This is a genomic window from Synechococcus sp. MIT S9509 (assembly GCF_047303035.1).
Taxonomy (GTDB): Bacteria; Cyanobacteriota; Cyanobacteriia; order PCC-6307; family Cyanobiaceae; genus Synechococcus_C.
The window spans coordinates 2,095,813-2,149,713 of the sequence record NZ_CP138940.1 but is presented as its reverse complement, the minus strand read 5'-3'; the positions used below and the strand labels follow the sequence as shown (position 1 = coordinate 2,149,713).

67 protein-coding genes, 1 tRNA gene and 1 pseudogene (2 of these 69 cut by a window edge) are annotated in these 53,901 nt (G+C 55.0%); 29 read left to right on the top strand and 40 right to left on the bottom strand.

What is annotated here, in order from left to right:
• Together SIB73_RS12260 and SIB73_RS12255 are read left to right on the top strand one after the other, a co-directional pair.
• On the top strand, positions 1-532 hold the 3' portion of the coding sequence (locus tag SIB73_RS12260) for a GTP 3',8-cyclase MoaA (RefSeq protein WP_413404739.1). It extends 512 nt beyond the left edge of the window; 532 of the gene's 1,044 nt are visible here — the last part of the coding sequence; the start codon falls outside the window, past its left edge; the stop codon is at positions 530-532.
• An 82-nt stretch (positions 533-614) separates the two neighbouring features.
• Positions 615-704: pseudogene (locus SIB73_RS12255) on the top strand (redox protein); the annotation flags it as partial.
• A gap of 317 nt (positions 705-1,021) precedes the next feature.
• On the opposite strand, the gene SIB73_RS12250 reads toward SIB73_RS12255, so the two are convergent.
• Positions 1,022-1,951 (bottom strand): DUF5672 family protein, encoded by a 930-nt coding sequence (locus SIB73_RS12250; protein WP_413404741.1) that lies wholly within the window; start codon positions 1,949-1,951, stop codon positions 1,022-1,024.
• Between the two features lie 195 nt (positions 1,952-2,146).
• Between SIB73_RS12250 and SIB73_RS12245 the strand changes: the two genes are divergently transcribed.
• From SIB73_RS12245 to SIB73_RS12230, 4 genes are all read left to right on the top strand, one after another.
• Positions 2,147-3,841, top strand: a complete 1,695-nt coding sequence (locus SIB73_RS12245; protein WP_413406205.1) for a glycosyltransferase family 4 protein — start codon at positions 2,147-2,149, stop codon at positions 3,839-3,841.
• A 97-nt stretch (positions 3,842-3,938) separates the two neighbouring features.
• Positions 3,939-4,100: a hypothetical protein gene (locus tag SIB73_RS12240; protein ID WP_413404743.1), complete on the top strand. Its 162-nt coding sequence runs from the start codon at positions 3,939-3,941 to the stop codon at positions 4,098-4,100.
• 15 nt (positions 4,101-4,115) lie between these two features.
• The gene (locus SIB73_RS12235; RefSeq protein WP_413406207.1) at positions 4,116-4,325 is read left to right on the top strand and encodes a hypothetical protein; all 210 of its coding nucleotides are present in this window, start codon (positions 4,116-4,118) and stop codon (positions 4,323-4,325) included.
• 82 nt (positions 4,326-4,407) lie between these two features.
• Positions 4,408-4,899 (top strand): redox protein, encoded by a 492-nt coding sequence (locus SIB73_RS12230; RefSeq protein ID WP_413404745.1) that lies wholly within the window; start codon positions 4,408-4,410, stop codon positions 4,897-4,899.
• Here SIB73_RS12230 and SIB73_RS12225 read toward each other — a convergent pair.
• The 10 genes from SIB73_RS12225 to SIB73_RS12180 all read right to left on the bottom strand — a co-directional run bounded on the left by SIB73_RS12225 (position 4,887) and on the right by SIB73_RS12180 (position 13,015).
• Entirely contained in the window at positions 4,887-5,780 is an 894-nt protein-coding gene (locus SIB73_RS12225) for a transglutaminase family protein (protein ID WP_413404747.1), read from the bottom strand. The genes SIB73_RS12230 and SIB73_RS12225 overlap by 13 nt on opposite strands.
• Entirely contained in the window at positions 5,753-6,748 is a 996-nt protein-coding gene (locus SIB73_RS12220; protein WP_413404749.1) for an alpha-E domain-containing protein, read from the bottom strand. Before SIB73_RS12220 ends, SIB73_RS12225 begins: the two co-directional genes overlap by 28 nt.
• Positions 6,742-8,217, bottom strand: a complete 1,476-nt coding sequence (locus SIB73_RS12215; RefSeq protein WP_413404751.1) for a circularly permuted type 2 ATP-grasp protein — start codon at positions 8,215-8,217, stop codon at positions 6,742-6,744. Before SIB73_RS12215 ends, SIB73_RS12220 begins: the two co-directional genes overlap by 7 nt.
• A 98-nt stretch (positions 8,218-8,315) precedes the next feature.
• Positions 8,316-8,531 carry a hypothetical protein gene (locus tag SIB73_RS12210; protein WP_413404753.1) on the bottom strand — a complete coding sequence of 72 codons (216 nt, stop codon included), beginning with the start codon at positions 8,529-8,531 and terminating at the stop codon, positions 8,316-8,318.
• Between the two features lie 87 nt (positions 8,532-8,618).
• Complete coding sequence (locus SIB73_RS12205; RefSeq protein ID WP_413404755.1) at positions 8,619-8,786, bottom strand: DUF4278 domain-containing protein; 168 nt, start codon at positions 8,784-8,786, stop codon at positions 8,619-8,621.
• 170 nt (positions 8,787-8,956) lie between these two features.
• Positions 8,957-9,709 carry a type 1 glutamine amidotransferase gene (locus SIB73_RS12200; protein WP_413404757.1) on the bottom strand — a complete coding sequence of 251 codons (753 nt, stop codon included), beginning with the start codon at positions 9,707-9,709 and terminating at the stop codon, positions 8,957-8,959.
• Complete coding sequence (gene ureC, locus SIB73_RS12195) at positions 9,706-11,415, bottom strand: urease subunit alpha (RefSeq protein ID WP_413404759.1); 1,710 nt, start codon at positions 11,413-11,415, stop codon at positions 9,706-9,708. Before ureC ends, SIB73_RS12200 begins: the two co-directional genes overlap by 4 nt.
• Positions 11,416-11,418: 3 nt before the next feature.
• The gene (locus SIB73_RS12190) at positions 11,419-11,739 is read right to left on the bottom strand and encodes an urease subunit beta (protein ID WP_413404761.1); all 321 of its coding nucleotides are present in this window, start codon (positions 11,737-11,739) and stop codon (positions 11,419-11,421) included.
• Between the two features lie 10 nt (positions 11,740-11,749).
• Positions 11,750-12,052 (bottom strand): urease subunit gamma, encoded by a 303-nt coding sequence (locus SIB73_RS12185; RefSeq protein ID WP_413404763.1) that lies wholly within the window; start codon positions 12,050-12,052, stop codon positions 11,750-11,752.
• 36 nt (positions 12,053-12,088) lie between these two features.
• Positions 12,089-13,015, bottom strand: a complete 927-nt coding sequence (locus SIB73_RS12180; protein ID WP_413406209.1) for an urease accessory protein UreD — start codon at positions 13,013-13,015, stop codon at positions 12,089-12,091.
• 93 nt (positions 13,016-13,108) lie between these two features.
• On the opposite strand from SIB73_RS12180, the gene ureE reads away from it, so the two are divergent.
• The 8 genes from ureE to urtE all read left to right on the top strand — a co-directional run bounded on the left by ureE (position 13,109) and on the right by urtE (position 20,284).
• Positions 13,109-13,603, top strand: coding sequence for an urease accessory protein UreE (ureE, locus tag SIB73_RS12175; RefSeq protein WP_413404765.1), 495 nt, complete (start codon positions 13,109-13,111; stop codon positions 13,601-13,603).
• Positions 13,600-14,271 carry an urease accessory protein UreF gene (locus tag SIB73_RS12170; RefSeq protein ID WP_413404767.1) on the top strand — a complete coding sequence of 224 codons (672 nt, stop codon included), beginning with the start codon at positions 13,600-13,602 and terminating at the stop codon, positions 14,269-14,271. The genes ureE and SIB73_RS12170 overlap by 4 nt, the downstream gene beginning before the upstream one ends.
• On the top strand, positions 14,271-14,873 hold the full coding sequence (ureG, locus tag SIB73_RS12165; protein ID WP_413404769.1) for an urease accessory protein UreG: 603 nt from the start codon (positions 14,271-14,273) through the stop codon (positions 14,871-14,873). The genes SIB73_RS12170 and ureG overlap by 1 nt, the downstream gene beginning before the upstream one ends.
• Positions 14,874-15,010: 137 nt before the next feature.
• Positions 15,011-16,315 (top strand): urea ABC transporter substrate-binding protein, encoded by a 1,305-nt coding sequence (urtA, locus tag SIB73_RS12160; RefSeq protein ID WP_413404771.1) that lies wholly within the window; start codon positions 15,011-15,013, stop codon positions 16,313-16,315.
• 72 nt (positions 16,316-16,387) lie between these two features.
• On the top strand, positions 16,388-17,545 hold the full coding sequence (gene urtB / locus SIB73_RS12155; protein ID WP_413404773.1) for an urea ABC transporter permease subunit UrtB: 1,158 nt from the start codon (positions 16,388-16,390) through the stop codon (positions 17,543-17,545).
• A 23-nt stretch (positions 17,546-17,568) separates the two neighbouring features.
• The gene (urtC, locus tag SIB73_RS12150; RefSeq protein ID WP_413404775.1) at positions 17,569-18,705 is read left to right on the top strand and encodes an urea ABC transporter permease subunit UrtC; all 1,137 of its coding nucleotides are present in this window, start codon (positions 17,569-17,571) and stop codon (positions 18,703-18,705) included.
• A 38-nt stretch (positions 18,706-18,743) separates the two neighbouring features.
• Positions 18,744-19,493, top strand: coding sequence for an urea ABC transporter ATP-binding protein UrtD (gene urtD, locus SIB73_RS12145; protein WP_413404776.1), 750 nt, complete (start codon positions 18,744-18,746; stop codon positions 19,491-19,493).
• Between the two features lie 59 nt (positions 19,494-19,552).
• Complete coding sequence (urtE, locus tag SIB73_RS12140) at positions 19,553-20,284, top strand: urea ABC transporter ATP-binding subunit UrtE (RefSeq protein ID WP_413404778.1); 732 nt, start codon at positions 19,553-19,555, stop codon at positions 20,282-20,284.
• Between the two features lie 197 nt (positions 20,285-20,481).
• On the opposite strand, the gene SIB73_RS12135 is transcribed toward urtE, so the two are convergent.
• From SIB73_RS12135 to SIB73_RS12120, 4 genes are all read right to left on the bottom strand, one after another.
• A complete protein-coding gene (locus SIB73_RS12135; protein WP_413404780.1) occupies positions 20,482-21,555 on the bottom strand; it encodes a formamidase in 1,074 nt (357 codons plus the stop codon).
• Positions 21,556-21,798: 243 nt separating this feature from the next.
• Positions 21,799-22,371 carry a hypothetical protein gene (locus SIB73_RS12130; protein ID WP_413404782.1) on the bottom strand — a complete coding sequence of 191 codons (573 nt, stop codon included), beginning with the start codon at positions 22,369-22,371 and terminating at the stop codon, positions 21,799-21,801.
• Between the two features lie 727 nt (positions 22,372-23,098).
• Entirely contained in the window at positions 23,099-23,341 is a 243-nt protein-coding gene (locus tag SIB73_RS12125; protein WP_413439793.1) for a DUF1830 domain-containing protein, read from the bottom strand.
• A 209-nt stretch (positions 23,342-23,550) separates the two neighbouring features.
• Positions 23,551-24,846 (bottom strand): glycosyl transferase, encoded by a 1,296-nt coding sequence (locus SIB73_RS12120; protein WP_413404786.1) that lies wholly within the window; start codon positions 24,844-24,846, stop codon positions 23,551-23,553.
• Positions 24,847-24,915: 69 nt separating this feature from the next.
• Here SIB73_RS12120 and SIB73_RS12115 point away from each other — a divergent pair, with 69 nt between their 5' ends.
• A complete protein-coding gene (locus SIB73_RS12115; RefSeq protein WP_413404788.1) occupies positions 24,916-26,646 on the top strand; it encodes an alpha-amylase family glycosyl hydrolase in 1,731 nt (576 codons plus the stop codon).
• Positions 26,643-27,464: an HAD-IIB family hydrolase gene (locus tag SIB73_RS12110; protein ID WP_413404789.1), complete on the top strand. Its 822-nt coding sequence runs from the start codon at positions 26,643-26,645 to the stop codon at positions 27,462-27,464. Before SIB73_RS12115 ends, SIB73_RS12110 begins: the two co-directional genes overlap by 4 nt.
• Before the next feature lie 14 nt (positions 27,465-27,478).
• Here the strand turns inward: SIB73_RS12110 and SIB73_RS12105 are convergent, their stop codons facing one another.
• Genes SIB73_RS12105 through queC form a run of 3 tightly spaced genes read right to left on the bottom strand, consistent with a single transcriptional unit; the run spans position 27,479 to position 30,296 of the window.
• Entirely contained in the window at positions 27,479-28,315 is an 837-nt protein-coding gene (locus SIB73_RS12105; protein ID WP_413404791.1) for an aminotransferase class IV, read from the bottom strand.
• Positions 28,312-29,619 (bottom strand): anthranilate synthase component I family protein, encoded by a 1,308-nt coding sequence (locus tag SIB73_RS12100; protein ID WP_413404793.1) that lies wholly within the window; start codon positions 29,617-29,619, stop codon positions 28,312-28,314. The genes SIB73_RS12105 and SIB73_RS12100 overlap by 4 nt, the downstream gene beginning before the upstream one ends.
• Positions 29,616-30,296 (bottom strand): 7-cyano-7-deazaguanine synthase QueC, encoded by a 681-nt coding sequence (queC, locus tag SIB73_RS12095; protein ID WP_413406211.1) that lies wholly within the window; start codon positions 30,294-30,296, stop codon positions 29,616-29,618. The genes SIB73_RS12100 and queC overlap by 4 nt, the downstream gene beginning before the upstream one ends.
• A gap of 27 nt (positions 30,297-30,323) precedes the next feature.
• Here queC and SIB73_RS12090 point away from each other — a divergent pair, with 27 nt between their 5' ends.
• Positions 30,324-30,872 (top strand): ecotin family protein, encoded by a 549-nt coding sequence (locus tag SIB73_RS12090; RefSeq protein ID WP_413404795.1) that lies wholly within the window; start codon positions 30,324-30,326, stop codon positions 30,870-30,872.
• Positions 30,873-30,879: 7 nt separating this feature from the next.
• Here SIB73_RS12090 and SIB73_RS12085 read toward each other — a convergent pair whose 3' ends face one another.
• From SIB73_RS12085 to gcvT, 7 genes are all read right to left on the bottom strand, one after another.
• A complete protein-coding gene (locus tag SIB73_RS12085; RefSeq protein WP_413404797.1) occupies positions 30,880-31,491 on the bottom strand; it encodes a M23 family metallopeptidase in 612 nt (203 codons plus the stop codon).
• 33 nt (positions 31,492-31,524) lie between these two features.
• A complete protein-coding gene (locus tag SIB73_RS12080; RefSeq protein ID WP_413406213.1) occupies positions 31,525-32,142 on the bottom strand; it encodes a 7-carboxy-7-deazaguanine synthase QueE in 618 nt (205 codons plus the stop codon).
• Positions 32,143-32,144: 2 nt separating this feature from the next.
• Positions 32,145-33,824, bottom strand: coding sequence for a CTP synthase (locus SIB73_RS12075; RefSeq protein ID WP_413404799.1), 1,680 nt, complete (start codon positions 33,822-33,824; stop codon positions 32,145-32,147).
• 60 nt (positions 33,825-33,884) lie between these two features.
• Complete coding sequence (locus SIB73_RS12070) at positions 33,885-34,367, bottom strand: Dps family protein (protein ID WP_413404801.1); 483 nt, start codon at positions 34,365-34,367, stop codon at positions 33,885-33,887.
• 29 nt (positions 34,368-34,396) lie between these two features.
• Positions 34,397-35,527, bottom strand: coding sequence for an RNA polymerase sigma factor, RpoD/SigA family (locus SIB73_RS12065; protein WP_413404803.1), 1,131 nt, complete (start codon positions 35,525-35,527; stop codon positions 34,397-34,399).
• An 82-nt stretch (positions 35,528-35,609) separates the two neighbouring features.
• Complete coding sequence (gene aspS, locus SIB73_RS12060) at positions 35,610-37,445, bottom strand: aspartate--tRNA ligase (protein WP_413404805.1); 1,836 nt, start codon at positions 37,443-37,445, stop codon at positions 35,610-35,612.
• Between the two features lie 49 nt (positions 37,446-37,494).
• Positions 37,495-38,598 (bottom strand): glycine cleavage system aminomethyltransferase GcvT, encoded by a 1,104-nt coding sequence (gene gcvT / locus SIB73_RS12055; protein ID WP_413404807.1) that lies wholly within the window; start codon positions 38,596-38,598, stop codon positions 37,495-37,497.
• Positions 38,599-38,832: 234 nt separating this feature from the next.
• On the opposite strand from gcvT, the gene SIB73_RS12050 reads away from it, so the two are divergent.
• Positions 38,833-39,006 (top strand): hypothetical protein, encoded by a 174-nt coding sequence (locus SIB73_RS12050; RefSeq protein ID WP_413404809.1) that lies wholly within the window; start codon positions 38,833-38,835, stop codon positions 39,004-39,006.
• A 108-nt stretch (positions 39,007-39,114) separates the two neighbouring features.
• Positions 39,115-39,495 (top strand): cyclic nucleotide-binding domain-containing protein, encoded by a 381-nt coding sequence (locus tag SIB73_RS12045; RefSeq protein WP_413404811.1) that lies wholly within the window; start codon positions 39,115-39,117, stop codon positions 39,493-39,495.
• Here SIB73_RS12045 and speB read toward each other — a convergent pair.
• On the bottom strand, positions 39,489-40,355 hold the full coding sequence (gene speB, locus SIB73_RS12040; RefSeq protein WP_413404813.1) for an agmatinase: 867 nt from the start codon (positions 40,353-40,355) through the stop codon (positions 39,489-39,491). The two genes, SIB73_RS12045 and speB, sit on opposite strands and share 7 nt — an antisense overlap.
• Positions 40,352-41,215, bottom strand: a complete 864-nt coding sequence (gene speE, locus SIB73_RS12035; protein WP_413404815.1) for a polyamine aminopropyltransferase — start codon at positions 41,213-41,215, stop codon at positions 40,352-40,354. Before speE ends, speB begins: the two co-directional genes overlap by 4 nt.
• A 110-nt stretch (positions 41,216-41,325) precedes the next feature.
• Here speE and arfB point away from each other — a divergent pair, with 110 nt between their 5' ends.
• Positions 41,326-41,760, top strand: a complete 435-nt coding sequence (arfB, locus tag SIB73_RS12030) for an alternative ribosome rescue aminoacyl-tRNA hydrolase ArfB (protein WP_413406215.1) — start codon at positions 41,326-41,328, stop codon at positions 41,758-41,760.
• A gap of 64 nt (positions 41,761-41,824) precedes the next feature.
• A complete protein-coding gene (locus tag SIB73_RS12025; protein WP_413404817.1) occupies positions 41,825-42,001 on the top strand; it encodes a hypothetical protein in 177 nt (58 codons plus the stop codon).
• A gap of 2 nt (positions 42,002-42,003) precedes the next feature.
• On the opposite strand, the gene mazG is transcribed toward SIB73_RS12025, so the two are convergent.
• The gene (gene mazG / locus SIB73_RS12020) at positions 42,004-42,849 is read right to left on the bottom strand and encodes a nucleoside triphosphate pyrophosphohydrolase (protein ID WP_413404819.1); all 846 of its coding nucleotides are present in this window, start codon (positions 42,847-42,849) and stop codon (positions 42,004-42,006) included.
• Positions 42,850-42,878: 29 nt separating this feature from the next.
• On the bottom strand, positions 42,879-43,391 hold the full coding sequence (locus SIB73_RS12015) for a metal-binding protein (protein WP_413404820.1): 513 nt from the start codon (positions 43,389-43,391) through the stop codon (positions 42,879-42,881).
• Positions 43,392-43,446: 55 nt separating this feature from the next.
• On the opposite strand from SIB73_RS12015, the gene SIB73_RS12010 reads away from it, so the two are divergent.
• A tRNA-Val gene (locus tag SIB73_RS12010) sits at positions 43,447-43,518 on the top strand.
• Positions 43,519-43,785: 267 nt separating this feature from the next.
• On the opposite strand, the gene SIB73_RS12005 is transcribed toward SIB73_RS12010, so the two are convergent.
• Both SIB73_RS12005 and SIB73_RS12000 read right to left on the bottom strand, forming a co-directional pair.
• Positions 43,786-44,007: a hypothetical protein gene (locus SIB73_RS12005; RefSeq protein ID WP_413404821.1), complete on the bottom strand. Its 222-nt coding sequence runs from the start codon at positions 44,005-44,007 to the stop codon at positions 43,786-43,788.
• A gap of 34 nt (positions 44,008-44,041) precedes the next feature.
• Complete coding sequence (locus SIB73_RS12000) at positions 44,042-44,308, bottom strand: hypothetical protein (RefSeq protein ID WP_413404823.1); 267 nt, start codon at positions 44,306-44,308, stop codon at positions 44,042-44,044.
• A gap of 388 nt (positions 44,309-44,696) precedes the next feature.
• On the opposite strand from SIB73_RS12000, the gene SIB73_RS11995 reads away from it, so the two are divergent.
• The 4 genes from SIB73_RS11995 (at position 44,697) to SIB73_RS11980 (ending at position 47,183) form a co-directional block, all read left to right on the top strand.
• Complete coding sequence (locus SIB73_RS11995; RefSeq protein ID WP_413403753.1) at positions 44,697-45,278, top strand: ferritin; 582 nt, start codon at positions 44,697-44,699, stop codon at positions 45,276-45,278.
• A 592-nt stretch (positions 45,279-45,870) separates the two neighbouring features.
• Positions 45,871-46,521 (top strand): hypothetical protein, encoded by a 651-nt coding sequence (locus tag SIB73_RS11990; protein ID WP_413404825.1) that lies wholly within the window; start codon positions 45,871-45,873, stop codon positions 46,519-46,521.
• 52 nt (positions 46,522-46,573) lie between these two features.
• Positions 46,574-46,855, top strand: coding sequence for a hypothetical protein (locus tag SIB73_RS11985; RefSeq protein WP_413404827.1), 282 nt, complete (start codon positions 46,574-46,576; stop codon positions 46,853-46,855).
• Positions 46,856-46,937: 82 nt separating this feature from the next.
• The gene (locus SIB73_RS11980) at positions 46,938-47,183 is read left to right on the top strand and encodes a hypothetical protein (protein WP_413404828.1); all 246 of its coding nucleotides are present in this window, start codon (positions 46,938-46,940) and stop codon (positions 47,181-47,183) included.
• A 378-nt stretch (positions 47,184-47,561) separates the two neighbouring features.
• Here SIB73_RS11980 and SIB73_RS11975 read toward each other — a convergent pair whose 3' ends face one another.
• The 3 genes from SIB73_RS11975 to SIB73_RS11965 form a co-directional block, all read right to left on the bottom strand.
• Entirely contained in the window at positions 47,562-47,828 is a 267-nt protein-coding gene (locus tag SIB73_RS11975) for a hypothetical protein (RefSeq protein WP_413404830.1), read from the bottom strand.
• Positions 47,829-48,099: 271 nt separating this feature from the next.
• Positions 48,100-48,357: a chlorophyll a/b-binding protein gene (locus tag SIB73_RS11970; RefSeq protein WP_413439612.1), complete on the bottom strand. Its 258-nt coding sequence runs from the start codon at positions 48,355-48,357 to the stop codon at positions 48,100-48,102.
• 95 nt (positions 48,358-48,452) lie between these two features.
• A complete protein-coding gene (locus SIB73_RS11965) occupies positions 48,453-48,617 on the bottom strand; it encodes a hypothetical protein (protein WP_413404834.1) in 165 nt (54 codons plus the stop codon).
• A gap of 137 nt (positions 48,618-48,754) precedes the next feature.
• On the opposite strand from SIB73_RS11965, the gene SIB73_RS11960 reads away from it, so the two are divergent.
• Positions 48,755-48,952 (top strand): hypothetical protein, encoded by a 198-nt coding sequence (locus SIB73_RS11960; RefSeq protein ID WP_413404836.1) that lies wholly within the window; start codon positions 48,755-48,757, stop codon positions 48,950-48,952.
• Between the two features lie 72 nt (positions 48,953-49,024).
• Here the strand turns inward: SIB73_RS11960 and SIB73_RS11955 are convergent, their stop codons facing one another.
• The 4 genes from SIB73_RS11955 to SIB73_RS11940 are packed head-to-tail and all read right to left on the bottom strand — an operon-like array spanning position 49,025 to position 50,982.
• Complete coding sequence (locus SIB73_RS11955) at positions 49,025-49,297, bottom strand: DUF1651 domain-containing protein (protein ID WP_413404838.1); 273 nt, start codon at positions 49,295-49,297, stop codon at positions 49,025-49,027.
• 58 nt (positions 49,298-49,355) lie between these two features.
• Positions 49,356-49,751 carry a Fur family transcriptional regulator gene (locus SIB73_RS11950; protein ID WP_413404840.1) on the bottom strand — a complete coding sequence of 132 codons (396 nt, stop codon included), beginning with the start codon at positions 49,749-49,751 and terminating at the stop codon, positions 49,356-49,358.
• Positions 49,752-49,765: 14 nt separating this feature from the next.
• Positions 49,766-50,686 (bottom strand): oxidoreductase, encoded by a 921-nt coding sequence (locus SIB73_RS11945; protein WP_413404842.1) that lies wholly within the window; start codon positions 50,684-50,686, stop codon positions 49,766-49,768.
• Positions 50,687-50,724: 38 nt separating this feature from the next.
• Positions 50,725-50,982, bottom strand: a complete 258-nt coding sequence (locus SIB73_RS11940) for a hypothetical protein (protein WP_413404844.1) — start codon at positions 50,980-50,982, stop codon at positions 50,725-50,727.
• Positions 50,983-51,050: 68 nt separating this feature from the next.
• Here SIB73_RS11940 and SIB73_RS11935 point away from each other — a divergent pair, with 68 nt between their 5' ends.
• On the top strand, positions 51,051-51,500 hold the full coding sequence (locus SIB73_RS11935) for a protein phosphatase (protein ID WP_413404846.1): 450 nt from the start codon (positions 51,051-51,053) through the stop codon (positions 51,498-51,500).
• Positions 51,501-51,517: 17 nt separating this feature from the next.
• Positions 51,518-52,141, top strand: coding sequence for a 2OG-Fe(II) oxygenase (locus tag SIB73_RS11930; RefSeq protein ID WP_413406217.1), 624 nt, complete (start codon positions 51,518-51,520; stop codon positions 52,139-52,141).
• On the opposite strand, the gene SIB73_RS11925 is transcribed toward SIB73_RS11930, so the two are convergent.
• Together SIB73_RS11925 and SIB73_RS11920 are read right to left on the bottom strand one after the other, a co-directional pair.
• Positions 52,095-53,366 carry a mechanosensitive ion channel family protein gene (locus tag SIB73_RS11925; protein WP_413404848.1) on the bottom strand — a complete coding sequence of 424 codons (1,272 nt, stop codon included), beginning with the start codon at positions 53,364-53,366 and terminating at the stop codon, positions 52,095-52,097. The genes SIB73_RS11930 and SIB73_RS11925 overlap by 47 nt on opposite strands.
• A protein-coding gene (locus SIB73_RS11920) for an extracellular solute-binding protein (RefSeq protein ID WP_413406219.1) crosses the window boundary here: on the bottom strand, positions 53,363-53,901 show its end. The gene runs 697 nt beyond the window's last position; only the last 539 of its 1,236 coding nucleotides appear in the window; its start codon lies off the right edge, out of view; it ends in the stop codon at positions 53,363-53,365. Before SIB73_RS11920 ends, SIB73_RS11925 begins: the two co-directional genes overlap by 4 nt.

The window sequence follows — 53,901 nt, the reverse complement described above, 5'->3', positions numbered from 1 at the left end:
CCCCGCTGTCGGGGCTTTGAAGCTCAATGCGGTGATCCAGCGCGGCGTGAACGACGATCAGTTGATTCCATTAGCGAGGTTGGCGCGTCAGCAATTGCTGGAGCTGCGTTTGATTGAATACATGGATGTGGGTAATCGCAACGGCTGGGCCATGGAGCAGGTGCTGCCTGCAGCTGTGATGGTTGATCGCATCAGTCGCCAATGGCCGTTGTTGTCACTCGGTCGATCACCTGGTGGTACTGCCCTGCGCTGGCGTTACCGCGATGGCGTCGCTGCCATTGGTGTGATCGCCTCCATCAGTGAGCCGTTCTGCGGAGACTGCAACAGGCTGCGCATCACCGCTGACGGACAAGCCTTCACGTGTCTGTTTGCAGGGCAAGGAACGGATCTGAAACCGGCCATGACCAGTGATCATGACCTGGAGCGAGCGATCTGTACTCTCTGGCAGCGGAGGCAGGATCACTACAGCGAAGAAGGCCGAGCTGCTTCAGGGGCGGCACCTCGCGCGGAAATGGCTTACTTAGGTGGATGAACTGTGATCGGCGCCACTGTTTGAGCGGAAAAGTCTTGGTAAAAGCAGTTCAGTATTCGGGCCATGAATTGGCTCATCGGTGATGTTTAAACTGTTGTCTTATGAGCGATTTCGCGACACCCCTTCCGTGCGTTTTTTCGACGTTACGGTCGAAGCGTCGAATGATCATGACTATTAAAATTGCCACTATTTTTTCAAATATAGTTTATTTATTTTAGTCCAATAGTTGCTCTTTCCCAGAGGAGAGCCGTGTTGAGTGAAAATTATTATATTGCTCAGCACGACTGGCTTTCTTTCCCCGCTCAGGTCGCTATATTGCCCAGTTTTGAAATCATTTTTTGTTGTGTCAGTAGTACTCTATTTGCTGTATTAGTCGAAACAAACGAGCATAACTTGCTGTCGACTCCATTTGATCATTGAGTTGGAGGTTGTATCGATATATTCAGCTAGTTTGCCTTAACTTTGAAGCTGTTAATTTGCCTTTTGACTTTATGTCTTGGGTGTGGATGCTTCGACCATTGCCATAACATGTTTGCAGTGCTCCTCATAAAGAGCAGCACAGTCCCTTGCATCGATGTATCGCCATGCTGCGTGAGCGCCGTATGTGTTCCGGTACTCCGTCTCGCAACAAAAATTTTCTACAATTTCTGGAGGTGCTACAGCACGACCACTTGCGCTGATGTGTTTTGCAAAAAAGATGTCCTCTGCTTCATCTTGCGGAGATTCTTTGGAATGGTTGATACATATATCAGCCATAAGCTCTGGACTCCTAATACTTAGTCCGCCATTTCCGTTGATCAAGCCATCAGGCACGGAGCTGCAATAAATGCGAGATTCTGTGGTAGCTTCGATGCGATTGAGTGTTTCTGAGTATCTTGGAAATGAATGGGAGTCGTAGCGATTCTTCGCCCAGGGAGAACCTACGTAATCATATTTGAAGTAATCAATATCGATAGGTTTAATCAGAAGGGTATCAGTTTGAAATATAAGAGCTTTTGAGTATCCCAGGCGTTGCCAGAAGTCAGCACTTTTCAAAAGTTGGTTGTATCCGTTCCAGCCAAACTCAGAACCTGTTTGCTCCAGGCAGTTGATTTCAACTAAGTTTCCCAGATCCTTGAATAAGGTCTTCATGCCATCCAATGCCTTGGGAGTCGTGTAAAGAGAGACTTTCCATCGTCGTATTCCCATTAACAAAGTATTGAGAACTGTGGCTCTTAATTGAGGCGTCGCCCGTTCATCAATGATGATTGCGCCAATATTTTCTTTTGACCAGGATTTTGAAAGCACATTTATATCCTCGGCTGATTTATTCCGTATCGATTGAACCCATGGTTCGAGAAACTGCATCTGAATGATTTGGCAGTGCGCGTTGAAAGCATTCACGCGATATCGTTCCAGACTTCTTAAGCGTGAGGGCATGGTGAATTTTTCAGCTGATGCTGAATTTTACTTCAATTTAGCTTATGTCATATCAATCCTTCTTTCATGCTAATTCTCAGATTAAATTGATCTCAGGGCCTGGGTGCTGACCTGTTTCGTTGATATAAAAATATTGCAAACTGCAAATTGTGGACGATCTTGCATTGATCACTCATAATTACATTAAGGTTGCCAATGGGTCTTTTGTCTTTAAATCATTTAGCAATTTTTCACCCTCCAGGGAGATTGGTTGATGTCAATAATCCTTTTGGGAAGGATGTCGCCAACGCAGCACTATTTCGAGCATTGGTTCGTTGGGGAGATTTTGCCAGAGTTGATATTCTTAATCAGGCCAAAGTTTGTTCAAATGAACTTCGCAAGGATTTGTATGCTCTTGATCTCCAGGCTACTGATATTTGTTCAGTACCTACCAGTGAGATTGAATCGGTGAAATCGTCGGGGACTGTGCTCCGTGGTCAACCCTATCTCAGCGAGCTTGCCTGGTGGAGAAGATCTCAATGCTCAGATTCTAAATTTAGTCTTACCGGATTAATTCATACGGTTGCGCCAGCTCGGATACGTGAGCGTATCGGTGAGACGCTGTTTGCGCCTGTTCAGCCGTGGGATGCTTTGATCTGCACATCACCTGCAGTTCAGGACAATGTTCGGAATCTTTTTGACATGTATGAAGAATATGTTTTTGAACGTTTTGGAGGTCAATGTATTCAACGTCCTCAATTGCCACTGATTCCCTTGGCTGTTGACCTCCCTGAAGCATCTTCCGATGTGTCGGTAGAGTTTGCATCAAGACTCAGATCAAAATTACAGATTGATTCTGATGATATTGTTGTGTTATGGGTGGGAAGACTTTCCTTTTTTGAAAAGGCGTTTCCTCAGAGTATGTTTCTTGCTGTTGAACAAGCAGCATCGCAGACATCGAAGTCTGTGCATTTTTTAATGGTAGGCTGGTTTCCTCGAGGTGATAATGATTACAAGCTTTATTTAGAAGCTGCTCAAAAATTATCACCCAGCGTAAAAGTTTCGTTTCTCGATGGTAATAAGCCAGAGGTGGTTTCTGCTGCCTGGAATATCGCAGACATCTTTTTGTCTCTCGTTGACAATATTCAAGAGACTTTCGGCTTGACTCCCCTCGAGGCTATGGCTTCCGGGTTGCCAGTTGTTGCAAGCGATTGGGACGGCTACCGGTTGACAATTCGTGATGAAATCGATGGCTTTCTTATTCCCACTTTGTTTCCAGAGTTGCAGGATCTTGGTATTGTGCTGGCTAACAGTCATGCCCTCGAACTAACCACATATCAAAATTATGTTGGCTCTTTGGCTCAGCACACGTCTGTGGATGTGCGTGCTGCTTCTCAAGCGCTTCTTTCTCTAATTGATTCACCATCATTGCGCAAAAGGATGGGTGAAGCTGGCCGTGCCAGGGTCAAGTCTGCTTTTTCCTGGCCTGTGGTTGTCAGTCAGTACAAAGAGTTATTCTCTGAGCTTGAATCATGTCGTCAGCATTATCAGGCTGAACATGATGACGCAGAGCTCAAGTCTGTCAGAGTTCATCCTTCACGCGGGAATCCGTTTGTAGACTTCCTGAGATTCGCCACGGCAAGCCTTGGTGATGATGATTTTGTTCAATGTGGCGTAAAACCAGATCAGTGGGATTTCAATTGGCAACAGCTTCAGGGCGTCAAGCTAAACAGTGCTTACAGCAATTTTCGTTTAAACAAGAAAGAGTTAGATCTTTTGAGGTCACATCTGCAAAGCAAGCAATGTTGTTCTGTCCGTGAAATAAAAGATCTGTTTTTACCGTCTCGAGGGGAACACGTCTTGCTTACGCTCAGCTGGCTTTGTAAGTATGGGCTTTTGTCAATTGTCTAGTAGTGTAATTGTGAATGTAATTCATCAATCTGATACTGAAGGTGCTGGTGGGTCTTGAGACCGCTCGTTTGGGTGGATTTGAACCTGCTGCTGTGCCATGGAGCAGGTTTTGCCTGCAGCCGTAATGGTCGATCGCATCAGCCGCCAATGGCCGTTGTCGTCACTCGGTCGATCACCCGGTGGTACTGTCTTGCGCTGGCGTTATCGCTATGGCGTCGCTGCCATTGGTGTGATCGCCTCAATTACTGAGCCGTTCTGAGGAGATTGCAATCGACTGCGCATCACCGCTGATGGGCAAGCCTTTACTTGTCTTTTTGCAACTCGTGGAACAGATCTGAAACCGGCTCTGACCAGTGACGATGACCTGGAGCGAGAGATCTCTGCCCTCTGGCAGAGGAGGCTCGACCAGTACAGCGAGGAGGGCCGGGGCCAGGCTGCTTTCAGGACGTCACCTCATGCAGAGATGGCTTATCTGGGTGGCTGAACCGTTATCGACGGCACCGTTTCAGTAGAGAAAGCTCGGTAAAAACAGTACAGAGTTCTGGCCTTCATCCGGCCCATCGGTGATGTTCGAACTGTTGTCTTTCGAGCGGTTTCGCGACACGCCTTCCGTGCGTTTTTTCGACGTCACGGTTGAGACGTCTAATGCCCGTGATCTGGTGATTCACTCCGGTCCTGCCGTGAGTCCACCAGATGACCCCGAAACAGGGGCCTGGCAGTTTTATATGCATCCCAATCAGGAAGACAATCTTCTGGCTGCCAGTGGCGGACGTACGTTTTACCTGGTGAATCTTGCCTGGGAGCAGCCGTTTCACATCGTCCGGCTTGAAGGCGGTGGCGATATCCTGCGCATCCCCCCGCGGACCTTTCACCGTTCCATCTCTGATCCGGATGGCTCTGTGGTTTTGAATCAGGCTGTTCGAAAGCCTGGAGTGTCTCTTTTGCAGGAATTTCGCGTGTATAACAGTGCACGGATCCCTTCGCTGATGAACGCAACGACGACTTCGGCAGCGAAACCTCAGCTGCATGGGCTCAGACCCCTGCCTCAAGCGGCTTGAATTAAAGACTGTGCGGTTGTTTCGCTGCTTTCTTCTTCGGCGTTGATCGTCCAACTGAGTTCGCTGGCGGTGTTAGGCGGACCACTGAATGTTCCACTCACCGCTGCCGTGAGCTCAGGTTTCGACGATGTGGCCAACACCACATAGCGTTCGTTGACTTCGCGACCGGCGCTGGGGTCGAATCCCCTCCATCCTGCTCCGGGAAGGTAGACCTCCGCCCAGGCATGCAGGTCGTACTGCTCCGGTGCCGGTTGCTGAAGCTGATAACCGCTCACGAAGCGAGCCGGAAGTCCTGCAACGCGACAGCAGGCCACCATCAACATTGCCAGATCGCGGCAGGAGCCGATGCGTTCCCTCAGTGTGCGGCCTGCCGTCCAGGCAGGACCAACGTGCCGTTGTGTATACATGACGCGCTCCTGAATCAGCTCCAATAAGTGGTTGAGAAAGGCCAGCATCTGCTGGTTGCTACCCATCAGTGCCTCCTGGGTCAGGTCAATGGCAGAGGGTTCGTGCTGGCCATTGGGTAGCCAGCCCTCCAGCGCTCCCAGCAGGTCAACATTCAGTTGGCCACGTGGATAGGGCAGCGGTGGCTCGAGGTCGTTAAAACAGAGTTCCAGAGATGGAGCAGGGCGTGTCTCTACCCGACTTCGGGCTTCGAAACACAACTGATTGGTGCTGCCGACAAAGTTGAGTCGCTGGACCTCATCGCCACTGGCAGTGAGCACCTCACGTTGCAGATGGGGCTCAGGCAACACGATGAGTTCATGGTGCAGCAATGTCTGGAAACCCTGCCCCCGGGGCTTGAGGCAAAGCCTGTGATCGCCGAGATTGACCTGCGCCTCGTAGCGATAGCTCAAGCGGTGAATGATGAAAGAGCGCATGCCGATTCAGATGATGTGCGAGGAAAGTCAGTGCTCATGAAATAGCGCTTTTCGATGAGGCAATGGAGCCGATTGAGGTCCTGCTGCAGTTGATCGATCGCTTCGTGAAGACCGTTTTCGATGAGGTTGTCGATTCGGACGTAGCTCCAGCGGGCAAGCAATTGACCACGCAAACAATCCAGGTCATCCGGTTGTTTCAAGACCGGTTGGGTTTGGATCTGTTGCAACGTGTCGCTGATTCCTTGCAGGCAGAACCGGACCGATCGCGGAAAGATCGGATCGAGCAGCAGGAATTGGGCGACGGATGTTGGTGTGATTCCCTTCTGCATACTTTGTCTGTACATCTGATAAGCCCCGGCGGTGCGTAGCAGGGTGATCCATTGCAGCTCGTCGAGCACTCCTCCGATCTCTTCGGGAATCGGCAACAGCAGGAAGTACTTCACATCGAGGATCCGAGAGGTTTTATCCGCTCGTTCCATGAGTCGTCCCAGCTGGCTGAATAACCAGCTCAGATCGCGACTGAGCGTGGCATCAGTGATGCCATAAAAGATCTGGCAGCCTCGTCGGATGATCCTCAATTGTTCCTGAGGTGGTTCCTCCCAGATCGTTTCGCCTTTCTGCAGGCTCCAGTGAAGATCATTGATCTGCTCCCACATCTCCGTGGTGATGACGTCGCGGATCTGCCGTGCGTTCTCGCGAGCCATCGCGATGCAGCTCACAATGCTGTTGCGGTTGTCCTGATCCAGGAGCAGGAAGTGGATGACATCCTTGGATGATCCAGATGGATAAGCCTTGTCGAAACTGCGGCGGTCGCCGGTGGCATCCACCAAAGGCAGCCACGGCTCGGCACTGCCTGGAGGGCAGTCGAGAGCCATCGCTTCGCTGACCTCGAGAAAGCGCGAGATGTTTTCTGCTCGTTCCAGATAGCGATTGATCCAGTAGAGGGAATCGGCGACCCGGCTCAGCACAGGACGGCATCCCTTTTCTGCTCCGTTGTGACCCGCTGTTCATCCAGAATCCAGGTGTCCTTGCAGCCGCCACCCTGGGAGGAATTCACCACCAGGGATCCTCGCTTTAGGGCAACACGGGTGAGTCCACCTGGGCTGACCCAATTGCTTTTTCCACGCAGCACGTAAGGGCGAAGATCCACATGACATGGGTAAAGCTCCCCCTCGCTGAGCGATGGCACGGTTGAGAGCTGAAGCGTTGGCTGGGCGATGAAGTTGCGTGGATTATCCCTGATCTTCGAATCGAAGTCGGCCAATTCTGATCTGCTTGCCTGCGGTCCGATCAGCATCCCGTAGCCCCCTGCTTCGGCAACGGATTTCACCACTAGATGTTCAAGGTTGTCGAGGACGAACTGGCGATCCTCTGACCGTGCGCACAGATAGGTGTGAACGTTCTCGATGACTGGCTCCTCACCGAGGTAGTAGCGAATCATTGCCGGCACATGGGCATAGATGAGCTTGTCATCGGCAACTCCTGTTCCCGGTGCATTGGCGATGGAGACCCTGCCCTGACGCAGCACATCCATGAGGCCGGAGACTCCCAGCATGGAGTCTTTGCGAAAAACAGTTGGATCGAGGAAGTCGTCGTCGATGCGGCGATAGATCACATCCACTCGCGTGCGACCGTTCGTGCTGCGCATCCAAACACTATTGTCCTCGCAGATCAGATCCCGTCCTTCGACTAATGGGATGCCCATTTGCTGGGCCAGGTAGCTGTGCTCGAAGTAAGCACTGTTCAAAACCCCTGGAGTCAGGATCACAACCTGTGGTGAATCGCTCCAGGGAGCCAGGTCCTGGAGGGTTCGAAATAGGTGGGAGGGGTAATCGTCAATGGGCTTCACGGTGCGCCCCTCGAACAGGCTTGGGAAAAGGCGTTTCATGACCCGTCTGTTTTCCAGGAAGTAGGCCACGCCTGATGGACAGCGCAGATTGTCTTCCAGCACACGCCAGTGGCCGTTGCCATCGCGAATCAGGTCCAGGCCTGAGATGTGGCACCAACGATTGAACGGCAGTTCAATCCCTTGCATTTGTGGGAGCCAGCCTGATGAACTCTCTACGTCCTCGCGGTCGACGATGCAATCACGAATGATCAGCTGTGAGCCATAGACGTCGGCGAGAAAACAGTCGATTGCCTCCAGTCGCTGCAGCAGTCCCTGCTCCAGGGTCTTCCACTCGCTCAGGGCAATCAGTCGAGGCAGGGGGTCGAATGGAAGAATTCGTTCGCTTCCCTCCTGGCCAGAGTCATTGAGGCGAAATGTGGCTCCAAGCCTGCGCAGCAAGTGACTTGCAGAGGCATGGTTGCGTTTCAGTTCCGGCAGTCCGATCTGTCCCAGTGAACTGAGCAGCGGGGCCAGACTTTTGCGGGGACGTGCTGTACCACTGCAGAAATATTCGTCGTAGCCGACCGAGGGTCTGTAGTCGGTGAACATCCCTTAAAGGCGGGTTTACTTCATCCAAGAGCTCGCACCAGCCAGGTCTTGTGACTGTTGCTACGGATCCATGTCGAGGGTGGTCTGATTTAAAAAAATCAGCAATATTGTGTAGTGCTCGGTACGAAATTTCCTGGTTTGGATTCGATCAGCAGAGCAACGACAGCTGCTGAAAAGTTTTTAGTTGTTGGAGTAAAAAGAGGGCTGATTGGCAGGCAGCCGCAGCCGGAAAATCTCATTCTGTTTGTTTTTTCAGCTGGAAAATTCTCTGGAGCTTGAAAGGCATCAGTTGCAAGCCTTGTCCAGTCGCCCATTGAGCCAACACAGCTCTGTATGTGTTTGAAACAAAGCTGTGAAGCACTCGGCTTTCACTCTTTAATCGAACAAAAAGAGTCGATCAATCAGTGGGTGTATGCCACGCCCCTGTATTTCAGCTGGACCACCATGGGGCGAACTTCTGCCTGGCGAGTCTGATAAGCCTGCCGGCGATAAGTGAGCTGTGCAGCTGGTTTTGTTGCACACTCTTTGTGCTGGTCGTAGGTGTGGCCTCGATAAAGAAGCGTGCTCATAATTTCAGTTCTCCGAAGCAAGCTCAGGTCCCCGTTCCATGGCCTGAGTCATACTGCGCTTCACCCAAGGATGAAGTGAACGTTGTGTAGCAGTCACTACACAATGATTGTGATTGATTGGATTCTTGTTCTGGTGTTCAGACTGATACCACTTTCGAAAAGTTTTGGATTCAGTGGTTGCTGTTTTGTAGCTGCCTGAACACATTGGTGATCAATTGCGTTCCATTCTTTTGCAGAAGCCCGCCGAATCGGTTCCAGTCGCGGCGTAGCTGATGGGCTCCGTTTTTTCCGATTGCGCTAACGATGTAAGCGGCGTCGGCCTGAATCCACCGCTCCAGGTTCGGTCCTGAAATTTCGAGATGGCACTGAAGGCCAACGGCATGTTGATCGATTTTGAACACCTGCTCTGGGCAGTGCAATGACGATCCAAGCAAGGTGGCGTCATTGGGGAGTCGGATCCGGTCGCCATGCCAGTGCAGGACCAGTGCACTGGGATCAAGGCCATGGAGCAGCGGTTCTTCGCTGGGGTTGACCTGCCAGTGGATGGCTCCAATGCCCAGTTCCTTCAGTGGTGCAGATGGTTCTCCCACGCTGAGCGGCTCCACCGATCCTCCTGCCGCCACGGCCAGCAGCTGGGCCCCCAGGCAGATTCCCAACACTGGTTTTTTCTGTTGATGCCAGCTCGACAACCATTCCAGTTCATGCTGAAGCCAATCCATCTGCGGCTCGTTGCGCTGGTTCACCCCCATCGGTCCTCCAAGCAACACAGCAATGGTGTCTGGAGTGCTGGCCGGGTCGGGTAGTTGCTCTCCGAGATCTGGACGGATCGTCTGGATGTTCATTTCCCGTTGGATCGCCAGTTCACCGATCAGATCAGGACCCTCGTGATCAACGTGTTGAATCACCAGCAGGGAGTGATTCACAGCAGGAGGTAGCGCTGGGAGAGTGGCAGCACGTCGGCTGGCTCACAGCTGAGCAGCTTGTCATCAGCGAACACCTCGTAGGTCTGAGGGTCGACGCTCATCTTCGGCAGGGCGGAGTTGAGCTTCAGGGAGCTTTTGTTGACTTCGCGGGTGTCCGTCACCGCCATACAGGTTCGTTCAAGCCCTAACTGTCGTTGTAGATCGGCATCCATCGCAGCAGCGCTCATGAAGGTGAGGCAACTGGGTGCAAGCGCTTTACCAAAAGCGCCGAACATCGGGCGGCCGTGCACTGGCCCCGGGGTGGGAATTGAAGCGTTGGCATCACCCATCTGAGCCCAGACAATCGAACCGCCCTTGATCACCAGCTCAGGTCGGATGCCGAAGAAGCCTGGCTTCCAAAGCACCAGATCAGCAAGCTTGCCGGTTTCAATGGATCCCACTTCGCTGCTGATGCCATGGGCGAGTGCAGGATTGATGGTCACCTTGGCGATGTATCGCTTCAGTCGATGGTTGTCGTTGCGGTCGGTGTCTTCTGGCAGCGGGCCGCGCTGCACCTTCATCTTGTGAGCTGTCTGGAAGGTTCGGGTGATCACCTCGCCGACACGACCCATGGCCTGGGAATCACTGGCAATGATGGAGAAGGCACCAAGGTCGTGAAGAATGTCCTCTGCCGCAATGGTTTCGCGTCGGATCCGTGACTCGGCAAAGGCCACGTCTTCGGGAATCCTCGGGTCCAGATGGTGGCAGACCATCAGCATGTCGAGGTGTTCCTCGAGCGTGTTGGTGGTGTACGGCCGGGTGGGGTTGGTGCTACTGGGCAGCACATTGGTTTCCCCGCAGATTTTGATGATGTCAGGGGCGTGACCGCCACCTGCGCCCTCGGTATGGAAGGTATGAATCGTTCGGCCCTTGATGGCGGCAATCGTGTCTTCAACGAAACCGGCCTCGTTCAGCGTGTCGGTGTGGATGCAGACCTGCACATCCATCCGGTCGGCCACTGAAAGGCAGGCATCGATCGAGGCCGGTGTGGTGCCCCAGTCTTCATGCAGCTTGAGACCGCAGGCTCCCGCGCGCACCTGCTCTTCCAGTGCTTCGGGAGTGCTGGCATTGCCCTTGCCGAAGAATCCCAAGTTCACGGGAAGCCCTTCGGCGGCCTGAAGCATCCTGCCGATGTGGAACGCCCCTGGGGTGCATGTGGTGGCGTTGGTGCCGGTTGCCGGACCCGTACCTCCGCCCATGAGGGTGGTAACGCCGCTGGCCAGCGCCGTCTCAATCTGCTGGGGGCAGATGAAGTGGATATGGGTGTCGATGCCACCTGCCGTAAGGATGTGGCCCTCGCCTGCAATCGCTTCGGTGCCGGGACCCACCACGATTGTTACTCCCTCCTGTGTGTCGGGATTACCGGCTTTGCCGATACCAACGATGCGGCCGTCTCTGAGACCCACATCGGCCTTGATGATTCCCCACCAGTCGAGGATCACGGCGTTGGTGATCACCGTGTCAACGGCTCCTTTGGCCCGCGATGTTTGTGATTGACCCATCCCGTCTCGGATGACCTTGCCGCCGCCGAACTTCACCTCATCGCCATAGACGGTGTAATCCTTTTCCACCTCCAGGATCAGATCCGTGTCTGCAAGACGCAGGCGGTCTCCGGTTGTGGGGCCGTAGGTTTCGGCGTAGGCCTGTCGGGAAATTCGGTATGGCATGGATCAGGCGTCAAGGGGGCCATTGATGAGACCGTTGAAACCAATCACCCGACGGGCACCGGCCAACGGAATCAGGTTGACGTCGCGACTGTCTCCCGGCTCAAAACGGATTGCCGTTCCGGCAGGGATGTCGAGTCGCTGGCCACGGGCGGCGGCTCGGTCGAACTGGAGGGCTGCATTGGCTTCTGCAAAGTGGAAATGAGATCCCACCTGAACAGGCCGATCGCCACCGTTAGCCACGCTGATGGTCGTGGTGGGGCGGCCTGTGTTGAGTTCGATTTCGCCTGGTTCTGAGAGCAGTTCGCCAGGAATCAAAGGTGTCATAGGTCAGTTTTCAGCGGATCGGGTCGTGAAGCGTGACGAGCTTGGTGCCATCGGGGAACACAGCTTCGATTTGCACTTCCTGCACTAATTCGGCGACCCCTTCCATGACCTGATCGCGTCGCAACCATGTGGTGCCTGCTTGCATGAGCTCGGCCACAGTTTGTCCATCGCGTGCCCCTTCGAGGATCAGAAAACTGAGCCAGGCCACCGCTTCAGGATGATTGAGATGGAGGCCACGCTTGAGGCGTCGCTCGGCCAGCAGTGCTGCGGTCACGATCAGGAGTTTGTCTTTTTCCTGGGGACTGAGTTGCATTGGAAGCTTTGGTCCAATTCAGTGTGTCGCTGTTGGTCAGGACGCAAGGTTCGTAGTGAACAGTGATCCCTGCAACGGCTGTTCCTGTAGAGGCCAGACTCTTGGAATTCTTGGTGCTTTTAGGTTTCTCAAAAGACGGGTGTGTCTCCAAATGCGGCTGAACCAGTAACGGGCGTCTCTGCTTGATGGACCCACATAGCGGGCGACGAATCCCTGTTGGAGTGCACCACAGCGCATCTTTCCTTCGAGTCCCTTGCGATCATCATGCGCGCCATCGACTAACGCCTTGATGGTGTCGCCTTGCATCGGCATTGGTGCGGCCCAAACCAAAGATCCGAAGACTGGTTGGTGGTGCAGGCCATGCAGAGCGTCAAGGCTGGCATCTGCCAGCTCGATTCTGTCCACCAGTTCCCAGCGCTTTGGAGCTGACCTGTTTTCGCTTAGCCGTTGGATGCTCAAAGCAGAACGCCAGCGGCCTTGTTGCAGTGTTTCGCCAGCTGCCGTTCGGCCAAGACGAACAATTTCGGCCCCAAGGAATGAGGCGTTTTCTGGTAAGCGCACTGTGAGTTCTTGTTCATAGAGCGCGTCGGCATAGACCACGAGTTCCTGTGGCAGCCATTCCAAATCGCTGTTGCTGCTGAGTTGGCAGTTCACGTATTGCTCTACCCAGGAGCCTTTCGGACTAAGACGGCTGCGGCCGATGGAGCCATAGACCTTTTGGGCCGCAACGCTGGTGATCAGGCTGCGGCAGTTGGTTCCGAGATCAAGTTCGATGTTGAGTCTGTCTCCGCCCACCAGTCCGCCAGCAGTGTGCAGAAGCGGAATCTCACGGCGTCCGTTATCACCGTTTTCGGCACGCAGCAATTTGAAGGGAGCACTACAGCCGCCTTGGTGGATGGTGCGATCACCTTGCTGCAAAAACTGCAGTCTGCAGTGACCTTGCCAAGGATCGAGGCGTTTCATCACACCAAGGTCGATGGCGGCCACCGATCACTCTGTAGCAAAACACACGAAAAGAAGGCTTCGGTCTTGGGCAGGCTCTGGATCAGTTTGGGCATGGTGGTGGTTGAACATGTGATCCTTCTGGAGCACCGCAACAGCGTTGAAGGTTGTTGTGGTGTGAGACCTGCGAAGCGGATGCAATTGCCCCTAACAGCGGCGGAACGCAAGGTGTTCCGTGTTCTTCGCCGTACGCGTTGTGGACATGCGGTGTTGCTTCATCTACCTCGTGATGGAGCTTTGCAGCCTGGTGATCATCTTTTCGACCGGGAGTTCACCTTTCAAATTGATGTGATGGCGGCATTTGAACCTCTGTTGTCTGTTCGTGCTGACACCCCGCTCCAGCTGATGCAGGCCGCTTATCACTTGGGAAATCGACATGTGGCGCTTGAGCTGCATGCACGGGAGTTTTTTCTGCCTGAAGATGCTGTTCTGGCCTCAATGTTGAGGAGCCGTGGGCTTACGGTGACTTCCTGTGAAAAGCCTTTTCTCCCTGAGTGCGGTGCCTATGAGGCTGGTCATGCGCATGGTCATGGAAGCCCTTCGGCATGACATCGCTTGATTTGCTCCAACTGGTCAGTCCTGCTTTGCCAGTTGGGGCGTTTAGTTACTCAGAGGGTTTGGAGGCTTTGATTCAGAGCTGTGAGCTGACTGACGAGGAGGGAATTGAGCAGTGGTTGATTGCTGAACTCCAGCAGGGAAATTTGCGTTTTGAGGCGGCAGCACTTCCACAACTAGTTGCTGATTTGAGGCGTTGGAAGGTCAACAAAGACTCTATGGCAAGGTGTCGGTTGATCGAGCTTGATAGCTGGCTGCTGGCAAACCGTGAAGCTGCCGAGGTGCGGGAACAGCAGTGTCAGATGGGGGGTGCGCTGCTTCAGCTTCTTGTCGAAATGAATCATCCCTTGCCAGAGCAGATATCACTGAGTTGGCCAGCGGCCTGGGCTTGGGCCTCAACGTCATTGCAGGTTCCAGAGAGAGACATGGTTGTGGGGTACCTCTACGCTTGGGTTGCCAATCAACTCAGTGCAGCAGTACGCCTAGTGCCTTTGGGCCCAACTCGCGCTCAAGTTCTTCAACAGCGTATGAAACCCAGGATTATTACTGCGGCTGAATGTTTGTCAGGCATGACTGTGTCGGAGTTGTGGTCCAGTGGTGTGGGCGCTTCTATGGCACAACTTGCGCATCGAGAGCTTTATTCCCGCTTATTTCGAAGTTGATGACTAGCAAGTTACGCGTTGGTATCGCTGGTCCTGTTGGCTCTGGTAAGACGGCATTGGTTGAAGCTCTCTGCTTGCGATTGCGAGAGCAACTTGAGTTGGCTGTGGTCACCAACGACATTTTTACCCAGGAGGATGCTCAGTTTTTGACTCGGGTAGGTGCTTTGGCACCAGAGCGTATACGCGGTGTGGAGACCGGTGGTTGCCCTCACACGGCCATCCGTGAAGATTGTTCAATCAATCGGGCGGCTGTGAATGAACTGGAGAACCAGTTCAGCGGCTTGGATTTGGTTTTTGTTGAAAGTGGTGGTGACAATCTTGCCGCCAGTTTCAGTCCTGAGCTGGTTGACCTCTGCATTTATGTGATTGATGTTGCAGCTGGCGATAAGATCCCTCGCAAAGGAGGTCCGGGAATCACAAGATCGGATTTTTTGGTGATTAACAAGACTGATCTTGCTCCTCACGTGGGTGCGAGCCTTGAAGTGATGGCACGCGACACAATTACGATGCGTAATGGTCGTCCATGGTGTTTTACCAATCTGCGTTCGGGTGACGGTCTAAACACAATCGAACAGTTTTTGTTGCAACAAATACCAAATTGATGTTACAACAGCTACCTTGCTAATTTTTACTCAGTCTGTGGAAAAGAAAATGTAGCAGCAGTCACAAATACTATTTAGGCAAGCGTTCATGGTTAGAAAGCTGACATGGTCGGCGCTAATCATTTAGTAAACGTGCAATGAATTTCTCGCTTTCAAAGCGCATCTTCGCCGGCCTTGCTGCCTCTGCTGTGGGTGTATCAGTCACAGCTTGCGGTGGCGGTGGAGGCGGAAGTAATACAGCTGGTAATTTTGATGGAGACATCAAAGTAGGTATTCTCCACTCCTTGAGTGGGACTATGGCCATCTCTGAAACCACATTGAAAGAAACTGAGGAGATGGCCATCAAAGAGATTAATGAAGCTGGAGGTGTGAAAATCGATGGCAAAAGTTACCGAATTGTGAGTACCTCTGAAGATGGTGCTTCTGATTGGCCAACATTTGCCGAGAAGTCTCAGAAACTGATTGATGCAGACGGTGTAGCTGTTGTCTTTGGTGGATGGACTTCCGCAAGTCGTAAAGCCATGCTTCCTGTCTATGAAGCAAAAGATCATTTCCTCTTCTATCCAATCCAATACGAAGGTCAAGAATGCTCCAAAAATATTTTCTATACCGGAGCAGTACCAAATCAACAAGCCGAACCAGCAGTTGACTGGCTTTTTGAGACTTTTGGCGACAAATATGGCAAGAAGGTCTACTTGGTAGGCTCTGATTATGTTTATCCAAGAACAGCTAACACCATTATTAAAGAACAGGTCAAGAGTCTCGGTGGCGAAACTGTTGGTGAGGATTACATACCCCTTGGTAATACTGAGGTTGCTCCTATTATTGCCAAGATCAAAAAGGAGTTTCCGGACGGGGGAATCATCATTAATACTCTAAATGGTGATTCTAACGTTGCCTTGTTTAAGCAATTCAAGGCCGCGGGAATCACGCCTGACAAATATCCAATCATGTCTTTCTCTATTGCTGAGGAAGAAATACGCCAGATTGGACCTGAGTATGTTGGTGGAACTTATGCCGCCTGGAACTATTTTATGTCCCTTGGGACTGAGGCTGCTAACAATTTCAACGAAGCTTTCCTGGCGGAATATGGTGACGATCGAGTCACTAATGATCCCATGGAGTCTGCCTATAACATGGTTTATCTATGGAAGGCTGCAGTTGAAAAAGCAGGAACTTATGAGGATCTTGACGCTGTCAGGACTGCATTGATTGGCATCAAACTTGATGCTCCCCAAGGACCGATTGAGATGTATCCAAATCACCACATTTCCCAAACAGTCCGAATTGGTGAAGCTCAAGACGATGGTCAATTCAAGATTCTTTGGGATAGCAAGACACCAGTCGCTCCAATTACCTGGAATCAATATGTTCCGGAGACAAAGGGTTACAAGTGTGACTGGACTCTTGATCGTGCTGACGCTGGCAAGTTCAAGATGTAACTATTACGTCTGAAATGATTTCTTAGATGGGCAACAATTATTTGAGGCCCATCTTTTTTTATATATGCACTCATGGAACTAATTTTTTCACAGCTTTTGGATGGCATCAGTATTGGAGCTGTTCTGTTGCTAGCTGCTACTGGTTTGGCAATTGTGTTTGGATTGATGGGTGTCATTAACCTCGCGCATGGTGAACTGATGATGGTTGGCGCGTACGTCACCTTTGTCGTTCAGAATTTATTCAAGCCTCTTGGGGATGGCATTTTTCAGCTCTATTACATCGTTGCCTTATTTTTTGCTTTTATCATTACGGCATTAGTTGGTGTTCTTCTAGAGAGGACTTTGATTCGACAGCTATACGGACGTCCTCTGGAAACATTGTTAGCTACATGGGGCGTCAGTCTTGTTTTAATCCAATTTATTCGAAGTGTCTCCACCAGTATGGCGATAGGTATTGTACTTGCGCTGGTTCTCGGCTTTGCGGCCAAAAAATACACACCTTTTAGCCTCCGTAAAGCATCGTTTTATCCCTATCTATCTGGTGTTTCATGGGTGATATCTGCCGTTGTTGGCTTTATTGCGATTTCACTCATGTCTGAGTCAAAGGCTTTAGCAAAGCCTTGGTTTGGGCCTAGAAATATTGATGTCACTGCACCGAAGTGGTTACAAGGAAGTTGGGGATCAATTGCTGGAATTGAGCTTCCTGGGATTCGTATTTTCATCATTGTCTTAGCCGCTTTGTTGCTAGCTCTTGTTGCTTGGTTCCTAACCAAAAGTGTTTGGGGTCTTCGAATTCGAGCTGTTACTCAGAATCGCCAGATGAGTAATTGCCTCGGTATTCCAACAGATAGTGTCGACAGTATTACATTTGGAATTGGATCTGGCTTGGCTGGCGTTGCCGGTTCAGCCATCACTTTGCTTGGATCTGTTGGTCCAAATCTCGGTGCAGCATATATTGTGTCTTGTTTTATGGTTATTGTTTTGGGAGGAGTGGGAAATCTTGTTGGAACAGTGATTGCTTCATTAATGCTGGGTATTATTCAATCCATAATTGGATCCGGCTCTCTATTAATTGCTTTCCCAGATATGCCAGCAGCTGCAGCAGCAGTTGTTGAATTCTTTGCCACAACAAGTATGTCTTACGTTTTGATTTTTATATTTATTATTGCCTTTTTGCAGTTCAAGCCAACAGGGATGTTCCCTCAAAAGGGACGCTCTGTTGAGGTCTAATTTATTTTTTTCACCCCTTACTCATGAAACTCTTCCGTCAGCTAATCCCCTGGATTCTTCTTGCATTTGCTTTCTTTGTACTGCCGGCCATTCTGTCTCAGTTTCGACTGAATCTTTTCGGTCGTTATTTTTCACTTGCAATTGTAGCTCTTGGTATCGACCTTATTTGGGGATATACTGGTCTCTTAAGCCTCGGACAAGGTATCTTTTTTGCACTTGGTGGCTATGCCATCGCGATGCACTTATTGCTTGTAACTAATAATGACTTTACAACTGGCGCCAATGGACTTCCAAAGTTTTTTGAGAACTATGGTGTTGATAATCTCCCTTTTTTCTGGGAGCCATTCTGGTCTTTCCCAATTACTTTAATCGCGATATGGGTCGTGCCAGCGGTTATCGCTGGTTTGGTGGGCTATCTCATCTTTAGAAACAGAATTAAAGGTGTTTATTTTTCAATTATTACCCAAGCCACATTAATGGTTTTTTACCATTTTTTCAATGGGCAACAGAAGCTCGTTAATGGAACTAATGGTCTTAAAACCTCTACAACAGAAATTTTCGGCATGATCGTAGGCTCTGATGACGCGCAATTGTTGTTTTACCGCATTACTTTAATCCTGCTTCCTTTTGCCTTTCTTTTGTGCAGGTTTCTTACAACGGGACGTTTTGGGGATGCACTGATCGGTATTCGTGATGATGAAGCACGCGTGAGATTTTCAGGATTCAATCCTGTTCCATTTAAAGTAATTGTCTTTCTTGTGGCTGGCGGATTAGCTGGAATATCAGGTGCCTTATACACCGTTCAATCTGGCATTGTTTCGCCCCAGTATATGGCTATTTCCATGTCAATTGAAATGGTGATTTGGGTTGCTGTGGGCGGGCGAGGAACACTAATAGGCCCAGTTATTGGTGCTGTTCTGGTTAACTATCTGCGTAGTCTTGTGAGTGAGGCTTTGCCTGAGGCTTGGCTTTTTGTTCAGGGTGGCCTTTTCATCTTTGTTGTTGTGTTGATGCCTGATGGCATCTATGGGTGGATTACCAAGGGTGGCTTGTCTTCCATGTTGGCTGCTTTTGGAATCACAAAAAGGTCCAAAACTTACCCCCGTATCGATGTTGACGAGCAGATTAACTTAGAGCCTAAAACTATTACCCAGAAATAAACGTATTCATTCATTGTTTTCTCTTTTCCCTTTTTGCTATGCCAACGCCAATCCTTGAGTTGAATGACGTAAGTGTTGATTTTGATGGCTTTTTTGCTCTAACCGATCTTTCTCTTGCATTACATCCTGGAGAACTCCGGTCTATTATTGGTCCCAATGGTGCAGGAAAAACAACTTTTTTGGATGTTATCACCGGTAAGGTCAAGCCAACAAAGGGCTCCGTTTCTTTGCGTGGTCAGAGTATTCTCGGTTTGTCTGAGCAGAAAATTTCTCGACTTGGTGTTGGCCGCAAGTTTCAAACGCCTCGTGTTTTTGAGAACCTTTCTGTGATCCGAAACCTTGAGTTTGCTGCTTCTCCAAACAAATCTCCTTTCAAGTTAATGTTCGAAACCTTGACTTCAACAGTGAAGGATGAAGTTCATCGCATTATGGATTATGTGGGTCTTGCACCTTATGCAAAAGTTGAGGCTGGATCTCTTTCCCATGGTCAAAAGCAATGGCTTGCTATTTCGATGCTTGTAGCACAATCTCCGGATGTGATTCTCTTGGACGAACCTGTCGCTGGTCTTACTGATGAAGAAACATCCAGAACAGCGGAACTCATCAAATCACTGGCGGGAGACCATACGGTTGTAGTTATTGAGCATGATATGGAGTTTATTCGAGACCTCGGGGCACCAGTTACTGTGCTACATCAAGGTCAATTATTGACCCAAGGAATGATTGAAGATGTAAAGCAGGATCCTAGAGTTATCGAGGTTTATCTTGGCCAGGCTGATGACCACTAATATTACTTAGCTGGCAACTTTAGTTATATAGACTTGCTCAACCATTCCTTTTGATTCCCATGAATTCCACTACTGCGTCACCACAGTCTATTCTGAATGTCTCGGATTTAAATGTTTATTATGGTGAAAGTCATATTCTGAGAAATGTGGATCTTCATATCCCAGTTGGAGAAATGGTCTGCCTGATTGGGCGAAATGGTGTTGGGAAAACTACTTTTTTGAAGACAATTATCGGACTGCTAAATCAGTCCAGTGGAAGTATTGACTACAGTGGCACATCTCTTATGTCGCAACCGCCTTATCAACGTGCCAGGCATGGTATTGGTTATGTCTCTCAAGGTCGCGATATTATTCCTCGTATTACTGTCAAAGAAAATCTACTTTTAGGAATGGAGTCGCTTCCTGGAGGTTTAGCGAAAAATCGGCATATTGACCCAATTGTTTTTGAGCTATTTCCAATTCTCGAACAATTTCTGAACAGGCGCGGAGGAGATCTCAGTGGTGGACAACAGCAGCAACTTGCAATTGCGCGTGCTTTGCTCGGCAAGCCCAAGTTACTACTGTTAGATGAGCCTACAGAGGGTATTCAGCCATCAATTATCCTTGATATTGAAAATGCTGTCGAGAGAATTGTTCGCGAGACTGGTATTAGTGTGCTGCTTGTTGAGCAACATCTTCACTTTGTAAAAAAATCAAGTTTTTATTATGCGATGCAGCGGGGAGGCATTGTTTCCAGTGGCCCAACAGGATCATTGTCTGATGCAGTGATTGAAGAATTTCTAACTGTTTGATTTCGGATCTATTAACTGATGATAAAAATCAGACGACTCATCTGCTACCAGCGTTTATTTTTCTGAGAAGGCATGATCATTTTTTGATAGGTCTGGTGTTTTCAACTCGCACCTTTCTTTGATTCCATTCTCTCAATCCTGATACAAAAAAGCCTCAGGTTTAACCTGAGGCTTTCCAATTTAATTGCTTGTTGCCGTTATGTTTGTGCCATTACAGGTGTCTCTTCGGTTATTGAAGGGGCTTGTGAACTGTGTCCATTGCCTTTAGCTGGCAGAGGGCCTAGCTGAACTCCATCTGGATAATACTTCCAACCATCTCTTACCTTAATGTTGTCGTCCCAGGGCAGTTTGTACTCGCCATTTGCCAAGTCCTTCACCCAGGTCAAATAATTTTCTTTTTCACCGCCAGGCTTGCCTACATAAGCTCTGCAGCCTAGGTTGAAGATGTTGTTTTCAAGGGCCCAATTTTCTCTTGCCTTGTCAACAAGGCGAGGGAACAATTCAGCTGTTACGATCTCCCAAGGATTTCTTTGTCCTTGTTGAATTACGTTGCCATCGTAATTGCAGACAGTTCCTTCTCCAAAGTAGTAAAATACATTGTCATATCCAGCGAGATTTACAGAAATTGTGTACATCAGATTCTGCCAGGCATTGGTTTGGTTTGTCAGAATCCACTGATCATTTACCTGTGTTGAATAGCCTGAGATTCTGATATAAACATTGGCGCCTTTGTAGGCGGCCTCTCTCGCCAGCTCAGGGAACATTCCGTCATGGCAAATGCAAACTGCCAGTTTTGATCCCTTAGGACCATCGCAGACAGGCATTCCATAGTTGCCTGGTGACCAAGGTTCAATGGGTACCCAGGGTTGCAGCTTTCTGTAGTGGAGAGCAATTTCTCCATCTGAGTTGATGATGATTGCTGTGTTGAATGGTGGCAGACTTGGATCATCGTTTTGTTCCATCAAGGAAAAGACGCCCCAGACATCGTTTTCTTTGCAGGCCTGACGGAACCTATCGATTTCCGGAGAATCGATCCTCAACAGCATTTCGTCATATGTCCAGATCTTGGTGTTCAGACCCTGTGTTGAGTATTCCGGAAAAACAATCAGGTCAAGATCTGGATAGCCAGCCTTGGTGTTGGCTAGGCAGGTGCAAATTTTATCGACTTGTATTTGGATATCTTCCGGTCCTGTAATTACAGGAACTGGATATTGAACCATTGCAGTAAGCAATGCTTCATCCCATGCGCTGACGCTTCCGGTACTAGCCATTGAAAAAAATAGTAGCCTTTAATATTGTTTCAGCTGCAGAAGATTGGCTGAGTAGTCGATTTCACCATTTCTCGATTTGCCCAATTTCGTTTTCTCGAAGGTATCAATTTTTTTATTGGCCCAAACAATATTAACCAGTTAGTTATTAATCGACTTCATCTAGGTCTTCTGTGTCTTTAGATACGGTGTAAAGCTTTTGTTTGCTGTTATTGCTGGATAGGGTGCATTTTGTATCGCTCCTTACTACTTTTCTTTTGTTTTGTTAGGCGTTGTCTGTACTTCGATATTGCTGTCGTCAAAAGCACCTTTGCGGCATAGGTTTTGGGCTAATCTTTTAGCCCATGATGGTGCTGATTCTTCACCCTTCGATAGTTGCTCTCCGTCAAACATTAATAACAACTGCCATTGCGTATTCCCACCCTCTTTTCCAGCCTCGCTGGGATCGCTGATTACTTTTCCGTATATGTTGTCGTATTCTGGCCAGCCCTGAAGGTCGGGCATGCTGCAGATGGCATTGACCTCATAATGCGAAATGTCGCCTGTGGTTGATTGACTCTTTACGCCACCGTCATAGAGTCCATTGGGCTGTCCAGGTTTAAATGGTGCAGTTAATATCACTTGAACTTCATTTGTTTTCACAAGTACATCTCCAACTTTTGCCTCGCTGACGGGTACTTCTTTGACAGAGCTTTGTGTGTCACCCACTTGGGTTGAACTGCAACCGTGAGCGATGCCGCATGTTGTCAAAACCACCATGCTCTTAATGAGCTGATTGCTTTTGTTTTTATTGATCCGGCGGGTTTTGAGGTTATCCAAAATTGTCAATGCTACAAATTGTATCAATTTGCCCCAAGAAGCTGATTTTATATTGCTCTTCCATCCATTTTGAATTTGTAGTTTCAGCTACAAAGTCGTTCACCTTTTCCTTGAATCGGTTGAGGCGCATTCAATCAGGCCATGGAACGGGGGCCTGGGCTGATACGGAATTCCAAAATGGCAATTCTTACTTTCCGTGGTCATCGCTATGAGCCACGCGCTGGCATTGCGAGTAAGCCCTGTCAATCTCTCACCTACCGCAGAGCCACTTACCTTGCTCGCAGAGAGGAAGCCATCGTTAATCGAGACCTATGTGTTCCTGAGGGTTTCATCCGATCTAAGCGTACTGCTGAATTGATAGGACTTCCTTTGGTGCCGTGTTCTAGAAAGCTGCTTGTCTATCGGGGTATCCATTACGTTAAATGAGGCTGGTTTGAACTTTAAAACGAGGATTGCTTTGAATAACTTAGTTACCAAGCACTCCTGACTCGGTATTAGTTCTTGTCTTATCGATTAATCGTTGTTGTTTGAGTTCTGTTTACATATTATTCTCTGTCAATTCAACTGTTTTTGCCTTGAAGCGCCTGTTTAGTGTGGGAGCAGGCTTGTCGTTTGAGCTCTTTAAATTGAACTCAATCTTAACTTCAATTATTTGACTGTTGCAAGGTGAGATTTTTGGTGTTGATGCTCGAAATAAAGATTGAATTTGGGAGTGTTTGTGTCTTGCCTAGCTTGCGTAGGCTGATTCAGTAATCGGATCATTTTCGATCGAGTAGTCAGAGACGTTTGCGCGAATGTCCAGCATTTGGCCTTGCGGTGACATTTTCCAGAGTTCCAGCCGTGCCTCCCTCGGTGCTTCAAACCAGAAAAGTTCTTTTGGCATTACCACCTTTTCAAGATAAAAATGATGTTTGCCGACGCACTTCACCACCACCATTTTGTTCGTGTCATTCCGGTAAACGCATTCCATCATCTGAATTCTGAGCTGATGCTTCTAATTTCCTCAGGATGCGCCGGCATAAATGTCTAATTCGTCACCGAATTCATACAAAGCTGGTTTTGATTTTTTGGCTTGATACCGAATGATCTGATTTGGTAGTTGTTGTGACTGATCTTTTGTTCGTGGCAATACAAATCACTCCTCTTGTCTTTGTTTTTGTGGCTTTAACTTTTGTGAGCTCAGGCGACTGCTGTAGTTGAGGCTTCCTGCGTCACTGTCTGATGTGTTGGATAATGATTTGGACGACGAGGTTGCTTCAGTGCAGACTCGTATAGCTGTAGTGGTGGTTCAACGCGTCCTGCTTGGGCAAGGTCAGATGCAAAGGAAGGATTGCAGCTATTTAGTCGAGACCAACTTGGCAGCTGATGCGCAATGGGTGATGCAAGTAGTCCGTTCAAGCTTGGGCGCAGCAGGTCAGCAAAGCGGTGCAATGCCAACTCTTCGCCATGGCGGTCGTAGGGAAGACGGTTGATGGCGGAATCAAGTCCGAATTGACGGACGCGGTCTTCGCCCACACGTCTGTAAAGCACCTCCAGTGTCGGTAGTTGATCCATCGACATCACGCAGCCTTCGTGCTCCATCAGGCTGCGCAGGACAGTGCAAAAGATTTCGCTGGCCATGCGTTGCAGCCCTTCGTCGGGCTTGTTTCCCAGGCTTTTGTGTTTGTGATCAAACAACCCAAGATCCACTTGTGTGATCCTGCTGGGTGCAACGTGCCGATAGACCTCGGAGAGCAGCCCCATTTCGAGGCCCCAGTCTGATGGGATTCGCAAATTCATCGCCAGATCGCGTGTGAAAGCGAACTCACCGGCCAGTGGATAACGAAAGGTTTGGAGGTAGCGCAGGTAAGGCAGTGTCCCAAAAATTTGTTCCAGGCTTGCCAGTAACGGGCCTACAAATAGTCGTGTGGCCCGCCCTTGTAGAGCCTGGGTTTCTAATGAAAGACGGCTATAGAACGCCTTCACGTAGGCCATTCCGTGAGACGGGTTCAGTAATGGACGCAGCATCCGTTCCGGATAGCCAGAGCCAAAGGTGCGGATGTCTGCATCAAATAATCCGATGACTTCAGCTTGCTGACACGCAACTCCCAACCCTTGCCATACAGCCCAGCCTTTGCCGGGAGGGCCTGTTAAATCCAGGCCCAAGCTGCCCATGGAGGAGAGCACTTCCATCACTGCAGGGCTGTTTGTCCAGTGCACCTGCACCGGGAACGGCATATCGGCAAAGAAGGCTTTGGCTGTGTTGACGTCTTCGATGCTCTTGGCGGAAAGGGCGATCACCAGGCTGGAAAGTCCTGTGAGCTTGGACAGCGTGTCGCGGATCAGGGCTAGTGCTGGTCGATTGAATTCCTCCATCAGACAAGGAATCAGCAAGGCGGTCGGTCTTTGCTGAAGCTCTTTGTTGAAGTCGATGGCGTCGAGATTGCCAAGGCTGTAATCATGAACCGTGGTGATCAGGCTTTGCTGAAAATCCATGCGGTGTTCGATGCGACAACAGAGGAGAGAAACCTGTTCCATACCTGAACAACGTTCTGGTGGAACCTGATGCAGCCTCCGCGCGATCCAACGCTGCGAACCCTGCTGAGTGATCTCTACCCGCACAATTCTTCCGGCGATCTCCAAGCGTTGTCGTCGCAATTGCTGCAAATTCTCGGACCGGCTTCAGAGCATGCCGATTCGGCAGATGCGAATCACTGCTGGTATCGAGACGATGTGGTGTTGATCACCTACGCGGATTCTGTCGTTGATGATGCAAAACCTGGATTGCAGGCCCTGCGTAGCTTTGTCAACCGCCATCTGCAGGTGTTTGCAACTGTGATTCATGTGCTGCCGTTTCTTGAGTCCACCAGCGACGGCGGGTTTGCCGTTTCAAGTCATGAGCAGTTGGAGTCGCGGCATGGCGACTGGAGTGATCTCGCTGCGTTGGCCGAGGGGCGTCGATTGATGGCCGATCTGGTGCTCAACCATGTTTCTGCGTCTCATCCATGGGTGCGTCAGTTTCTGAGAGATGAGGATCCTGGTCGTTTGTGTGTGCTGGAAGCTGCCCCTGATCCCTGCTGGGACGATGTGGTCCGTCCGCGCAGTTCAGCGCTGTTCACCCATCTGCAGAGCTCCGTGGGTCAGCGTCAGGTGTGGACCACATTCGGACCGGATCAGGTTGATCTGGATTGGCGTTGTCCTGAAGTTCTGCTTGGCTTCACGCGTTTGTTGAAGCAGAAGCTCGCCCATGGTGTGCGTTGGATTCGACTCGATGCCGTTGGCTTCGTCTGGAAGGAGCCCAACACCTCGTGCATTCATCGCCCTCAAGTCCATCGACTGGTTGAGGTGATGCGACATCTGCTCACGTACGCCTGCGCTGGTGGTGGCGTGGTGGTGACGGAGACCAATGTTCCGGAGCAGGAGAACCTTTCCTATCTGCGCAGTGGGCATGAAGCCCATCTCGCCTACAACTTCCCGCTTCCTCCCCTGTTGATGGAAGCCACCATGAGTGGGTCTGCAGATCTGCTGAACCGTTGGCTTACGCGCTGGCCCCAGCTGCCAAACTCCACCGCATTGCTCAACTTCACGGCCTGTCATGACGGGGTGGGGTTGAGGCCACTGGAGGGTCTGATGCCCCAGCGGCGTTTATTGAATTTTTTGATTGGCTGTGAGCAGCGAGGTGGCTTGGTGAGTCACCGTCGTCTCGCTGGTGGGGATGACGTTCCTTATGAGATCAACATCAGCTGGTGGAGCGCCATGGCCGATGGCGGTCTCGATCCAGCTCATCTTCAGCGCGAGCGGTTTCTGCTCACCGAAATGCTGAAGCTGGTGCTGCCAGGCATTCCTGCCTTTTATCTACCGGCTTTGCTTGCCAGTCCGAACGATCTGGCCCGCTTTCGTCAAAGTGGTCATCGCAGGGACCTCAATCGCCCTCAATTCAACGCAGCAGCGTTGGAGCGACGCCTTGATGATCCCGATAGCGACACGACCGCTGTGTTGACGGCTCTGCGCCAGGCACTCACGCTGCGGGCCGAGCTGCCTGCACTGCATCCGGACAGCATCTTGGACGTGCTCAGCCCGGATCGCGTTGATCGTGTCGTTCTGCGTTGCTCCCATCAGGGTCACAGTTTGGTGGCTGTGCACAACTTCACGGCATCACGTCTGACGTTTGATCCCACCGTTCTGGGAGGCCGAGATGATCGGGTCTGGGTTGATCGTCTCACTGATCAGCAGTTTGCGCCGCTAAAGCGACATGCACTGGAGCCGTACGCCGTGCTCTGGCTGGTGCAGCCATGACGATGACTCCACATTTCAACTGGTGGGTTGTGACTGATCTCGACGGCACGCTGATGGATCATCACTACGACTGGTCAGTTGCGATGGACGCGATCCGCTGCCTGCAGCGTCACGGCATTCCTGTGATCCCCTGTACGAGCAAGACGGTAGAGGAGGTGCTCAGCTTCCGTGAGTCGGCCGATCTGCACGATCCCTTCATCGTCGAAAACGGTGGAGCCATCTATGGAGAATCTGCAACCGGCGAGTTATGGCGCCAAGATCTTGGCCCATCCTGGAGACAGCTCAGACCGCAGCTTGCTGATCTTGAGCGTGAGCTCGGGGAGCCGCTCCAGGCCCTCGATGATCTCAGTGAGATGGATGCTGATCGGCTCTTAGGCCTCAGCGGTGAGGCTCTGCAGATGGCACAGCGCCGTCAGTGCAGCGTTCCCTTCGTCCCACCGAAGCTCCCTGAATCTCGGCATCGTCTTCAGGTGCTGGCTGAGATGCGCCAGCTGGGCGTGGTGCAGGGCAATCGTCTCGGTCATCTGCTGGGTGCCGGTGTGAGCAAGGGCCAGGCACTGAAGACCCTCAAACAACGTCAGGGAGCTCCGGACGTGAAGGTGCTGGCTCTGGGGGATTCGCCCAATGACCTGCCGTTGCTGGATGTCAGCGACTGTGCGGTGGTGGTTCCAGGAGCAGCCGGACCGCACCCCAGGCTGCTGGCCGGTGTGGCGGAGGGTCGTTATCAACTGGCTTCAGCACCCCATGGTGAGGGTTGGTCGGCAGCAGTGTTGAAGTGGATTCCAGGGCTGCAGGACAACAACACGCTTCTCGCCTGAAAGTCTGTTCAGTCTCAGCCAAGAAGCAGCCGCTGCCACAGCTGCTTCGCTTCGGCAGAGGGATGCAGCTCCATTCCGTCGACCTGCTTGAGGGATCTGCAGCCCAGGCTGTTGATCAGCAGTGCCTGGTCGTCGGCTCGCAGCGACGGACCAATGTGCGTTTCTGTGACAACTCCCTGTTGCAGTGCTTTTGCTCGCATCACGCCTGGCACGCAACCGCTGCTCAGCGGTGGTGTGATCCAGGAGTCCTGTCGTTTCACCAGCAGGTTGGCGCTGTCGCCGCAGCAGAGATCACCGTTGGTGTTGCGCAGCAGAGCCAGTTCTGACCCCTGTGCCTTGGCTTCTCGTCTGGCCTGAATCGCCTGGCCGTAGGCGAAGGTCTTGCAGTGGCTGAGAACACTGTTGGTGTTGCGTTGTTCCTGAACACTGATCCAGGCCTGCGCGGGTTCAAAATCGGGCTGATGGGGTTGAAGGGTGAGCCAGAAGCGGTGCTGGGTTGGATCCGGTTCAGCTGATGGTAAGCCGATTCCACGGCCGGCAATGCTGCCCCTGCTCCAGTTGAGACGCATTGCTCCTGTTGTACCGACAGTGTTCAGGCCTGCTCGGGTGATGGCTTCATCAACCAGTTGCTCCAGCCAGGGGCGAGCTGGAGGTGCTGCCATCCCGAGCAGTGTTGCGCTGTGCTGCCACCGCTGCAGATGTTCACTCAGCAGCTGTGACGTTCCGTCCTGGATCAGGACCGTCTCAAACACTCCATCCGCAAGCTGCAGACCGCGATCGCTGAGAGGCATGCCGAGGGTGTCGGCACTGCCCCACTCGCCGTGATGCCAGCCAAGAGTTGTCGGTGTCATGTCAGTGCCTCCAGCAAGGGCAGCAGCTTCCAGTCGAGCTCGTCTGCTTCCGCCTCTGGATCGGAGTCAGCCACAATCCCGCAACCGGCATGGAGCCTTAGCTGTGCATCTTTTCGCAGCAGGGTGCGGATCAGGATGTTGCTGTCGAAGCGGCCGTTCCAGTCGAGGTGGATCAGCGAGCCGCAATAGGGGCCACGGCCCTGAGCTTCCAGCTCATGCAGCCGTTGGCAGGCTCTCAGCTTGGGTGCTCCAGTGATTGAACCGCCTGGCCAGCTGGCTTCCAGCAGATCCACCCAGGTGGCATCCGAACGCAGCTGACCGGTGATAACGGAGGTGAGATGGTGCACCCGGGCATAGCTCTCGAGCCGCACCAGGTCTGGCACTTGCACCGATCCAGGTCGGCAGACACGACCCAGGTCATTGCGCAGCAGATCCACGATCATCACGTTTTCGGCGCGATCCTTGGTGCTGCAGACCAGGTCCGCTGCCAGATCGTCGTCGATGCAGGGATCAGCATGGCGTGGGCGGGTTCCTTTGATCGGTCTTGTCTGGACTGCTCCGCTGGCCTCCACCTGCAGAAAGCGCTCGGGGGAGGTGGAGAGAACCGCTTCCCCTGCTGCAGCACCACTGCCAATCAGAAGACCGCTGAAGGGGGCAGGGCATTGATCGCGTAACCGTCCGTACAGCTCAAGATTGCCGACATTGCTGCTGAGAGTGCTGCTTGCGCAGCTGGTGAGGTTGGCCTGGAACAGATCGCCGCTGGCGATCAGCTCACGGATTCTGTTGACGCCTGCTTTGTAGGAGGCGCGATCGTTGTGCCGATGCCAGCTGCATCCAAGCTTCTGCGGAGTTCTTGACGGGTTCCGGGAGGTGTCAAGGCTCTCGAGAGTGCATGCCATTGCGGCATGGCGAATTGGGTCGACGCCCTCCAGATGGATCTCTCCGGCTTGAAGATCAAATCGCAGCACTGGATCATGGCGTGCGATCCAGAGGGTCGCCATCACATCGCCACGCCAGGGGTTGCCGGGTTCCGTCCAGGCGGCTGCATCGTAGCTGAGCCATCCAGTCCAGTGGCCGTCCCTGAGTTGCCGAAGAGTGGTGAAGGGGTTGGTGGCTCCCGGCTCTCCCGGCAGCCCTCGGCAGCAGTACTGCTCCAGAGGGTCAACGGCCAGGGTGATGTGCCGCCCAAGTTCGCTGCCATCTCCATCGAGCCAGATCAGTCCGCTCTCACCGTGAAGTTGAGCCAGGTTTTCAGCGACCAATGCCGGCTCGAGCCAGGGAAGACGCCTGCGCAGCAGGGTCATTGGTCTTCGCTACTGCATAGATCGGGGCGACCGGCATCGCGCAGAGCCGCATCACGGATGCGACAGCTGTCGCAGACGCTGCAGGGTCTGTTCCCTCCGCTGTAGCAGCTCCAGGTGGACTCAATCGGTACCCCCAGGCGCAGGGCTTCCTCCACGATCCGCTGCTTGCTCCATTCCACCAGGGGCGCCCAGAGCAGGGGGCCATGTCCTTCCCGTCCCACTTTGCTGCTGAGGTTCGCAAGGGTCTGGAAAGCCTCCAGATAGTCGGGCCGGCAATCGGGATACCCCGAGTAGTCCACGGCATTGACCCCAAGAACGACCCGGTCTGCGTTGCGGGCCTCAGCCAGGCTGAGGCCGATACTGATGAATACCGTGTTCCTTCCAGGCACATAGGTGTTGGGGATGACTCCCTCCTGCACCCCATGGGTCGGTAATGCCTGTTGCTGATCCGTTAGCGACGACCCCCCCCAACTGGCCAGGTTCACGCTGATGGTGTGGTGCTCGGCCAGGTTGAGAGCTGCGGCGATGGAGGTGGCTGCCTGCAGTTCACGTCGATGGCGCTGGCCGTAATCGAAGGAGAGCCCGATCACTCGCCCGCCCGCTTCCACCGCCAGAGCTGCCGCTGTGGCGGAATCCAGTCCGCCTGATAGGAGGGCAATCGCCGTGAAATCGGTCATGCTGAGCATTCTGTTGCCCTTGGGGTGATGACGAAGCCTCCGCATCAGTTGTTGTTGAAGCCGATCGCCAGCTTTGGAGCTCTTCTCTCGCTCTGCGCTGTGGCTTCGCTGCCCGGTGTTGCAATTCCTCGCCTGAATCTGACCGGTTATCCGCAGCCTTCCCCCGGCCTGAAGCGTTGGGTGATTCAGCCCTCGGGTCTGCTGCCCAAGAGTGCAGACCCCCTTATCTCTTCGCAACCGCTCGACTGGCGGATTCAGCTGATCGTGGGCCAGACGGTCACACTCGATTGCAACACTCAGCGGCTTTCAGGTTCTGGGATGACCATGCGCATGCTGCCCAAGGCATCCGGGAAGGCACTGTTCGAAGTGAAAGGTCCCGTCGCTGTGATCAGCACCAAGATGGCCTGCCCCGATGATCAGCCCACCCGAACGTCTTTCCTGTCGATGGGTAAACAGCCCTATCTGGTTCCGTACAACGCCTCCTGGCCGATTGTTGTGGATCTGCCCGAGAACATTGAATTGCGTTGGCGGGTCTGGAAAGCCGAGACACGCCAGCAGGAAGCCGTCCGGCTCTAGATCGGGCTCAGTGGGGCAGGAGCGGACCAAGGTCCAGAGCGAAGGCCTGGCGCCCCTCCAGCCGTCTGAGCTCCACGTGCAGATGGTCGGTGCTGGCCGAGCCGCTGCGACCGACGCGACCGATGCGGTCTCCGGCTCGCACCAGCTGACCTAGGTGAACGTCAGAGCTCTGAAGGTGGGCGTACACGGTCTGCCAGCCCCGGCCATGATCCAGCAACACCGTGAGCCCATAGCCGCTGATCGACTGCACCAGTTGTACCCGTCCAGAAAGCATGGCCTGAACCGGGGTTGCCGCAGGAGCGATCAGGTCATGGCCCACGTGCATGCGCCAGCGTTGGTGATCGTTGGAGTAGCGCCAGCCATAGGGCTTCATTTCCTGCGCAGGTTGCGGCAGCGGATACACCAGACGAAGCGTTTCGCCTTTGCGAAAAGGACGGTGCGACTTTGGTAGTCGTTGTGGGCGGGCATGGCTCAGCAAGGCGAGATTTGAGACACCGGTGCGTTGAGGCACCCGTTCGGGTCGGACGGGCTCAGCACAGATGTTTGGACCCAGACCGACCAAGGCCATCGCGATCAGCGTCCCTTGCGCTGTGATCGGCAGCAGATTGTTGCGCTGCATGGCAAGCGGATCTGATTCCGCTGTTGTATCGATTCAGCGCACGCCGAGCCACTTGTGGTTCTGCAGGCTCAGCCGCCAGCGTCCGTCTCTCTGTGCTTTGGCCACCGCCAGCTCCTGGCCTTCCTGGCTGTCCCACCCCGGTTGCACGAGCCAGTGAGCCTGAGGAGCCTGGGCGGCCACCACATCGGCGAACAGCAGATCGTCAGCTTCATGCACCACCACTTTCAGCTCATGGCAACTGGCTAGCAGATCCTGCCTAGGTGGTTTGTGTCGTTTCGGCGAGAGTGTGATCCAGTCGGGGCTGCCACTGAGGGGATCGACCCCGCTTGTTTCAAGGTGGATGGGTAGTGAGCAACTGCTGCGGATGGCGCTTGTCAGCGGTTCGAGCGGGTGGTGAAGAGGTTCTCCGCCAGTTATCACCACGAACGCCGCTCCAGCTCTGGCGGCCTTTAATACATCCTCTGCAAGCTCTTCGACTCTTCGTTGCGGGTGCACGTGTGCTGACCAGGAATGCTTGGTGTCACACCAGCTGCAGCCCACCTTGCAGCCACCGAGGCGGATGAAAAAAGCACTGCGACCCGCATGCAGACCTTCCCCTTGCAAGGAGTGGAAGGTTTCCACCAATGGCAGGCCGTCGATGGACTTGGCAATGCTCAAGGTTTGCGGCTGGCTTCAGGGAAATCACGGCTGCCGATGGTTGAACCTTGTTGCCGCAGAGCCTCGCTTGGACTGGAGGGCAGGCGCTGCTGGGCTGCCTCGATCAAACCGCGGAACAGTGGATGAGGCCTGCCGGGTCGCGACAGGAACTCCGGGTGGTACTGGCAGGCTGTGAAGAAGGGATGACCCGGCAGCTCGATCAGCTCCACCAGCCGGCCATCCGGTGAGCTGCCGCTGATGCGATAACCCGACTCGAGGAAGAGGCTTCGGTAGGCGTTGTTGAACTCATAGCGGTGCCGGTGCCGTTCGTAGACCACCTGATCGCCGTAGAGGCGTGCTGCCATCGAGCCTTCCGCGATTCGGCAGGGATAAACGCCAAGGCGCATGGTGCCGCCGAGATCGACGACGTCCTGCTGCTCTGGAAGAAGGTGAATCACTGCATGCTGGGTTTCCGGGTCGAGTTCGGCACTGGATGCGTCGGTGAGACCGGCCTGATTGCGGGCCCACTCGATCACTGCCGTTTGCATGCCGAGACACAGACCCAGGAAGGGCACCCGCTGTTCCCTTGCCCAGCGGATGGCGGCCACTTTGCCGTCAACACCGCGGTTGCCGAAGCCACCCGGCACCACAACGGCGTCCATTCCTTTCAGCAGGCTTTCGGCGCCTTCGTCTTCGATCTGCTCAGCGCAGACCCAGTGCAAATCCAGTGAGGCATTCTGTGCCAGACAAGCGTGACGCAGGGCTTCCACCACAGAGAGGTAAGCGTCGTTGAGCTGCACGTATTTGCCCACCAGTGCCACCTTGACGGTCGGCCCTGGGTTGCGCATCTGATGCACGAGCTGTGCCCAGCCGGCCATGTCGCTCTCATGGTCCTCGAGTTGCAGCACATCGAGCACTTCGCGGCAGAGACCCTCGTCCTCAAGGGTCAACGGCACGGCATAAATGCTGTCGGCATCGAGGGAAGGAATGACGGCCCGTTCAGGGACCCCACAGAAACCGCCGATCTTGCGTTTGAGTTCGGGATTGATGTCCCGGTCGCTTCGGCAGACCAGCACATCGGGTTGGATGCCGATCGACCGCAGCTCCTTCACTGAATGTTGAGTGGGTTTGGTTTTCAGCTCTCCGGAGGTGCCGATGAAGGGCAGCAGGGTCACGTGGATATAGGCCAGGTCATGGCGACCCACATCCCCGCGGAATTCACGGATCGCTTCGAGAAATGGCAAAGATTCGATGTCACCCACGGTGCCGCCGATTTCTGTGATCACCACATCGGCGCCACTGTTGGCGGCCACGCGATGGATCCGTTCGCGGATCTCACCGGTGATGTGCGGAATCACCTGCACCGTGCCACCGTTGTAATCACCGCGGCGCTCCTTATTGATCACCGACTGGTAAATCGAGCCGGTGGTCACGCTGTTGAGGCGTGACATCGCCGTGTCGGTGAAGCGCTCGTAATGACCCAGGTCGAGGTCTGTCTCAGCCCCGTCCTCGGTGACGAAGACCTCGCCATGTTGAAAGGGGCTCATCGTGCCTGGGTCCACGTTGAGGTAAGGATCCAGCTTCAGAATCGAAACGCTGTAGCCACGCGATTTGAGCAGACGTCCCAGGCTTGCGGCCACGATGCCTTTGCCGATGCTGGAGACGACACCACCGGTAACGAAGACGAACTTGGCCATGAACCCCTGGTCGATTCTTCAATGTACCCATCGCACCAAGAGGACAAGGACCGGAGGTCTTCAGCCCTCCAGCAGGCTCCTGAGCATCCAGGCCGTCTTTTCGTGAATCTGCAGGCGCTGGGTCAGCAGATCAGCGGTGGGTTCATCGCTCGCTGTCTCCGCCAGAGGAAAGATGCTGCGGGCAGTTCTGGCCACGGCTTCATGGCCTGCAACCAGCTCCCTCACCATGTCGAGGGCTGCAGGTTGCTGAGTGACTTCCTTGATGGAAGCCAGTCCGGCCAGAGTCGCGCCGCCATAGGGGGCAACCACACCGAGAGCTCTGATTCTTTCAGCAATCTCGTCCAGCGAGTTCCACAGCTCGGTGTACTGGTTCATGAACATCAGATGCAGTGTGTTGAACATCGGACCGGTCACATTCCAGTGAAACCCGTGGGTTTTTCCGTAAAGCACATAGGTATCGGCAAGTAATCGACTCAGCCCAGCTGCGATTTCCTCGCGCTGTTCCTGAGGGATACCGATGTCGATCTGGGGCGCGCTGGCCATGGAAGAGGGTGGGGTAACGGTCGTTCGAATCAGGAATCCAGGCCCAGGATGTAATCCTTCACCTTGGATCGCCGCTGCGGTTGACGCAGCTTGAGCAGAGCTCGCGTCTCGATCTGACGAACTCTCTCTCGCGACAGCGCCATCGCTTCTCCGATTTCCGCAAGAGTGCGAGGGTGATCATCCTCAAGTCCGAAACGGCTGCGGATCACTTCCGCTTCGCGCGGCGTGAGTTCATCCAGCAGATGTTCCAGGTCGTCGTGGAGGGAATCACGGGTGAGGGTCTGTTCAGGTGTGGCACTTCCGTCTTCCAGCAGGTCTCCCAGCTGGGTGTCCTGGTCCTTGCCGACCCTGGTCTCCAGTGAGACCGAGCGAGGAACCCGCATCAGCGTCATGCGCACTGTTTCTTCACTCAGTCCCAGTTCCCTGGCCAGGTCACTCACCGATGCGAGGCGTCCCTTTTCGGTGGCGATCTCCTGCTGGGCGCGTTTGATTCGATTCAGTTTTTCGGTGACATGCACCGGCAGACGAATCGTTCGGCTCTGAGTGGCGATGGCCCTGGTGATCCCCTGACGGATCCACCAGTAGGCGTAGGTGCTGAAGCGGAAGCCTCTGGTGGGGTCAAATTTTTCCACGGCCCGTTCTAGGCCAAGCGTGCCCTCCTGGACGAGATCCAGCAGCTCCATGCCTCGCTGCTGATACTTCTTGGCCACCGCTACCACCAGGCGCAGGTTGGCCTGGATCATCCTGTCCCTGGCCCTGCGTCCCTCCCGAAGTCGTCGCTGCAATTCCTTGGCTTCCAGACCCACTTCCTCGGCCCAGAGGCTGTACCCCTCATTCAGCTGACGATTGAGTTCCTCGAGGGGCAACTCTGCCGCGCGTGCCCATTCCTGACGCGTGGGCCAGTGGCTCACCTGATTGGCTTCGCGCAGCTGCAGCTCCTCCAGATCCAGCAGGATCCGGATTGCTGCATGGCGTGTGCTGAGGTCCCGCTCCTGAACCAGCAGTTTCTCCCGCGCCTGGACCTGACGAGAGAGGGTGACTTCTTCCTCGCTGGTGAGCAGGTCGACTCGACCGATGTCCTGCAGATACAGGCGCAGCAGGTCGTTGCCACCGCTCCAGCGGATCGGGGCTTGCCCCGTCGATCGGGCGTGTTTGGCCAAGAAACCCTGAATGGCTCACTGTTTCTCCAGGGTTGATCCTCTGAGAGTCCGGTGCTCCGAAACGCCGGTTTCTGTTCGGGTTCTAGTTCGCGGCCGCGTCGCTCTCTTCCACCCAGGTGCTGGCCACATGCAGCTCTTCAAGCTGCTTGCCGGCGACAGCGCCTGGAGCGTTGGTCATCAGACAACGCGCCTGCTGGGTCTTGGGGAAGGCGATTGTGTCACGGATCGATTCCTCGCCGGCCAGCAACATCACCATCCGGTCGACGCCGAAGGCCAGGCCTCCGTGTGGAGGAGCCCCCACATCAAGGGCGTCCATCAGGAAGCCGAACTGTTCCTGGGCTTCCTCCAGGGGCAGACCCACGGTCTGGAGCACCTGTCGCTGCAGTGCCGAGTCATGGATGCGCAGCGAGCCCCCACCGAGTTCAAGTCCGTTGAGCACGAGGTCATAAGCCTGAGCGCGGGCTTGCGGCAGTGTTTTGGCCCATTCCGATGGGTCGTTGCCCAGATCTTCTGCGTTTGGAGCGCAGAAGGGGTGATGCAGAGCCTCAAAACGATTCTCATCGCTGTTGAACTCGAACATCGGAAAGTCCACGACCCAGAGGAAGTTCCATTGGTCGTTGTCTCGGTCGGCTTGGACCATGTCCAGCTCCCTGGCCAGATACTGACGCACCCGGTCGAGGGCTTTGTTGACTGTGGCGGTGTCACCGGCACCGAACAGCAGCAGCGTGCCTGGCTGGGCTCCGGTGCGACTGAGCAGCTCCTGCTTCTGCTCATCGCTGAGGTTGTCCTTGATCGCACCGATCGTGTCGATCTCTCCCCCTTCGCGCACGCGGATGAAGGCCAGACCTCCCGCTCCAGCGGCCTGGGCCTCACCGAACACATCGCCACCGGGCTTGATCCGCACATTGGAGAGAGCGTCGTTGCCGCCCGGCACCGCAATCACCTTCACCGCGCCGCCGGACTTCACCGCACCGCTGAACACCTTGAACCCCATCTCCTTGACGATGTCCGAAACGGTCACCAGCTCCATGCCGTAACGGGTGTCGGGTCGGTCGGTGCCGTAGCGCTCCATGGCGTCATGCCAGGTCATGCGCGGGAAGGGGCGGGGCAGCTCGATTCCTTTCACCGCCTTCCAGATGGCGCAGATCAGCGATTCATTCAGCTCCAGGATCTGCTCCTGATCCATGAAGCTCATTTCGATGTCCAGCTGGGTGAACTCCGGTTGGCGGTCGGCGCGCAGGTCTTCGTCGCGGAAACAGCGGGCCACCTGGTAATAGCGCTCAATACCCCCCACCATCAGCAGTTGCTTGAACAGCTGGGGGGACTGGGGCAGGGCGAACCAGTCGCCGCCGCAGACCCGGCTGGGCAGTACATAATCGCGGGCTCCTTCCGGGGTGGAGCGGGTCAGCACCGGGGTTTCCACCTCGATGAAGCCTTCGTCCTCCAGGAAGCGACGGGCGGCCTGGATGGTCTGAGCCCGCAGCCGCAGGTTGTCGTTCATGCGCTTGCGGCGCAGATCCAGATAGCGATGGCGCAGTCGGAGCTCTTCGCGGGTGTTCTCCTCGTCGTGCACGGAAACGGGGAAGGGAAGGTTCCCTTTCACGCTGTTAAGCACGGTGATGCTGCTGGCCAGCACTTCCACAGCGCCGGTTGCCAGCTTCTCGTTGAGGGATTCAGCTGGGCGACCTCGCACTTTCCCCTCAACCTGCAGCACGGTTTCGCTGCGCAGATGTTCGGCCACAGCAAATGCCTCTGCACCGAGATCGGGGTCCACGGTGATCTGCACTGTGCCGCTGCGATCGCGCAGGTCAATGAAAATCACACCGCCGTGGTCCCGGCGTCGATCCACCCAGCCGCACAGCTGCACCTGCTTATCAATGTGCTGCTTGCGCAGGTCGCCGCAACCGTTGCTGCGCATGGGATCAATTCAGCTGGTGACAGGCGAGTTTCCCATAGCCCGTGCCCCTTTATCCACGCCTGTAGAAGGGCCGCTTCACCACCGTGGCCGGTTGCACCTGCCCGCGGATCTCCACACCAAGTTCGCTGCCGATCTTGGCCAGTTCCTTGGGCACAACGGCAAGGGCGATGGCCTCCTCCAGGGTGGGTGACCAGCTGCCACTGGTGACCACCCCCACCTTTTCACCGTTGTGCAGCACTGGATAGTCATGCCTGGCAATGGCTCGGCCCTTCAGCTTCAATCCCACCAACCGCTGTGAGGGCCCGTCGGCAGCGACCTGCTCCAGAGCCTTGCGTCCAATGAAGTCCTGCGGCATCTCGAGGTGGACCAGCCAACCCAGGCCTGTTTCGAATGGGTTGGTGCTGGCGGTCATGTCCTGGCCGTAAAGGTGCATGGCGGCCTCCAGACGCAGGGTGTCGCGTGCTCCTAGGCCGCACGGCATCACATCCAGTTCCAGCAGTCGTGACCAGAGTTTGCGTCCATCTGTCTGGTTCAGCAGGAGTTCAGCACCGTCTTCTCCCGTGTAGCCGGTCCGGGCGCAGAACACCTCTTTGCCCAGCCCTTGAAGTCGCAATTGGCGATGGCCAAAGCGAGGTAGCTCATGCAGAGGTTCTCCGCTCAGCTTCTCGAGAATGGCAATGGCCTTCGGACCCTGCAGAGCCAGCAGCACGCCATCCTTCTTTTCGTCCTCAACACGCAGACCTCGCGGTTCCAGCTGCTGTTTCAGCCAGGCCGTATCGCTGTCGGCGCAGGCGGCATTGATCACCACCAGCAGAGTGCCGTCGCCGGAAGCAGTCTCCCCCTGGTCGTAAACAATCAGGTCGTCACGGATGCCGCCGTTGTTGTTGAGCAGCACCGTGTAACAGGCCTGTCCTGGGCCGATCCGGTGCAGGTCTGTTGGGACCAGGGTCTGCAGAGCATCCTTGGGATTGCTGCCTTCGATCCGAAGGACGCCCATGTGGGAGATGTCGAACATCCCCGCGGCTTCGCGCACGGCTTTGTGTTCGGCGATCAGCCCCGAGAACTGCACTGCCATCTCCCAGCCGGCAAAGGGAACCATGCGGCCCTTGGCCTCGTGGCAAAGGTCATGGAGCGGCGTGCGTTGCAGATCCATGACGGAGACCAGGCGGTTACAGCGGATCCTATGGATGCAGTTCCGGTTTGCGTTGGAAGTGGAAGCAAAGCCGCAGATTGCAGCTCCGGCATCGACCGCAATGGAAAGCGTCCTTAGCTTGAACTCCATAGTTCAGAACGCCAACTGTCCAAGTCCTCCTGCCAGTCTTGTCAACACTGCATTCCTGCTCAGGGCGGCGGGGGTGGGCGCTGGTGCAGGCTGCGGAATCTGACGGTGCACGTTGAGCTCGCAAGGGTGATCTGGTGCCATCACTGGACAGCGCGCGCTCCTGTTCTCCCTGGCCTGGTGTCGTCTGAGCAGCCTCTCGTCGGAGGCGACCGGCAGCTGGACCTCGGATCTTCCGTTGATGGTTTAGGGCAATCTGAAGAACCAGCCCAGGTGCTGTGACCCATTCAGGGTGTGTCGTTTCAGTTACAAGAACCTCTGAATCGGTCGCAAGAATGAAGAGACTTACGATTGTTTGAGTTCCCGTTGTCGGTCTCTACATCAATATCAATGCCGACCGCTGTTCAGCTGATTGCTGAGCATCGCAATGTTGATCAGTTGCTGCTGCCTACGGGCAGCATCCTGTTTGAGCGGGGTGAATCGGCGACAGCTCTCTACGCAATTGAGCGAGGACTGGTGGAGCTCACGACCGGTGGTCGTGACCGCCTCCGCTACGGCGATGGAGAGGTCTTCTTCTATGAAGACCTTGCGGCGGATGACGCCCATCACAGCCGAACAGCGCGTGCGATCACGCCAGTTCACGTGCTCCGGCTCGATCGCAACAGTTTTCTGGAGCTGATTCACGGGCACCCCACACTCGTGCTCAGCCTGCTCAGTGGTCAGCACAGACGACTGCGGGAGCAGCGTCTGGACGCCGCACACTTTTATTGAGCCATCAGCAACAGCAGGCTGCGGGTCACCTTGGCTGCCAGAACGCTGCTGATGCCACTCGGATCCAGTTGAGGAGCGAGTTCAACAACATCAGCTCCGACCAGGTGGTGATGGCGTAATTCGTTCACCAGTTCAGCGAAGTGTTGCCAGAGAAAGCCGCCTGGTTCCGGGGTTCCTGTGCCGGGCATCACCGCTGGGTCAAACCAGTCCAGGTCAACGGTTAGATAAAGAGGTTCGCCGCGCAGACCCTGTAGCCGGGAGACCATCTGATCGAAGGGGACCAGTCTTTCGCTGCTGCGCAATTCCAAAAACTCTTCCTTGGTCCCGCTGCGAATGGCGATCTGCAGCAGCTCCCGACTCGGAAGCACCTCCAGGCAGCGCCGCATGGCGCAGGCGTGGCTGTGCCGCGATCCCAGCCATTCATCCCGGAGATCGGCATGGGCATCCAGCTGCACGAGAGCCAGATCCGGATGTCGTTCGGCCACAGCGGCGACAGCTCCGGAGCTGATGGAATGTTCGCCGCCCAGCATCAGCGGCTTGAGCTGAAGGTCAAGGACCTGGGTCGTGGCGTGATGTACAGCCTCCATCACTGGTTCGGGGGCTCCGAATGGGATCTCGACCGCTCCGAGGTCGACGTAGGCCATGGCCTCAAGGTCTTGGTCGAGCTGGGGACAGTAGGTCTCAAGGCCTGTGCTCACTTCCCGCACCGCTGACGGTCCGAACCGCGTTCCAGGTCTGAAGGATGTCGTGCCGTCGTAGGGCACGCCGAACAGACCCACTTTGCAGCCGTTCGGATCCCGGCTGGCGCCCATGTAGATCGCCCCCTCACGATCAAACAGTGAATGGTCGGGAAGGGTCATGCCGACAACTCTCGTTCCATGAAGGCAGGCATCGCTGCAAAGGCACCGGACTGCCATCGAGGGCTCCAGATCTCGCAGCCTGCGGCGATGCTGGCTGCCCGCTCCGGGAGGACGTTGCGGTAACGGGGTTCGTCCATCGCAGCGAAAGTCCAGCTCCACCAGCCGCTGGGATACATCGGCACCCAGCCGTAAAGGGGATCGGCATGACCGAACACAGCCCGCAGCACCCGAACGGTGTCAATGTGGACCTGACGAAACGCTTCGGGCGACTCGCTCTGGGTGGCAAAGACGCCGCCCGGCTTGAGAATGCGGCGGCAGTGCTCAAAGAAGCTGCGGTTGAACAGACCTTCGGCCGGCCCTGCCGGATCGGAACCGTCCACGATCACGACGTCGTAGCTGGCGTCGGTGCAGTTCGCTGTCCAGGCGATGCCATCACCCACCGTGAGGTGAAAGCGAGGGTCCTGCCAGCAGCTTCCACCAATCGTGGCCAGATGCTGCTGGCTGAGCTCCACCACCCGGCCATCGATCTCCACCATGTCGAGATGACGGACGCCTGGATGGCGCAGGCATTCGCGGGCAGTGCCGCCGTCGCCCCCGCCAATCACCAGAATGCGTTCAATGGTCGCGGCACTGCAAAGAGCGGGATGCACCAATGCTTCGTGGTAGTGCCGTTCCTGGTGTTCTGCGGTCATCCAGCACCCATCCAGCAGCAGTCCTCTGCCGTAGCGCTCGCTGTCAATCACGGTGATGCGTTGGAAGCTGCTTTGCTCATCCAGCAGCACCTGTCCGGCGAGTCCATAACGAACCCCTTCATGGTGTTCATCGATCCAGCCGCCGGTGGCCGGGGATGCCTTGGTCATGAAGGTTGAGAAAGATTCTTCCTTCCAGCTAAGAACAGCGTTGACCCATGGTTTGCCTGGGCCTGACGCAGACTGCTGGCACCACTCCCAGTCCTCTTCGGAAGCGGAGCGTGATTCAGGATCTGCCGATCAATGACCGTCTGGTGATTCCAGCCGCGGAGCTGCAGTGGCGTTTCTCCAGGTCCTCTGGTCCGGGGGGGCAGGGTGTGAATACCACTGATTCAAGGGTGGAGTTGAGATTCGACTTGGAGAATTCCAAGGTCCTTGGTCCTTTCCGCAAGGCTCGCTTGCGTGACCAGTTGGCGTCGCGCATCGAGGGGAACTGTCTGCGGATTGTTGCGGCTGAGGAGCGTTCCCAGTGGCAAAACCGTCAGAGGGCGCTGGCTCGACTGGCGGATTTGCTGAGAGAGGGTCTCAAGCCTCCTCCGCCCAGGCGAAGACCCACACGTCCGGGCCGTGCTGCCGTCAAACGGAGGCTTGAGGCCAAAGGCAGGCGCAGTGAACTCAAGCGCCGCCGACAAGGCAGGCCTTCACTGGATGACTAGGTGTTTGCCCAGGGCAATGTCCTGGTTGAGGTGCAATTAATTAAGACAACTTGGAGGGGGACTGATGAATCAGGGAAAAGCCCGCCATCCTTCAGCCGAACTTGTCACTCTGTTACGCCTTGAGGAAGGGGCACGGAGCTGCACTACGCGTGAGCAGGCCAGAGCGTTGATTCGCGAGGCTGACCAGGTCAAGCGTCATCTCTGGGGCACAACCGAAGGAACGATCGCCGCTCACGACTGAATTCAGCCCTCCGATCTGGATTCAGTTGATCGGATGGCCTGCTTGGCCTGCTGCCACTGCCTCTCAAGCGCATCGATGCTCTGGCCCCTGAGATCACCACCCAGTGCCGCTTCGACCCGAGAAAAACGGTTCAGGAAGCGTTGATTGGTGCCTGCGAGCCCTTCCTCCGGGCTGATGTCACACCAGCGGGCCACATTCACCAGGGTGAATAAGACATCTCCAAGCTCTTCCTGTGCATGGGCTCGGTCGCCTGATGCGATGGCTTCCTCGAGCTCTTCGAGTTCCTCCTTCACCTTGGCCCAGACCCCGGCCATGTCCTCCCATTCGAAGCCGGCCTGGGCAGCTTTTTTCGAGATGGTCATCGCACCGGCGAGCGCCGCCTGTCCACGTACCTTGCAGGCGAGTTGATCACTAAGGGGGGATGCCGACGCAGTGGCATTTGTGTCCTCTGCTCGTTCCTGCGCCTTGATGGCCTCCCAGCTGATGCGAACAGCTGCGCTGTCGCGGACTTCGACGTCAGCGAAGACATGGGGATGGCGCCGGATCAGTTTCTCGCTGATGCCGGATGCCACGGAATTGAGATCGAAGCGGTTGTCTTCCTGGGCGATTCGTGCATGCAGCACCACCTGCAGCAGCAGGTCACCGAGCTCCTCCTTCAAGTGTCTGTCATCGCCATGACGGATGGCGTCGGCCACTTCATGAGCTTCCTCAAGCACATAGGGAATTAGCGACTGGTGGGTCTGTTCAAGGTCCCAGGGGCAGCCTTCTGCAGGATCGCGCAACTGCGCCACCAGGTCCTCCAGCCGGCCAAGGGGGCCCTGTTGCGACGCTTCTGAGCCTGGGGCCATGGAAACTGCATACGGTTGTGGCCACCCTCTCACCGGCGTCGGTTTCTGCGCCATGGTTTCCGGCACTCTGCTGGCAGTGGATCCCCATCCAGGATCAGATGCAGCCATACGCTGCCCTCCAGACCAACCAGGATGCCGATCAAGGTCCGGGGATGATGCCTCAGTGCCGAGACCAGGTCTGGCCATGCCTGTGAAGGGGTTGGGAAGGCAGGTGCAAGCAGCGATGCAGCGGCTTTCCAGATCAGCAGCGTCGGGGCCGCCAGCCACACCAACCGCAATGCCATGCCGATCAAGGGGCCGTGGGAGAAGAGGGAGCGATGCGGTAGCAGCCGTCGATAGGGCCACCAGATCCAGCGCAGCGCCCCCCAGCGCCTGAGAGCGTTCGAGCGCACATCAAGATCAGGGGACAGCCAGAGCCCCCCAACTACAAATGCCAGGGTTGTCAGGGCAGCATTGAACCAACCCAGCCATAACGACGTCAGCAGACCCATGGGAAGGCTGCAGGCGAGTGTGGCCCGGTCATGGTCTCGGCCTGAGGCCACGGCAATTCGTGATGAGCTGCTCCAGCCTGCCTCGATCAGGCAGAATCAGCATCTCGGGCGATTAGCTCAGCGGTAGAGCACCTCCCTTACAAGGAGATTGTCACAGGTTCGATCCCCGTATCGCCCATCAGTCACCGCAACGCATCTCGGCGAAACACCACCCGCCACACGGCGGGTTTTTTTGGCGGGACCACTCCGGGACCACTTTTGTGCCAAGTCGTCCCAGCAATGAGGACGGCTAGCCCGGACCCCTGATCACTCCCGGGCAAGTCGTCGTGCTTGTTGCGGCACGACGCAGGGCTGCCCAGGCGATCAATGGCGGCCACGGTTCAGTCGAATGGGACGATGCCCAGCTGTGCCTGCTTTGGAAAAAAAGTGAACCCTACCCGGACCATCAGAATTCCCTTGCTTTGCAAGAGGCCTTGAGCTCCGGATCGTCGAGAGCCTCAACTTTTGAACAAAGTTCGATCAATCGCTTGTCAGGTGAGTTCTCTTGGATGGAGTGATTGAAAGCGAGAACACTAATGACGATGACTCCGGTCAGCAGGACACCTGGAGTAAAAAAATCAACCAGTTGAGCAAGTGAACTGCCGATGGCTTTGAGGGTGCTTTTCATCAGCCGTGCTTAAAAGGTTTGAAGTCCATCAGGGTCACTTTGGCTCGACGGGCACCAACCGGCCCCACTGAGCAACAGCAGGTCTCTCTGGGCCTGCGTTCATGTCTGTCGGTTTGTGGAAGGTGACGCGCCAATCAGCGACATGGCAGGGCACGTAATCAGCTTTATCGATCCGGATACCACCGAGCACTGACGGGGCGCCGTACCAGTCAGCACGCCAGTGAGCACCTTTATTGAGACCTCCTTTGAACCACACCCAGCGATGTGCATTGGCCTGGGTGGTGGACTGCTGAGCAGGCATTTTGTGTCGCCCCAGGGCGCGGACCCTAGGTGCGTTTCAGCGGCGGAGCAGTTGAAAGGGTGGGTCCGGCGAAGCCGCCGCAGTTTGAGCACTAGTCCTGCGACCAGTCCTCGCCTTAATCACTAGTCGTGCGACAAGTCCTGTCCTGCTGCCCTGCCCGGGCAGGGCAGGGGTTGAGCGCTGCCGAGTTTCATTCAACAACTCATGCACAATCGAAAGTGATTCTCAGCAGCAGATTTGCACTCCTGATTGTGATTCTCAACAACATATTCGCAGTTCTTGAATGTAATTCTCAAGAGCATATCTGATCCACTAATGTTCGGTTTTTACGCATATCTTTCGCTTTTTTGTGATCTAGAACTGATTCATCCCTTCCAGAGGAAGAGCAATGACAGCTTCACAAATCCAAGCCCCCATCACTGTCCCCACCGGTCCCACAGGCCGTGCCATGGCTGAGCCCATGTCAGCCGAAATGCTCGACCTGATGGAAGCCCATCTCAACCTCGAGCGTCAGTCAGCTGCTGATTACTTCGCTGCTGCTGTCTGGTTTGCTGAGCGTGAGCTGACCGGCTTTGCCGAGCATCTCCGTGATGAAGCCAAGCAAGAGGAGCAGCATGCCGCCAAATTTGCTGACTATCTGATCAGCAGAGGACAGCATCCTGTGCTCGACACTCTTGAGCCATGCAGGACGGAGTGGACGAACGTGGAGCATGTCATTGCCACTGTCTTCCGCATGGAGGCTGATGTCACCGCATCGGTGCTGCAGCTTTATAAAACTGCTGAAGAGGACGTTGACCGCCGCACCACGGTGTTCCTTGATCCCATCGTTGATGATCAACGTCTCTCCGAGCACAAGGCCGCTTACCTGCTGGGTCGCGTCAAGTTCGCTGCAGGCAACCCTGCTGCCGTGATGATCATCGACGCGGAACTGAGAGAGGGCGAGGCCGAGCCCGCCAAGCTCGAGGGCTGATCCCCGATCGGGGGAGCCTTAGGCCATCGCGTTCACCCATCCGGGCGATGTCAATCCGATTGATTCCGGAGACGGTGAATATATCGAAGGGGGAACGAATCATGTTGACCCAACTAATTAAAAACTTCTTCAATCGTGACAGCATTTTTGAGGCATTCAACGAAACAAATACTCAGAACACAGATAGATTTGAGTGCGAAATACCCAGTTACAATCACTTCGAGGTTTCTTGTGTTGATGGAGTATTCCATGTGAGTACTTCCACTGACCGTCCTTTTAATCAGACAATGGTTAAGAATAGCTATAAGTAAGGATTGTTGAAGTCGAAAGCCATTGCGAGCTAGCTGAAAGCAATAAAGATTTTTACAGGAAAAAGCAGTGGGCTTTGAGTAGTCGCTATCGATCTCCCGACTGCTGATTCACTAGCCCCGCCACAAGCGGGGTTTTTGATTGCCCGTTTGAGTTTGTGAGCAAGATCACAGAAACATTTGACGTCGGTCGTCACCTCAGCCATTGATTCCGGAGATGGTGTGTTCGTCTGGGATGCGATCTCTGGAGGCTTTTCGCGAATCTCGATGCAGCCCGCATACGTGTGCCGGATGGTCATTGGGCAGCACCGTCGCGGTATGCGTGGACCGGTCAGCGCAGGGGGCAGGTCAACGCTTCTCAGGCCTGGCTGGCCATGGATTGGGGTGGGGGTGCATCACCGACGTGGTGCGGCCTGGCCGTGCAACTCAACGGCGACATCGTCATGGATTACGGGCTGAAGCTCGAATCCGGCTCACTGCTGCTGCTCGATGAAGTCCACATCGCACGGCAGGGCCTCAGTGGTCAGATCGATGTGGAGCGGGCGAACGGTGTCGATGACACCAGCACGATCACCGCAAAGATCCGGCGGATGTGCGAGGCCTGGCATCTCAGGCCCGAGGAGATTCCACTGGGCCGGCGAATCATTGATGCTGCAGCAGGAGCTCGCACCGGATCCCGTTACGGTTCGATTGCCGCTGAACTGGCTGCAGCTGGTCTGGCTTGGACTGCCTCGAGCAAGGGCCGGCGGGCTGATGGCTGGCAGGTGCTCAGCAAGTTATTCCGTCATGCCGGCCAGGGTCAGCCGGGGCTGTTCATCTCCGAACGCTGCATTACTGGTGGCAGACGGTGCCTCTGCTCCCAGTCCACCGCAATGACCTGTCTGACCTCGAGGGGCCGGACCATGCCGCTGATGCCACCCGATACCTGGCGGTGAGGGTGTTTGGTGCCGGCATCGGCTCCATGAAATCTGGCGCGAGACAGTACTGATGCTGAGCGAAATCCAGCGCACCCTCAGGGCGCAGAAGCTTTGGAATTGGCTGATCGAAAACGATCCGGAGGTGCAGCGATCTATTGCCAGCAGCAAGGCATCCGCAGAACGAACAAACCAGCACCGGGAGGCCAACCGCAAGGCAGCCGATGCCCTGGGCCTCGCCATTGGCGACCGAGTGATGCTCCGCTCCAGGGGCCATCGCTTTGATGGTCGCTCCGGTGAGCTGACGGAATTCAAAGAACTGCCAAACGGCCAAGGCTCGGAACGGTTGTCGTGAAGTTGCCACGCAGCGGACCCGTTCAAAAGCCACCAGCTCGCATCGGCTTTCAGGTCGATGTGGAGCTGCTGCACAAGGTCTGATGGCCAGGCGACCGCGAAAGTCAGCCAAGGCAGAAGCGGAATCAGAGGTGCTGCAGCGTGGCCGCTGGTCTGGACTGCGTGAACATCAGGCCCCGCAGGCCAAACACCATTCAGCAGCTGAGAACGATGAGGCTCATCGGCGCTGCAAACAGTTTTTGAGTGGTGGTGTCGATGCAGTCGATTGGGCTACGAGGAAGCGCCATCCAGAACAGCAACAGCGCCAAGGACGCCGCCAATACCCATGAACATGACCAGCGCTAGGAACACGGGATTAAAAAAATCTACTGCGATGAGTATTAACGCTTAAGTAGATCTACTCATGTTGCCGGGAATACGCTGTTCGCTTTCTCTTAAAAAAGCGAGCACCTGCCTGGGAAGCAGATGCTCATCAGCAAAGTGGTCCCGCCGCCTAAAACGGGACCACTTTCACCCTTTTTCGGGGATACCTAGGGCGCCCTCTACATCCAATAATCCAGCCATAGCTTGAAAAGCGCAGTCGCTGACTGTGAAATTTTTTCCCTGACAAGGAGATTGTCACAGGTTCGATCCCCGTATCGCCCATCCCGAGCCACCACCCAATAACGCGGTTCTGAAGCGCTAAGACAGCTTTCATCTTGAGAGGCCTAGGCAGGAGCCAAGCCATGTTCTGGCTGCTGAATCGTGTTCATGGTGTTTTTAAGCCCGGCAACATCAAGCAGTCCTTCAGGGCTGAACCATGGAGCGTTTCCCCAACTGAATCCTTCGCCGAAGGTGTTGTCTGGAGCGGTGACATACCAGTGGCAGTCAACGTCTGGAACTTCCACAGAGCATTGCGACCAATCGGCCTCCCACTGAGGAACCTGCACCCACATGACAGCTGCAAGAACGACTGAAAACAGGCTCTGCAGCATGACCACTTCTATTGAAGAAGCCGACCTTACTGGTGGGTGCACTCAGCATGCTGCCCATCTCAAGCAAGGCCTGATCGGGTCCAACAAAAAACGCCCCTTTCTCAAGGGGGCGCGTGGTGAGGATCCGTGTCTTCGGTATTCAACTGAAGATTTCACTGCTGTCCAGCTGGCGAGTGATGACCATTCATGACTCAACCCTGGGAATGGGGTCTCGGCCAGCCATCGCAAGTCGGCATTCGCAAGCATCTGGCCAGCCATCTGATCGATCGGATCAAAGACCCAGCGCCATCAGCAGTCCCTGGTGCAGCAAGGCTTCTGTGCCGAGCAGAGCAACGAAGCCCAGCATGGCCAGACGTCCGTTCAGGCGTTCGGCTTTGGCCAGGCGTTCACGGCGCATCTGTGCGGCGGCAAGATCCTGCCAGTAACGCTCATCAGCCAGGAGGGTTGCAGTTGTCATGGGTGTCTCCGAGTGGGACCAGAACGGTCTATGCCCACTCGATGGCACCAGGAAGATGGGACGGCCGACCATCGAGGTTCGGTTTCAGGACCTTTGCAGACAGGTTCCTTGCGGGCAAGTTCACCGATCGCTGAGGCGCTTTCAGGTGCGGGGAACAGCCGCGATATCTATCCGGGCAAGTTTTCGACCGCTCGGTGCATGAAACGTTTCACCAGCGGCATTGGCCAGCCTTCGCGTTGCAGTGACTCAGCGATGTGATCAATCTGCAGGCCAATTTCCTCTGCGACGACATCCTCAAGCAGGGATTCGGAATGTTCAGTGCTGCTTGTCATAGGACGGGATGGATTCCATTCGCTCTAGCCCTGGTTCAGACAGGCCTGCAAATCCTTCAGCAATTCAGGAAACAATTGCGTCTTTGCGTTCCCAGGAGATCTGGGTTGGCCAGAACTGAATCATGCGTGGAGTCTTGATGGCAGCGAACTCTTCCCGGCGGCATCCCGACGACATCACACACCATCTGCTTCGAGCTTTTGGGGCTCTTGTGGGGGTCAGCGTGCTGGCTGTGGTGGTCTGGCTTCTGACTGATTCCCAAGCCGCCACATCCATACAGCCAATGCATACTGAGCTTCTTCGCGTTGAGTCTTCCCCTGGGCCAACGCCTCGCTAGGCCCTAAGACCTTCGGCTGTGGAAAGTCACTGGAGAGTCACGGTTTCTGTGGAGAGTCATCGTTTCGAATCTTCAGTGCACCGGCGGTGAGCAGCGCCGCCAGCCTGACCTGAGCATCATTTCCCAAGCTTCGACAGCGCTGTCCCTGAGCATTCGACGCCGTGACTGAGGCTCGGGGGGATGTGGTGGTCTCCACCCGTAGGTTCTCACTGAGACCCACTGCTCCTGAGCTGATGGCGTGTCGGGTTTGAACTGCACCAGCAAGTGTTGTGCACCGTTGACCAACCACCCTTCCCCTCCTGATTTGACCGGAGGCTCTTTGGTGATCCGATTGCGGTTTGGCATGATCGGCAGTCTGAGTCACCGCCTGATGAAGACGTTGCAGGTTGAGTGACCTTGAATTTCAGCGCTTGGTGCGGCAGATGTTGCAGAGTCCGAAAAATTCCAGCGTGTGGAAGATCAGCTTGAAGTTGTCTGTTTCCGGAGCCGTCACCTTCAATTCATCAATGGGGCAATGCTGCAAGGTCTGCGTGGTGCCGCAACTCACACAGGTGAGATGGTGCTGATCACGATCCACCGGTGCATAAAGAGCTTCACCTGACGGCAGATGTCTGCAGCGCACCTTGCCACGTTGATGAAGTTTTCGCAGATTGCGATACACCGTCGCAAGCCCCATGGCCCCAGGTTGCCCCTCAAGGCAGCGATGCAGCTGCTGGCCGGTCATTTCAGACTCGCTTTTCTTCAGCTCATCCAGCAGCAGTTGCTGCCGTTGCGTCCCTGTGATTCCCTGCTGCTCCATGGTGAAATCTGACCTCAGACTGCTGCGCGCCTGGCTTGGATCAGTTCTGAACTGATCGCCCAAAGACGGGACCTCTGTTCCTGGCTGCGAGCCGCGCGAGCCACGGGCTGTCGTTTGGGAGCACCACGCATACCTCCGAATTTACTGGGGCCGTAGTGCTCCCCGCCTTTGGCAGATGGGGAGGTCGCCGCCAGCAGCTGTGGCAGTGCTCCCTGGGCTGCGCTCTGGAACATGGGATCCATCAATCGGTAGGCAAGGGCTTCCTGCCAGGCGCCACTGGACGCCACCGAGAGTGGTTGAAGATTGGTTCGCGCCAGGCCTGGATGGGCCGCCAGCGATCGCACGGTGCTTCCTGACTGCTCGAGGCGATGATTCAACTCAAGCGCAAACATCACATTGGCCAACTTGCTCTGGCTGTAGGCCTTCCAGCGGTCGTAGCGCTTCTCACCACTGAGATCATCCCAGGCGATCGCGCCAAAATATTGCGCTCCTGAGGTGACGGTGACAATCCGAGCCTGTTCCCGGCCCTCCATCAGAGGCAGCAGGGCCTGGGTCAATGCGAAGTGGCCGAGATGATTCACCGCGAACTGCATTTCGTGTCCCTGTTGGCTCAGCAGCCGTGGAGGCGCCATCAGCCCCGCGTTGTTGATCAGCAGATCCAATCGCTCGTAGCGCGACTGAATGTCTTTGCAGCAGCTCTCGACATTGTCGAGGTCAGCCAGATCCAGCTCGAGCAGATCGACGCCTGAAGCCCCCACCTTGAGCAGTTCCGAGCGGGCCGCCTCTCCCTTGCGACGGCTGCGACATGCCATCAGCACAGTTGCTCCCGACCGGAGCAAGGCACGCGTGGTCTCGAAACCCAGGCCGCTGTTGGCTCCTGTCACGAGAGCGATCCGTCCATGCAGGTCAGGGATGTCGTCGATGGTCCAGCCCATGCGGCGATTGCAGCTCTCGATCAGTTTCGCGGGTTCGCTCAGTCTTCGGGGAAGAGCAGGCCAGCGAGTTCGTCGGCATCTACGTCATAAACGCGTGCCAACGACGTTTCAATGGCGCTTGTCACTTCTCCGGGCAGGAAGCGCATGGCATTGAGAGCGTCTTCAGCGATCTCGTCAGTGAGGAGGACGTCCTCGGACTCAAGCTTTTCGTCGTTGATGATGGCCATCACCCAGCTCTGATAGGCATAAACCAGATCCGAGAATTCGAGTTCGGGATCATTGAGATCCAGGGTCATGGTCAGGCGTAGACGCGCAACACCAGTCTGACCTCCGGGAGAGAGGATGTCTTCAAGTGAGGGTCAGCATGAGTCGTCCGGATCCAGAACAGCTCCAGGGCACGCTTGTGGACTTCGCGCTGCAAGAGCTGATTCGTCAGAACCGTGAGAGTTTTCAGCCGCTCTGGACTGTTGACAGCTGGGCGAAGCTGATGATCTGGCTTTCGCTTAATTGCGGCCTGTCCGGAGACCGGGACAGCCTTGAGCATTTCGCGGCTGCCCTGGGGGAACGATTCACCTCACGGCTGCGGCGAACATTCTTTGAACGGGAACTGGCGGATCTGGAACTTCAGGTTCTGGCGGATCCGGCAGAACAGCAGGTCCTGCTGTTGTCGCAGGCTCCTCAGGACCCCGCCGTGCTCAACCGGGATCGGGTCTCGGCAGCCCTGGACCGGGTGGGACTGAATGGTCGGGTTGTCGCCGACAGGAGTCGCTGGCAACAGCTGGAGGCTGTGGTGGCGATTCCCTGGGAGGGCTGATGCCTGAGAAGAACGACATGAGCCTGATCGGTCGCTTCGCCAATGCCGGCTATGAAGCCGTCGCTGATGGTGTGATGGCGTTCTTTGATCGTCGCACCGACCTTCACCGGCCTGGCATCGCCTTTGGACATGCCGAAGATCGGCAACCAGCGAAAGTAAGCACTGATATCAGTCTGGTGGCCATCGATCGGGAGGATCCTGAGTCCTGTGCCCTCTCGGAGGTGATTGTCCGTGGCGTGACCGCGGGTTTGGATCGCTACCTGCAGGAACGCCCTCTGTTCCGCGAGGTGTGCCCGGACCAGGCGCTCTTCGTGTTACCGATCTTCAATCTGCAGCGCTACGCGCCCGGTGAGGGGTTTCGCCGGTGGCACTGCGACTGGACCATAGGCGATGAGGCTACGGAACCTGTTCATCGCGTCCTGGCCTGGATCCTTTACTGCGACACGGTGGCTGAGGCCGGCACCGAGTTTCACTGGCAACAGCATCACGAGGAGGCGGTGCGGGGAAAACTGGTGATTTTTCCCGCTGGTCCCAGTCACATTCACCGCGGGAGGGTGACGCAGCACCACAGCAAAACCATCGCCACCGGCTGGATCAATGCAGGGACACAGGAGGGTTATCTCCGACGCCTGCGCTCCTGAGCGGCGGGATCTCACGCACGGTGTTGACCTGTTGGGGGAAAGGAATTTCGATTCCTTCGCGTTTGAATGCTGTCCAGATCGCCTGATTCACCTCGCTCACAATGCCGATGTTGCTCATTGGGTCAGAGATCCAATAGCGCACCGCGTACTCGATTGCAGAGTCTCCGTATTGCACCTGAAGCGCCTTTGGCGCCGGATTCTTCAGCACTCTTGGAACGCTCAGTGCAGTCTGCTCAAGCAGCTTCAATACGACCTGGGGATCATGGCGATAAGCAGCGCCAACCCGGACCTCACTGCGTCGCATTCTGTCTGTGGCTGTGTAACTGGTGGCCTGCGCGGTGAAAAACATCTGGTTGGGAATCAGAAGTTCCGCGTTGTCACGATCTCGCCAGAGCAGGGTGGCGCGCAGGCCCAGCTTGCGTACTTCACAAGGATCTCCATCCACCATCAGGATCTCCCCCGGACGCACTGACCCTTCAAACAGCAGCCAGATCCCGCTGATGAAGTTGGAGAACACCTCCTTGATTCCGAAGCCGAGGCCTACGGACAGTCCACCCGCGATGGCCACCAGAGCCGTGGAGTTCAAGCCGATGTGGAATCCCACGGCCGTGATGCCGATGCCAATTACTACATAACGGATGATCAGCTCTAAAGCCTTGCGGCTGCTGTCACTGCATCTCAGCAATTTCTGCAGGAACCAGGCCACTCCTGCTGCTGGAAGTTTGGTGCCCACCAGCAGCAGATAGCTCACCATCATGGCTATGAACAGATTGTTGACTGTGAGGGTTTCGCCGAAGAGGTTGCCCAGCTTGATCACACCGAGATCAGCGGGGTTATCAAACTTGCTGATCAGGTTCAGGCCCACCAGAACCAGAAACAACGGTCTCAGTAAACGACTTTCGAGTTCATGAATGACGGGGGCAGGTATGAACAGCAGCAGCAGCCGGTTCAGGAGGTTGATCAGATTCCAGCCCAGCCAGCAGAGGCCTGAATAGCTAACAAGTCCAGTCTTTCCGCCTGCCAGTTCGATCAGCCAGGCAATCAACAACATGGCGACGGGCGCCACCAGCAATCGCAGCGCTGGGTGGAGGCCGCGAATCAACTGTTGTGAGCTGATCAGAGGCCACCCCACGCTCAATCCGAGTATCAGCAGCACTTGGGCGACCACAGCGCTTCGCTGCAGATAACCCAGCCAGCCGAGGATTTCCCAGAGCAGCAGGCTCATGCTCCCCCCTCGAGGGCTTTGACCAGGGATTCCTGGCTGGAACGCGGGTTTGATGCTCCAAATACCAGTTGAACCAGAACTTGCGACCCATCGCGATCGATGTTGCGCTGATGAGCCAGCCCGGCCAGAGCTGAGTCATGCAGCATCGAATCCGCTCTGGACTGCACAAGGGTTGCCAGCGTGCGTGAACTGCGCACCGGCACGGCAACGGCGGGATTGACAGGCAGGAATGCGAGGGAGCGCAGCGAAAGATTCCTTTGGACCATCGGGTTGGTAATGAACTGGGCCAGGCTCACGGCCATCGCCCGCTGCCTCGGACTTGAATTCGCTCCGAGTGCCAACACTCTCACGGCATTCATGGGGCTTGCAGTTCCAGCAGGACCTCCGGGAAGCGGCGAAACCCCGAGGTTGTCACCCATCTTTTTTCTGAGTCTCATCAGGCTGTTGGAGTTGCAGCTCACCCAGTCGAGTTCCCCATCTTTGAGCAGGTTTTCAAGTTGCCCCTGGTCCTGGAAAAAGGTGATGTTCTGCTGGG

Coding starts and splice junctions, on each gene's coding strand:
- SIB73_RS12250 (WP_413404741.1), bottom strand. CDS start 1,951: ATGCCCTCACGCTTAAGAAGTCTGGAACGATATCGCGTGAATGCTTTC.
- SIB73_RS12245 (WP_413406205.1), top strand. CDS start 2,147: ATGGGTCTTTTGTCTTTAAATCATTTAGCAATTTTTCACCCTCCAGGG.
- SIB73_RS12240 (WP_413404743.1), top strand. CDS start 3,939: ATGGAGCAGGTTTTGCCTGCAGCCGTAATGGTCGATCGCATCAGCCGC.
- SIB73_RS12230 (WP_413404745.1), top strand. CDS start 4,408: ATGTTCGAACTGTTGTCTTTCGAGCGGTTTCGCGACACGCCTTCCGTG.
- SIB73_RS12225 (WP_413404747.1), bottom strand. CDS start 5,780: ATGCGCTCTTTCATCATTCACCGCTTGAGCTATCGCTACGAGGCGCAG.
- SIB73_RS12215 (WP_413404751.1), bottom strand. CDS start 8,217: ATGTTCACCGACTACAGACCCTCGGTCGGCTACGACGAATATTTCTGC.
- SIB73_RS12210 (WP_413404753.1), bottom strand. CDS start 8,531: ATGGGCGACTGGACAAGGCTTGCAACTGATGCCTTTCAAGCTCCAGAG.
- SIB73_RS12205 (WP_413404755.1), bottom strand. CDS start 8,786: ATGAGCACGCTTCTTTATCGAGGCCACACCTACGACCAGCACAAAGAG.
- ureC (WP_413404759.1), bottom strand. CDS start 11,415: ATGCCATACCGAATTTCCCGACAGGCCTACGCCGAAACCTACGGCCCC.
- SIB73_RS12190 (WP_413404761.1), bottom strand. CDS start 11,739: ATGACACCTTTGATTCCTGGCGAACTGCTCTCAGAACCAGGCGAAATC.
- SIB73_RS12185 (WP_413404763.1), bottom strand. CDS start 12,052: ATGCAACTCAGTCCCCAGGAAAAAGACAAACTCCTGATCGTGACCGCA.
- SIB73_RS12180 (WP_413406209.1), bottom strand. CDS start 13,015: ATGAAACGCCTCGATCCTTGGCAAGGTCACTGCAGACTGCAGTTTTTG.
- ureE (WP_413404765.1), top strand. CDS start 13,109: ATGGTGGTGGTTGAACATGTGATCCTTCTGGAGCACCGCAACAGCGTT.
- SIB73_RS12170 (WP_413404767.1), top strand. CDS start 13,600: ATGACATCGCTTGATTTGCTCCAACTGGTCAGTCCTGCTTTGCCAGTT.
- ureG (WP_413404769.1), top strand. CDS start 14,271: ATGACTAGCAAGTTACGCGTTGGTATCGCTGGTCCTGTTGGCTCTGGT.
- urtA (WP_413404771.1), top strand. CDS start 15,011: ATGAATTTCTCGCTTTCAAAGCGCATCTTCGCCGGCCTTGCTGCCTCT.
- urtB (WP_413404773.1), top strand. CDS start 16,388: ATGGAACTAATTTTTTCACAGCTTTTGGATGGCATCAGTATTGGAGCT.
- urtC (WP_413404775.1), top strand. CDS start 17,569: ATGAAACTCTTCCGTCAGCTAATCCCCTGGATTCTTCTTGCATTTGCT.
- urtD (WP_413404776.1), top strand. CDS start 18,744: ATGCCAACGCCAATCCTTGAGTTGAATGACGTAAGTGTTGATTTTGAT.
- urtE (WP_413404778.1), top strand. CDS start 19,553: ATGAATTCCACTACTGCGTCACCACAGTCTATTCTGAATGTCTCGGAT.
- SIB73_RS12135 (WP_413404780.1), bottom strand. CDS start 21,555: ATGGCTAGTACCGGAAGCGTCAGCGCATGGGATGAAGCATTGCTTACT.
- SIB73_RS12125 (WP_413439793.1), bottom strand. CDS start 23,341: ATGGAATGCGTTTACCGGAATGACACGAACAAAATGGTGGTGGTGAAG.
- SIB73_RS12120 (WP_413404786.1), bottom strand. CDS start 24,846: ATGGATTTTCAGCAAAGCCTGATCACCACGGTTCATGATTACAGCCTT.
- SIB73_RS12115 (WP_413404788.1), top strand. CDS start 24,916: ATGCAGCCTCCGCGCGATCCAACGCTGCGAACCCTGCTGAGTGATCTC.
- SIB73_RS12110 (WP_413404789.1), top strand. CDS start 26,643: ATGACGATGACTCCACATTTCAACTGGTGGGTTGTGACTGATCTCGAC.
- SIB73_RS12105 (WP_413404791.1), bottom strand. CDS start 28,315: ATGACACCGACAACTCTTGGCTGGCATCACGGCGAGTGGGGCAGTGCC.
- SIB73_RS12100 (WP_413404793.1), bottom strand. CDS start 29,619: ATGACCCTGCTGCGCAGGCGTCTTCCCTGGCTCGAGCCGGCATTGGTC.
- queC (WP_413406211.1), bottom strand. CDS start 30,296: ATGACCGATTTCACGGCGATTGCCCTCCTATCAGGCGGACTGGATTCC.
- SIB73_RS12090 (WP_413404795.1), top strand. CDS start 30,324: ATGACGAAGCCTCCGCATCAGTTGTTGTTGAAGCCGATCGCCAGCTTT.
- SIB73_RS12085 (WP_413404797.1), bottom strand. CDS start 31,491: ATGCAGCGCAACAATCTGCTGCCGATCACAGCGCAAGGGACGCTGATC.
- SIB73_RS12075 (WP_413404799.1), bottom strand. CDS start 33,824: ATGGCCAAGTTCGTCTTCGTTACCGGTGGTGTCGTCTCCAGCATCGGC.
- SIB73_RS12070 (WP_413404801.1), bottom strand. CDS start 34,367: ATGGCCAGCGCGCCCCAGATCGACATCGGTATCCCTCAGGAACAGCGC.
- aspS (WP_413404805.1), bottom strand. CDS start 37,445: ATGCGCAGCAACGGTTGCGGCGACCTGCGCAAGCAGCACATTGATAAG.
- gcvT (WP_413404807.1), bottom strand. CDS start 38,598: ATGGATCTGCAACGCACGCCGCTCCATGACCTTTGCCACGAGGCCAAG.
- SIB73_RS12045 (WP_413404811.1), top strand. CDS start 39,115: ATGCCGACCGCTGTTCAGCTGATTGCTGAGCATCGCAATGTTGATCAG.
- speB (WP_413404813.1), bottom strand. CDS start 40,355: ATGACCCTTCCCGACCATTCACTGTTTGATCGTGAGGGGGCGATCTAC.
- speE (WP_413404815.1), bottom strand. CDS start 41,215: ATGACCAAGGCATCCCCGGCCACCGGCGGCTGGATCGATGAACACCAT.
- SIB73_RS12025 (WP_413404817.1), top strand. CDS start 41,825: ATGAATCAGGGAAAAGCCCGCCATCCTTCAGCCGAACTTGTCACTCTG.
- mazG (WP_413404819.1), bottom strand. CDS start 42,849: ATGGCCCCAGGCTCAGAAGCGTCGCAACAGGGCCCCCTTGGCCGGCTG.
- SIB73_RS12005 (WP_413404821.1), bottom strand. CDS start 44,007: ATGAAAAGCACCCTCAAAGCCATCGGCAGTTCACTTGCTCAACTGGTT.
- SIB73_RS12000 (WP_413404823.1), bottom strand. CDS start 44,308: ATGCCTGCTCAGCAGTCCACCACCCAGGCCAATGCACATCGCTGGGTG.
- SIB73_RS11995 (WP_413403753.1), top strand. CDS start 44,697: ATGACAGCTTCACAAATCCAAGCCCCCATCACTGTCCCCACCGGTCCC.
- SIB73_RS11985 (WP_413404827.1), top strand. CDS start 46,574: ATGCTGAGCGAAATCCAGCGCACCCTCAGGGCGCAGAAGCTTTGGAAT.
- SIB73_RS11980 (WP_413404828.1), top strand. CDS start 46,938: ATGGCCAGGCGACCGCGAAAGTCAGCCAAGGCAGAAGCGGAATCAGAG.
- SIB73_RS11975 (WP_413404830.1), bottom strand. CDS start 47,828: ATGCTGCAGAGCCTGTTTTCAGTCGTTCTTGCAGCTGTCATGTGGGTG.
- SIB73_RS11970 (WP_413439612.1), bottom strand. CDS start 48,357: ATGGTCGGCCGTCCCATCTTCCTGGTGCCATCGAGTGGGCATAGACCG.
- SIB73_RS11965 (WP_413404834.1), bottom strand. CDS start 48,617: ATGACAAGCAGCACTGAACATTCCGAATCCCTGCTTGAGGATGTCGTC.
- SIB73_RS11960 (WP_413404836.1), top strand. CDS start 48,755: ATGGCAGCGAACTCTTCCCGGCGGCATCCCGACGACATCACACACCAT.
- SIB73_RS11955 (WP_413404838.1), bottom strand. CDS start 49,297: ATGCCAAACCGCAATCGGATCACCAAAGAGCCTCCGGTCAAATCAGGA.
- SIB73_RS11950 (WP_413404840.1), bottom strand. CDS start 49,751: ATGGAGCAGCAGGGAATCACAGGGACGCAACGGCAGCAACTGCTGCTG.
- SIB73_RS11945 (WP_413404842.1), bottom strand. CDS start 50,686: ATGGGCTGGACCATCGACGACATCCCTGACCTGCATGGACGGATCGCT.
- SIB73_RS11940 (WP_413404844.1), bottom strand. CDS start 50,982: ATGACCCTGGATCTCAATGATCCCGAACTCGAATTCTCGGATCTGGTT.
- SIB73_RS11935 (WP_413404846.1), top strand. CDS start 51,051: ATGAGTCGTCCGGATCCAGAACAGCTCCAGGGCACGCTTGTGGACTTC.
- SIB73_RS11930 (WP_413406217.1), top strand. CDS start 51,518: ATGAGCCTGATCGGTCGCTTCGCCAATGCCGGCTATGAAGCCGTCGCT.
- SIB73_RS11925 (WP_413404848.1), bottom strand. CDS start 53,366: ATGAGCCTGCTGCTCTGGGAAATCCTCGGCTGGCTGGGTTATCTGCAG.